Raw genomic sequence first — 41,378 nt, 5'->3', positions numbered from 1 at the left:
TACTACAGCCTGATTTTGTGATGTTTGAGCCAGCGTTTCCATAGCTCAGGCGGTGCTCTTCCAGGAAGCGCCGGAACTTGTTGTCCATGCCATAGGCCTCAGATCGGCTCGACGCCGAAAGCGTCGCGGTGGGCGTCGATGAAGGCGACTACCTCGGCGGTCGAGGGTCCATTTCCTTCGCGAAAAAAGCGGCTGCGGCCTTGAGGATCTCGTTGGCGCGGCGCAGCTCGCGTACCTCGCGCTCCAGCTCGGCGATTCGCTGGGCGTCAGTGGTTGAGGTGCCCGGCCGCTGCCCCTCGTCGATCTCGGCCTGGCGCACCCACCCGCGCAGCGCCTCGCGGTGAACGCCGAGCTGGTCGGCTACCCGGGCGATCGCGCCGGGGGCGCCGCCGGTCTGCCGGCGGACCTCAAAGACCATGCGCACCGCGCGCTCACGAAGCTCTTGGGGGTACTTCCTCGGGGCTGGCATTCTCCCTTCCGCCAGCAGATGATGCTGGCTTCAGGGCCTCCACGAAAGCCTTGGGCGTTGTCGTGCTGCCGGGGGTGTCGTCACCAGCGGGACGTGGAGGCCAGGCCGAGAGCCTTCATGGCGTCCTCGCGGGTGGGATAGCAGCGGAACAGCGTGATTACTCGGGTGAGTTCGAGCAGGCGGGCCATTCTGCCGTTCACGCCGACCAGCGCCAGACAACGGTCAGGATCCGGGAAGTGCCTGCGTATGGCGATCAGGATAGCTAGAGAGCTGGAGTCGCAGAAGTCCAGCTCTGTGAGGTCAAGGATCAGCGCAGGGGGCGGCTGCTCGCGGAACAGGTCCTCAATCCGGCGATGCAGTAGGGCATGGGTGGTGAAGTCCAGGACGCCCTGCAGGGAGAGCAGCGTCACGTCCTCCCGGACTGCCCTGTCGGTGTCTAGATCCTGCTGATGGTAGGAACCACCATGGTTATCCGCACCCATCACACTTCCTTGCTACCGGTGGCCCCTGCCCGGGACAAAGAACCCATCCTCGATCCTAAGCCGTTGCCACGCACCTCATTAGGGCTTGGGCCTATCGTGACCGGGAGTGGCCTGCGACGGTGAGGTCGGTGTGTCGGAGCTGGCTTCAACTTCTTTGCGGTCTTCTTGTCCGTTGATCCAGTACCAGCGGACGGTTCCCTCGTCGGGTGTGTGGTAGGCGAACCAGGCTTCGGCAACGTCGGGGCGGCTTGAGGTGCGTTCGGCCGGATTAATTCGGCAATCGAACGAGAAGTCCCGTTACGAGGGGGTCCTGACTGGTGAGCTCGCGTGTTCAACTAGCGTTTGTGTTGGCTAGACGTGTCACAGTCATGTCCAGGGCGTTTCCGGGATGATCAGCTTCAGAGCGTGGCATCACTGCTCCGTCAAAACTCGTGTGGCCACCGTGGCGAGCGCCGTCATGGCACTGGTCTGCGTCTGCGCCACTTTGCTGCTGTTGACGGCCGAGCCTCAGCCTCCGCTCTACGGAAGTGCGGCCGTGCTGGCTGGACTCGTCGGTGGTTCCCTCCTGCTGATCGTGGCCACCGCGCTCGGGACGTACTGGATGATGAGCAAGATCCTTGAGCCGGTCCGCGCCATCAGTGGGAGACTCGCCGTGATCCGGCCTTCTAATCTGAGCGAGCGGGTTCCGCTGCCGAGCCACGATGACGAGTTCAAGGAGCTCGCGCAGAACACCAACCAGACGTTGGAGCGGGCCCAGGCGGCGATCCAGGACCAGTTGCAGTTCGCCTCGAACACCTCCCATGACCTGCGCAACCCGCTCGCGGCGATGCGTGCCGAGATAGAGGAAGCGCTCATGCGGCGGGAGGAGACCGACTGGGTGGCAACCGCCGGCAGGCTGCTGGAGTCTGTCGAGCGGCTGCAGGACTTGGTAGCCAGCCTTCTGGAGATCTCCCGGCTTGACGCGGGTGTCGCAGGCCACCACGACCTCCTCAACCTCGCCGTCCTGGTGGACGGCGAGCTCGATCATCGGCAAAGCAAAGTCAGGGTGGTCAGGAGGTTCAGTAGCGGCGTGATGGTCTACGGAGAGCGGATTGGTCTCACCCGGCTGCTGCACAACCTCATGGACAACGCCGAACGCCACGCCCGCTCCATGGTGATGGTCACCGTCGAGCACCGGGGTGACGCGGCGGTGCTGGAGGTCTACGACGACGGGAGCGGGGTGCCGCGCGAGCAGCGGGAGTTCGTCTTCGAGCGCTTCGCCCGCCTGCAGGACGCGCGTGCCAAGGACGCTGGCGGCAGCGGTCTGGGACTGCCTATCGCCCGGCAGATTGTTGAAGACCACGGCGGCACCCTCACCATCGAAGACAGCCCGTCCGGGGCGCGGTTCGTCGCACGCTTTCCCCGGCCAGCCGCGCATTAGTACTACAGCCAGGTTTTGTGATCTATAGTTCTGGATCACGTCGGATGAGCTGACCGCGGGCGACCTTCAGGAGTGGGTGGCCGGGCTTGATGTGTTGTTCGCGCGGGTGGCGGGACGGTTCGGGCGGGTGGAACCGCGCAGGCAGACGCGGGCGTATCTGACCGGTTTGCTGGCTCCGATCGAGCGTAAGAACGGCTGGCAGTTGGCGGAAGCGGCCGGGGATACGGCTCCTGATCGCATGCAGCGCTTGTTGAACAGTGCCCGCTGGGACCCCCGCCAGGTGCGAGTTGACCTGCGTGATTACGTGATGGACAACCTCGGTCGCCGCGATGGCGTGCTGATCGTGGATGACACCGGCTTCCTGAAGAAGGGCGACAAGTCGGCCGGAGTGCAGCGCCAGTGCTCCGGCACGGCGGGCCGGATTGAGAACTGCCGGCTGGGCGTGTTCCTCGCCTACGCCTCTCCGCTGGGCCGGACGCTGATCGACGCCGAGCTGTATCTGCCGAAGTCCTGGACTGATGACCGGAGCGTTGCGTCCAGGCCGGCATCGGGCAGGAGGTGGCGTTCGCCACCAAGCCGGTACTGGCCCAGGCGATGCTGGCCCGCGCCGTGAAGGCGGGTGTGCCGGCCTCCTGGGTGAGCGCTGATGAGGCCTATGGCATGGACAACAAGTTCCGGCGCTTCCTGGAAGAGCACCGCCTGAGCTATGTGGTGGCGGTGCCCAAGAGCCAATGGATCGGCATGGGATGGGGCGGGAAATCCGGGCCGGCACCGCGACCGCCCAAGCTCCGCCCGAGGCGTGGAAGCGCCGGTCCTGTGGCGACGGCGCCAAGGGCGAGTGCCTGTATGACTGGGCGCTCGCCACGGTGACCTTCGAGACCGAGCCCGGCTACCAGCGGTGGCTACTCGTCCGGCGCGGCCTCACCCCCAATGCCAAGGGCGAGCTTGAGCTGGCCTACTACCTGTGTTACGCACCGGTCGGCACCACCTTGGAGGACCTCATCGCCGTCGCCGGTTCCCGCTGGGCGATCGAGGAGTGTTTCCAGTCCGCGAAGAACGAGACCGGGCTGGACCACTACCAGGTCCGGCGGTTCGACGCCTGGCACCGCCACATCACCTTGGCGATGCTCGCCCACGCCTATCTCGCCGTCGCCGCCGCGCACGCCCCAAAAGCCCAAAGGGCCTGGTCCTCCTCACACCAGCAGAAATCCGCCCTCTGCTGGCACGCCTGACCGCCACGATCACCCTTCCCCTCAGCCATGCCCTCGCCCGGTCCCCACACCGACGACACCGCCAAGCCCCGTGCACGAGCCAGCCACTACTGGAAACGCTGGCTCAAACATCACAAAATCAGGCTGTAGTACTAGTGGGGGGCGTCGCCGGGCGTCTTCCGGCGCCGGCGCAGGCCGTACGCCCCGAGGGCGAGGACCACGAGGGCACCGCCGCCGATCAGCAGGGGCGTGGCCGCGCCCGAACCCTTCGACGCGGAGTCCTCCCCGCGGGCCTTGGCCGCGCCCACGTCGGCCGTGCCCGGTGTCGGAGAGGGCCGTACGGCCAGGGGGGAGGAGGAGGGCTTGGGATCGGGCGCGGGCGCGACCAACTGGCCCACGGGGGCCGCCTTGCCCCGCGCGGAGAAGCCCCAGTCGAGCAGCTTGGCGACCTCCTCCCAGAAACCGCCGGGGTGATGCATGATCACGACGAGGATCGTGTGGCCGTCACGCCGGGCCGCGCCCACGAAGCTGCCCAGGGCCTTGGTCGTCCAGCCGTTCTTGACGCCGAGCATGCCCTTGTAGCTACCGAGGAGCCGGTTGTGGTTGGCCATCTCGTAGTAGGCGGGCGGGGGAGACTCGCTGGCCTCCGAGTCGTCGCGGCGCTTCTTCTTTTTCTTCTTGAGGTAGTCCTTGGGCGCGGGGAACTTGGCGACCTTCGTGCTGATGTACTCGCGGAAGTCCGGGATCGCCAGCCCGGCCCGCGCGATCAGGGCGAGGTCGTAGGCCGAGCTGCGCTGGCCCGGGGCGTCCAGGCCGTTCGGCGTCTTGGCCACCGTGTCGTACGCCTGGAGCTTGCGCGCCTCGGCGTTCATGTCGGCGAGGGTCTTCTTCAGGCCGCCGTTCGCCTCGGCGAGCGCGACCGCGGCGTCGTTGGCGGAGACCATGAGGAGCGCCCGCATGAGGTCGTCGATCTTGTAGATCGGCTCGGGGACGATGCCGACGGCGCTGCCCTCCACGTTGCACGCCTCGTCGCTCGGCTTGATCTTGCGGTTCTTGTCGAGCTTGGGGATCAGCGTCACGGCCGTCAGCGTCTTGAGCGTGCTCGCGGGCAGGTAGTGCCCGTGCGGGTCCTTGGCGGCGAGCACCGCGCCGGTGTCGGCGTCGGCCACGACGTACGCGCTGGCCTCGGTCTTCGGCGGGGGCTTGATCCCGGCGGGCGCGATGATCCCGTGGCCGGCGAGCAGGTCGCCGCCCACGGTCCCGTTCCCCGTGCCGTTCCCCGGCACCGCCGCGCCGGTCTTCCGCGGCGCCAGGTCCGGCACGGCCCGCGCGCCCGCGGCGGGAGGGGCGCAGAGCAGCGCCGTCGTCAGCACCCCCGCCGTCGTCACGGTCGCGGCGAGAGCCCGCAGGTTCGTCCCCATAGGTCGCTCAGCCTAGCCTCGACTGCCTTCGCATGAAGCGACATATGCCCCATATGCCACAGGGCCACGCAGGTGGCCGCCGATACTGAGAGCATGACGAGACGTGTATCGATCTTTCTTGTGGCGCTCGCCGCTTTCATGATCTTCGAATGGATCAACCTCGGCTTCAACCTCGCCGACGGGCACGAGACGTCCTTCTACGTCGTCCACGGCGTACTCATCGCGGTGAACATCCTCCTGGCACTGGCGCTCGGGGCGGTCGGCGTGCGGGGATGGATGAAGGGTAGGGCCTGAGCCTGGAACGACCTTGTCCGCTGTGACATGAGTGTCCACAGGGACCGAACGTGATGGAGGCAAGCTTTGGCGATCGACTTCAACCCCTCACGTGGCGCGACGCTCGGCGTGGAGTGGGAGCTTCAGCTCGTCGACCGGCATACGCGTCATCTCCGCCAGGACGCCAAGGAGGTGCTCGCCGCGGTTCCCGACCTCAGTGAGGGGCAGCGGCCCAAGGCCATGCACGAGCTCATGCAGTCGCAGGTCGAGATCATCACCGACGTCTGCCACACGGTGGCCGAGGCGGTGCAGGACCTGAAGAAGAGCATCGGCCGGCTGACCGAGGCCGTCGAGCCGCGCGGCATCGCGCTCGCCTGCACGGGGACCCACGCGATCAGCGACTGGCGCGACGCGGTCTACGCGCCCAGCCAGCGCTACGTGGAGCTGGTCGAGGAGATGCAGTGGCTCGCCTGGCGGATCCAGACGTTCGGCGTGCACGTCCACGTGGGCGTCAAGGAGCGGGACAAGGTCATTCCGATCGTCAACGCCCTCGCGGCGTACCTGCCGCACTTCCTCGCGCTCACCTCCTCCAGCCCCTACTGGGGCGGGCAGGACACCGGTCTTGCGTCGAGCCGGGCCATCGTCTTCGGCTCGCTGCCCACGGCCGGGCCGCCGCACCTGCTGGCCGACTGGGCCGAGTTCGAGGAGTACATGGACACGCTGCTGCGGGCGGGCACGATCCGCAGCATCAAGGAGGTGTGGTGGGACATCCGGCCGCATCCCGACTTCGGCACGATCGAGATCCGGATGTTCGACGGGATCCCGACGCCGCGCGAGGTGGGCATGGTGGCCGCGCTGTCCCAGTGCCTCGTGCAGCAGTTCGACCAGCAGCTCGACCGGGGGTACAAGCTGCCGCATCCGGCGGCGTGGGTGGTGCGCGACAACAAGTGGCGCGCCACGCGCTACGGCCTCGACGCGGACGTCATCACCGACGACCATGGCTCCACGGCGCCGATGCGCGACGTATTGTATGAACTTCAGCGTGAACTCGAACCCGTCGCCGAGCGGCTCGGCTGTGCCGACGAACTGGCGGTCGTGACCGAGGTGCTGGAGCAGGGGAGCTCATCCGAGCGCCAGCGGGCGATCCTCGCCGACGGAGGGACCCTCCAGGACGTGGTCGACGCCACGGTCGTCGAGCTCGCCGAGGACAGGTTCGTCACCTCGAACCCTAACCGCGAGATCGGACAATCAGCCACCTGACGGGGTAGGCCTGATATGTCCGGCAACAGTGCCTCAGTTCTGACAACGTGCGGAGGCCGGTGTAAATACTGGGCAATCCGCCGTATCGAAGGGTCGCGGCATGGAAGGATTGTGAATGAAGGGTCGGTGGAGGCGAGACACGCCCGCTCGACCCTTTTGGACTTTTTCGTGACTTTTCGTGATCATATGGACGATCCGGCGATCCGTGGCGGGACGGCTCGCCGGAGAAGGGAAGACCCGTGGCCACCTCATCGAAGCTCGCAGCGCCGGACGCGGCCGTGCCGGGAAGCAACGGCCTGGCCGGGCAACTGGCGGAATTCCTTCGCGAGCACAACGATGAGCTGATCGAGTTCCGGCGCGACGTACACGCACACCCGGAGATCGCCTTCAGCGAGCATCGCACCACCGAGAAGATCGCTGAGCGGCTGACGGACGCCGGGCTCACCCCGCACCCGCTGTCGCGCGGCACCGGCCTGTGGGTGGACCTCGGCCGCGACGAGGGCCCAACGGTCGCCCTGCGCGCCGACATCGACGCGCTGCCGATGGAGGACGAGAAGGACGTCCCCTACCGCTCCACGAACCCGAACGCGTGCCACGCCTGCGGCCACGACGTGCACACGGCGATCGTCGTCGGCGCCGGGCTGTTCCTGGCCTCGCAGGCCGACGCGGGAGCGCTCCCCGGCCGGGTACGGCTGATCTTCCAGCCCGCCGAGGAGGTCGCGGGCGGCGCGCTGGAGGTCATGCGCGACGGCGGCCTCACCGAGGTCGACCGCATCTTCGCGGTGCACTGCGACCCGCGTCTCGACGTCGGGCACGTCGGCCTGCGGACCGGCCCGATCACCGGGTCCTGCGACAGCCTGCGCATCCGCGTCGCGGGCCCTGGCGGGCACACCGCCCGGCCGCACCTGACCGTGGACCTCGTCTACGCGCTCAGCAAGATCGTCACCGAGTTGCCGGCCGCGCTGTCGCGCCGCGTGGACCCCCGATCCAGCCTCAGCCTCGTGTGGGGCCAGATCTCCGCCGGGTCCGTGGCCAACGCGATCCCGGACGTCGGCCTCGCCCAGGGCACGGTCAGGTCGCTCGACGAGGATGCCTGGCACCAGGCCCCCGACCTGGTCAAGACCCTGCTCGACTCGGTCGCGGGCGCGTACGGCGTGGACGCCGAGATCGACTACCGGCGCGGCACGCCGCCCACGGTGAACGAGGCCACCAGCATCCAGATGCTGCACGACGCGGTCACCCAGATCATCGGCGAGGGGGCGGCCGTGCCCACGCCGCAGAGCCTCGGCGGCGAGGACTTCTCCTGGTATCTCGAGTCGGTGCCCGGCGCGCTCGCCCGGCTGGGCACCCGGCCGCCGGGGGTCGTCGACGAGGTCGACATCCACCGGCCGCAGTTCGACGTGGACGAGCGGGCGATCGGGATCGGCGTCAAGGTTCTCGCCGCCACCGCGCTGACCGCGCTGTGGGGCGGCGCCCGCTGAACCGACCACGCCGCTGAACAGCCCCTGAGCCGTACGCCGCCGTGCCCGACGTCTCCCCCCTGCGTCCCGAGGATCCCCCGCGCCTCGGGGACTACCGCCTCGAGGGCCGCCTTGGCGTGGGCGGCCAGGGGATCGTCTTCCTCGGCGCCGGCGCGTCGGGCGGGCCGGTGGCCGTGAAGCTCCTGCACGCCCGGGTCGACGACACCTCCGCCCGGCGCGCCTTCGCCCGTGAGATCGAGGCGGTGCGCCGGGTCGCGCCCTTCTGCACCGCCCAGGTCCTCGACGCCGACCTCGACGGCGACCGGCCGTACATCGTGAGCGAGTACGTCGACGGCCCGTCGCTGCGCGAGCACGTGACCGCGGCGGGCCCGCGGACGGGTGGCGACCTCGACCGGGTTGCCGTGGGGACGGCCACCGCGCTGGCCGCGATCCACCGGGCGGGGGTCGTCCACCGCGACTTCAAGCCGGGCAACGTGCTCCTCGGCTCGGACGGGCTGCGGGTCGTCGACTTCGGCATCTCCCGGCTCGCCGACGCCACCGCGACGACCGGGAATCCGGTCGGCACACCGGCCTACATCGCGCCGGAGCAGCTCGAAGGGCGGCCGGCCGGGCCCGCGGCGGACGTGTTCTGCTGGGCGCTGACGCTCGTCTACGCGGCGAGCGGACGGCACGCCTACACCGGTGACACGTACGCGGCCGTCATGGCCCGCATCCTGTACGGCACGCCGGACCTCGGGCCGCTCACCGGTCTGCTGAAGGACCTCGTCATGGCGTGCCTGGCGGCGGAGCCCGCCGACCGGCCGGACGCCGGACAGGTGCTGAGCGCCCTGCTCGACCGGCCCACGGGGCGGCCGAGTCCGGTGGCGCCCGGCTCCGCCGTGCCTGGTGCCATCCCTTCCGGACCCGTCACGCGGCCATGGCGCGAGCAGGAGAACACGGCGCGGCCCGGGGCAGGGCCCGACGCCGAGCCGACCAGACCAGAGCCGGCCGAACGTGAGCGAAGCGGCGACGGACCGGCGGAGCACGGCGGAATCAGTGGGACACGTGGGACCGGTGGGCGCCGTCGTGGGCGAGCGCGCGCGGTCGCGCTGGCCGCCTCACTCGCCGTCCTCGTCGCGGTCGGCGTCGCGGCGGGCGTCGCGTGGGTGCTGACGACCCGCGACGGCGGGCGCCCCGACGGTACGTGGACGGGCGTCGCACACTATCCCTCGGCCGACCGGGTCTTCCCGGTCGAAATCCGGCTGACCGGCCCGGCGCGGATGAGATGGGGCGCCGACCTGCACTGTTCCGGCCGTCTCACCCCCGCGAGCGGGTCGGGCGAGGTGCTCATGCTGACCCTCGACCAGGTGAAGGGCGACGCCTGTTATCCCGGACGCGTCTCGATCACCTGGCGGGGCGAGAGCGCGGCCGACTTCGAGGTGACGCGCGAGGGGGAACAGGCCGCCCGATACTCGGGATCTCTTACCCGTACGAATTAACTCAAATGGGATAAATCTGTCAGAGCCTTTGTGTGGCGCGTTCTCCTGCGCGCCCAGGGGGTATCGCGGACGGTGGGACCCATTCCGGTTTGGAGATCCGATTGCGGGCGTTCCGGGCGGTGATGGCGGGCGTCGTCGCCGTCGCCCTGACCGCCGTCGCGGGATGCGGCGGCGGGGTGGAGACCGTGTCGCCGCCCCCCGGCCCGCTGCGGGTCGGGCTCGTGTACGACATCGGCGGACGGGGCGACAAGTCGTACAACGACGCCGCGGCCGCCGGACTCGACGAGGCCAAGCGCACTCTGACCCGCATGCGGGTGCGGGAGGTCGCGGCCGCGCCGGGCGAGCCCGCCGCCCGGAAGGTAGAGCGGGTGCGGGCGCTCGCCGAGGCCGGCTACGACCCGATCATCGCCGTCGGCTACTCGTACGCGCCGGCGCTGGCGAGCATCGGCCCGAAGTTTCCCAGGACACGGTTCGCGATCGTGGACGAGCCGACGGTCTCCGGTCCCAACATCACGAACCTGCTGTTCGCCTCGGAGCAGGGCTCCTTCCTGATGGGCGCGGTGGCGGCGATGAAGTCGCGCACGGGCGACGTCGGCTTCGTCGGGGGCAATCGGTCGCCGCTGGTCAGGAAGTTCGAGGTCGGCTACGTCCAGGGCGTGAAGCACGTGAACCCGCGGGCGCGGATCAGGATCGCCTACCTCACGGGCCCGCACGACCTGAGCGGCTTCGAGCGGCCGGACAAGGCGCGGCAGGCCGCCCGGCGCATGTACCGGGCGGGCGCCGACGTGGTCTACCAGGTGGCCGGGGCCTCGGGGGCCGGGGTGTTCCGCGCCGCCAAGAAGGCCGGAGCGTGGGCCATCGGCGTCGACTACGACCAGGCCAAGAGCGCCGACCCGGACGTGCGCGACGTGATCCTCACCTCGATGATCAAAAGGATCGACGTCGCGGTCTACGACTACCTCGCCGGCGTCGCCGACCACACCGTCACCAGCGGCCGGGTCGTGTACGACCTGAAGCTCGGCGGCGTCGACTACACCCTCACCGGCGGCCACATCACCGACATCCAGCCGCGCCTGGAGCAGCTCAAGCAGGAGATCATCCACGGCAGGGTCAAGGTTTACCCAGGCTGACCCCCTGGTCACGGTGCGGACTGGGCTCAATAACGGACATGTTGCGGACTGGTGTGCGGGTTTGGTCTATGCAGGTCAAACAACTATCTTCCGTGCAGGGTTGCCGTGCGTTCCTGCGTGCGTGCGACGAGAGTCAGACGGGCGGGGAACGGAAGGGGAGTCACGACCTTGCTCCACAATCGAATCAGCAGACTGGCCGCCGCCACCGCGGGCGGGGCCTTGCTCATGGCCGCCGCCGCGTGTGGGGGTAGCGACGGCACCACCACGACCGAGGCCTCGGCCGGCGCGTCCTCCGCGCCCGCCGCCTCGCAGATCAAGGTCGGCCTGGCGTACGACATCGGTGGCCGCGGCGACGGTTCCTTCAACGACGCGGCCGCGGCCGGCCTGGACAAGGCCGAGTCGGAGCTCAAGGTCCAGAAGAAGGAACTGGAGGCGACCGCGGGCGAGACCGACGCCCAGAAGGAGGAGCGGCTGCGGCTGCTCGCCTCCGGGGGCTACAACCCGGTCATCGCGGTGGGCTTCGCCTACTCCGGCTCCGTGGCGAAGGTCGCCAAGGAGTTCCCCGACGTCAAGTTCGCCATCGTGGACGACGACGCCGCGAAGGGCGACAACATCACGAACCTGATGTTCGCCGAGGAGCAGGGGTCGTTCCTCGTCGGCGTCGCGGCGGCGCTCAAGTCCGAGAAGGGCAACGTCGGCTTCGTGGGCGGCGTCGACGTGCCGCTGATCCACAAGTTCGAAGCGGGCTTCGAGGCCGGCGCGAAGGCCGTCAAGCCCGACATCAAGATCCAGAGCAAGTACCTCACCCAGCCCCCGGACTTCGGCGGCTTCGGTGACCCGGCCAAGGGCAAGACGGCCGCGCAGGGCATGTACGACGCCGGCGCGGACGTGGTCTACCAGGCGGCCGGCGGTTCGGGCGCGGGCGTCTTCGAGGCGGCCAAGGCCGCGAAGGCGATGGCGATCGGCGTCGACTCCGACCAGGCCGCGCTTCCGGCGTACGCCGACTTCAAGGACGTGATCATCACGTCGATGATCAAGAAGGTCGACGTGGCGGTCTTCGACTTCCTGAAGAACTACACCACCGGCGCGGTCAAGTCGGGCCCGTCGGTCTACGACCTCAAGGCGGGCGGCGTGGACTACTCCACGACCGGCGGCAAGATCGACGACATCAAGTCGAAGATCGACGAGTACAAGCAGAAGATCATCAACGGCGAGATCACGGTCCCGACGTCCTGACCTGCGTAATCGAGGGGCCCGGAGGCACCCGCTCCGGGCCCTTTGCTCTACCCTCACTATCACTTGACCGTCACCGGGCACTCCGCGAGGAGGAGGCCGACATTACCGCCGCGACCGTTACGGAACCCGCAGTAGAACTCACCGGGATCACCAAGAGGTTCCCGGGAGTCGTCGCCAACAGCGACATCCACCTCCGCGTCGCCAAAGGGCACATCCACGCCATCGTCGGCGAGAACGGCGCGGGGAAGTCCACGCTGATGAAGATCCTGTACGGGATGCAGCGCCCCGACGAGGGCGAGATCCGCGTCAACGGGTCGCCCGTGGGCTTCCACACCCCCGCAGACGCCATCGACGCCGGCATCGGCATGGTCCACCAGCACTTCATGCTGGCCGACAACCTGACCGTGCTGGAGAACGTGGTTCTGGGCAGCGAGCCGCGCCGCGGCGGCATCGCCCTCGACTTCGCCGCCGCGCGGAAGAAGATCAAGAAGATCTCCGACGCGTACGGCCTGGGCGTTCGGCCGGACGTGCCGGTGGAGGACCTGGGGGTCGGCGACCGCCAGCGGGTGGAGATCCTGAAGGTGCTCTACCGGGGCGCCCGCATCCTGATCCTGGACGAGCCGACCGCCGTGCTCGTGCCCCACGAGGTGGACGAGCTGTTCGACAACCTGCGCGGCCTGGTCCGCGAGGGGCTGACGATCCTGTTCATCTCCCACAAGCTGGACGAGGTCCTGCGGGTGGCCGACGAGATCACCGTGATCCGGCGCGGCACCACCGTGGCGACCGTGAACCCCAGGGACGTGACCTCCCGCAAGCTCGCCGAGCTCATGGTCGGCAGCGAGCTGCCCAGCCCCGAGACCCGCGAGTCGACCGTCACCGACGTCGTCGCCCTGTCCGTACGCGACCTGACCGTGCGCACCGGCGACGGGCGGCCGGTGGTCGAGAACGTGAGCTTCGACATCCACAAGGGCGAGGTGCTCGGCATCGCGGGCGTCGAGGGCAACGGCCAGGCGGAGCTCGTCGAGGCGATCATGGGCATGCGCCCCTGCGAGGCGGGCGCCCTCACGCTCGCCGGCGCCGACATCTCCCATTGGTCGACGCTGAGGCGGCGCGCGGGCGGCATCGGCTACATCCCCGAGGACCGCCACCGGCACGGCCTGCTGCTGGAGTCGCCGCTCTGGGAGAATCGCATCCTCGGCCACCAGACCCGCCGGCCCAACGTCAAAGGCCCGTGGATCGACCGCGCGGGCGCGCGGGCCGACACGCGGCGCATCGTCGAGGAGTACGACGTGCGCACCCCCGGCATCGACGTGGACGCGGCCACGCTGTCCGGCGGCAACCAGCAGAAGCTGATCGTCGGGCGGGAGATGAGCGGCGACCCCGTGCTGCTCATCGCCAGCCACCCCACCCGCGGCGTGGACATCGGCGCGCAGGCGGCGATCTGGGACCATCTGCGCACGGCGCGCGCCGCCGGGCTGGCCGTGCTGCTGATCTCCGCGGACCTCGACGAGCTCATCGGGCTGTCCGACACGCTCAAGGTGATCCTGCGCGGCAGGATCGTCGCCGACGTCGATCCCGCGAACGTGACCCCCGAGCAACTGGGCTCGGCGATGACCGGCGCCGGGGAGGAGACGGTATGAACGGGTTCCTCGACCGGGTGCTCGGCCGGGTTCGGCTGGGCGGCTGGCTCGCCGTCGCCGCGCCGGTGATCGCGGTCGTCTTCGCGGTGCTGATCACCTCGGTGGTCCTGCTCGTCGCGGGCAAGGCGCCCGTGGAGGCGTTCACGACCCTCGCGGACTACGGCACCCAGCCGCGGTCGATGGCCATGATCCTCAACACCGGGGTCATGTACTACATCTCCGCGCTGGCGGTGGCCGTCGGCTTCCGGATGAACCTCTTCAACATCGGCGTGGACGGCCAGTACCGGCTCGCGGCCGTGGTCGCCGCCGGGCTCGGCGGCGCCGCCGTGGTGCCCGGTGTGCTCAACATCGTCCTCGTGATCGTCGTCGCGGTGGTCGTCGGCGCCCTGTGGGCCGCGATCGCCGGTCTGCTCCGGGTGTACCGGGGCGTGAGCGAGGTCATCTCGACCATCATGCTCAACGCGATCGCCACCGGCCTCGGATCGTGGCTGGTCAGCGAGCACTTCGGCGTGCTGACCGGCAACGACCTCGGCACCAGGCCGATCCCCGACGACGCGCACATGCCGGGCATCCCGCTCATCGCCGGCACGCCGGTGCTGGTCAACGGGTTCATCGTGGTCGCGGTCCTGCTCGGCGTCGCGTACTGGGTCGTGCTCAACCGCACCCGGTTCGGCTTCGAGCTGCGGGCGACCGGCAAGTCCGAGTCTGCGGCGGTGGCCAGCGGCGTCAGCGTGAAGAAGATGATCGTCGTCACGATGGTCATGTCGGGGGCGGTCGCCGGTCTGATCGGCATGCCGGAACTGCTCGGCGCCTCCTACAAGTACAGCAACAACTTCCCCGCCGGCCTCGGTTTCACGGGCATCGCGATCGCCCTGCTCGGCCGCAACAACCCGGTCGGCATGGCCGTCGGCGCGTTGCTGTGGAGCTTCCTGGACAACTCGTCCAACCAGCTCCAGCTGCTCGACATCTCCAAGGAGATCGTCCAGATCATGCAGGGCGTCGTCGTGCTCTCCGTGATCATCGCGTACGAGCTGGTCCACCGCTACCGGATCGTCGCCGAGCAGCGCAGGGTCAGCCGCGAGCTCGCCGCGCCGCAGGAGGCGCCGAAGGCGGAGGCGGCGGCATGACAGGGCCGGACGGAATCGAGGAGACGGCATGACGGCGACGGACCTCCCGGTCGAACGCCCGGTCGAGACGCCCCCGGCGCGGCGCTTCCGGCTGTCGGCGCCGGTGCTCCTGCTCGGCCTGGCCGGGCTGGTGGTGCTGCTGTCGATCGCGCGGCTGGTGACCGGCGCGAACGACATCACCTCGGCGGGCACGGTCAGCGCCGCGCTCGGCCTCGCCGTGCCGATCGGGCTCGCCGGCCTCGGCGGCCTGTGGTCGGAGCGGGCCGGCGTGGTCAACATCGGCCTCGAAGGCATGATGGTGCTCGGCACCTGGTTCGGGGCCTGGGGCGCCCTCCAGTTCCACAGCCCCTGGGCGGGCGTGGTCGCCGGCGCCGTCGGCGGGGCGCTGGGCGCGGTGATCCACGCCGTCGCGACCGTGACCTTCGGCGTCGACCACATCATCTCCGGCGTGGCGATCAACATCGTCGGCGTCGGCTTCACCCAGTACCTGTCCCAGCTCGTCTTCAACGGCATGCCGGGCGGCGGGACGAAGAACTCGCCGCCGCTGCCGAAGATGGGCACGGTGAGCCTGAGCTTCCTCGACGACCCGCTGCGGACCGTCGAGGCCAAGCACTGGTTCGTGCTGTCGGACTTCGCGGGCGTGCTGCGGGGCATCACCCAGGGCGTGTCCTGGTTCACGATCCTGGCGATCCTGCTGGTCCCGCTGTCGTTCTACATCCTGTGGCGCACGCCGTTCGGCCTGCGGCTGCGGGCGTGCGGCGAGCGTCCGGTCGCGGCGGAGTCCCTGGGCGTCAACGTCTACCTGTACAAGTGGGCCGCCGTGATCATCTCCGGCGTGCTCGCCGGGCTCGGCGGCGCGTTTCTGTCGCTGGTGGCCGCGGGGATCTACCGTGACGGGCAGACGGGCGGGCGCGGCTACATCGGCCTCGCCGCCATGATCTTCGGCAACTGGCGTCCCGGCGGGCTCGCCGGTGGCGCGGCGCTGTTCGGCTACACCGACGCGCTGCAGCTCCGCCAGGGCGGCATCTCGGTGCACGCGCTGCTGCTCGTCGTCGCGCTGCTGCTCGTCGCGGTGGCGGTCTACCAGCTCGTACGGCAGCGGCGCGGGGTCGCGGCCCTGATCACCGGGGTCGTGGCGATCGCGGTGTTCGTGGTGTTCGCCGTGACGGACACGGTGCCGGAGCAGTTCACCTCGTTCACCCCCCACCTGACCACGCTGCTGGTGCTGTCGCTGGCCTCACAGCGGCTGCGCATGCCGGCGGCGGACGGCGTCCCGTATCGAAGGGGGCAGGCGAAATGAGCATCGACTGGGAGGCGCTGCGGGTCGCGGCCCGCGAGGCCATGACCCACGCGTACGCGCCGTATTCGAAGTTTCCGGTGGGGGCGGCGGCGCTCGTCGACGACGGCCGGGTCGTGACCGGCTGCAACGTGGAGAACGCCTCGTACGGCGTGGGGCTGTGCGCCGAGTGCGGGCTGGTCTCGGCGCTGCACGCGAGCGGCGGCGGCAGGCTGGTGGCCTTCACCTGCGTGGACGGCCACGGCGAGCTGCTGATGCCGTGCGGCCGCTGCCGCCAGCTGCTGTTCGAGCACGGCGGGCGGGACCTGCTGGTGGAGACGCCCGACGGGCCGATGCGGATGGTCGACTTCCTGCCGTTCGCCTTCGGCCCGGATGATTTGTCGCGATAAGGGGGAAGTGTGGGGTTCGACGCGATCGAGGTCATCATCGCCAAGCGCGACCGCGGTGAGCTGTCGACCGCCCAGATCGACTGGGTGATCGACGCGTACACGCGGGGCGAGGTGGCCGACGAGCAGATGTCGGCGCTGCTGATGGCGATCCTGCTCAACGGCATGAACCGCAGGGAGATCGCGGACTGGACCCAGGCCATGATCAGGTCGGGGGAGCGGATGGACTGGTCCTCCCTCGACCGGCCCACGGCCGACAAGCACTCCACCGGCGGGGTCGGCGACAAGATCACCCTGCCACTGGCCCCGCTGGTCGCCGCCTGCGGCGCGTACGTGCCGCAGCTGTCCGGGCGGGGCCTCGGGCACACCGGCGGCACGCTGGACAAGCTGGAGTCGATCCCCGGCTGGCGGGCGTCGCTGTCGAACGACGAGATGCTCGCCGTGATCCGCTCGGCCGGGGCGGTCGTGTGCGCGGCGGGCGCGGGCCTCGCGCCGGCCGACAAGAAGCTCTACGCGCTGCGCGACGTCACCGGCACGGTCGAGTCGATCCCGCTGATCGCCTCCTCGATCATGTCCAAGAAGATCGCCGAGGGCACGGGGTCGCTCGTGCTCGACGTGAAGGCCGGTTCGGGCGCGTTCATGAAGAACGTGGACGACGCCCGGGAGCTGGCGCGGACGATGGTCGAGCTCGGCACCGACGCCGGGGTGCGCACGGTCGCCCTGCTGACCGCGATGGACCGGCCGCTCGGTCTGAAGGTAGGCAACGCGCTCGAGGTCGAGGAGGCCGTCGAGGTGCTCGCCGGTGGCGGCCCCGCCGACGTGGTCGAACTCACCGTACGGCTGGCCAGGGAGATGCTGGAGGCCGCCGCCGTCCCGGGTGCCAGGGACCCGGAGGAGGCGCTGAAGGACGGCTCGGCGATGGACGCCTGGCGGCGCATGATCGTCGCCCAGGGCGGCGATCCGGACGCGCCGCTGCCGGCGGCCGCCGAGTCGGCCGTGGTCACCGCCCCCGCCTCGGGCACGCTGCGCACGCTCGACGCGCTCAAGGTCGGCCTGGCGGCCTGGCGGCTCGGCGCCGGACGGGCCCGCAAGGAGGACCCGGTGTCGGCGGGCGCGGGCATCGTCCTGCACGCCAAGCCCGGCGAGACGGTGCGCGCCGGAGCCCCGCTGATGACCCTGTACGCCGACGAGGCCGGCCGGTTCGACCGGGCCCTCCAGGCACTTGAGGGGGCGTACGAGATCGGCGACCAGGACGGCGCCGGCCTGCTCCCGCTGGTGATCGACCGCCTCACCGCCTGACCGGCCCGCTCGGAGGCGGACCTCACGACTGCCGCCTCGGGAGGGTGCAGGCGGCTACGGCGGTGACCAGTGCGAGGGCGGCCTCGACCAGTTCCGCGGCGACGGTGGCGGAGCCGAACCCGTGTCCTGCGGCCACCGAGAAGAACAGGGTGCCGATGCCCGCGACGCCCAGCGCCGTCGCGGTCTGCTGGGTGGTGGTCAGCACGCCGCTGGCCACCCCAGCCCGTTCCGGAGGGACGCCGATGAGGACCAGGCCGGTCAGGGGGATCGCGATCAGCCCCTGGCCGAAGCCGATCACCACCAGCGCGGGCGCCGGCGACAGCGGGGTCAGGCCGTCGTAGTCCGACCAGGCCTGCAGGGCCGTGACGGCGAAACCCACGGCGAGCAGGAGAGCGCCGGCGACGGTCACGTACGTGCCGAACCTGGGGACCAGCCGGGGGCACAGCAGCGAGGCGGTCAGGAAGGCGATGGCGTAGGGGATGTAGGTGAGGCCCGACTCCAGGGGCCCCAGGTGCATGCCGTATTGGAGTGAGATCGTGGTCGTCAGGATCATGCCGCCGAACGCGGGGAAGAAGGCCAGCGTCGTCAGCAGGCCGCGCCGCATGCTCGGCGCGCGCAGCAGGGACGGCGGCAGCAGCGGCGCCCTGCCGTGACGCTCCTCACGCGACTGCACGACGGCGAAGCCGGCCACGGCGAACGGCACCGCGGCCAGGAACACCCAGCACCACAGCGGCCAGTTCTCGTCCCGGCCGAGGGTCAGGGGCAGCATGAGCAGCAGGACGGTGGTGGCGAGCAGTGCGGTGCCCGGCCAGTCGACGGACAGGGCCCTGGACGCGCGGCTCTCCGGGACGACGCGACGGGCGGCGAGGATGCCCAGAAGACCGATCGGGATGTTGACGAGGAAGATGGGCCGCCAGGACAGGCCGAAGAGGTCGGCGGACACCACCAGCCCGCCGAGGATCTGCCCGGCGGCCGCCGAGACGCCCAGCGTCGCGCCGAAGATCCCGATGGCCCGCCGGCGTGCCGCGCCCTGGTAGAAGACCTGGATCGTGGCCAGCACCTGCGGCACCATGAGGGCGGCGGTGCCGCCCTGGAGGACCCGCGCGACGATCAGCAGCGCGGCGTTCGGCGCGAGCCCGCAGATCGCCGAGGTGACGGTGAAGCCCGTCATTCCCGTGACGAACAGCCTCTGGCGTCCGTAAGCGTCACCGAGCCGCCCGCCGATGACCAGGAGGCAGGCGTAGGCGACGGTGTAGCCGGCGACCACCAGCTCCAGCTCGGCCGGACCGGCGCCGAGGGTGCGGGAGAGGGTGGGCAGCGCGACGTTGACGACGAACACGTCGACGATGTTGAGGACGTATCCCAGCAGGATGACGGGGAGAAGCCAACGGCCTGGTCGCGTGACCTCGCCGGCTGAGGTGGGGACGGTGACTGCCATGCGTGCACGGTGCCCGGTTCTCCAACCTGGTGCCAGAAGCCGGTTGATCCTGGTACTGGCACACCCCTGGTTCCGTGCCGCCGAGGGCGGCATGCTGGCATCGTGACGGTCACGAGCCCCGGCATCGGGCCGGGAGCACGTCGGGACGCCGACGCCGCGCGGCGGCAGGAGCTCGGCGCCTTCCTGCGGTCGAGACGGGACCGGCTCGCGCCGGAAGCGGTGGGCCTGCCGTCCACGGGGCGCCGCAGGGCGCCCGGCCTGCGCCGGGAGGAGGTCGCCCAGCTCGCCGGCGTCGGAGTGACCTGGTACACCTGGCTGGAGCAGGGGCGGCCGATCAACGTCTCGGCCCAGGTGATCGACGCGGTCGCCCGGGCGCTGCGGCTGGACAACGACGAGGTCGGCCATCTGTTCACCCTGGCGGGACTGCCCGCACCCACCGTCGTCAGCGAGGACGAGGTCATCGCCGCGTCGCTGTCGGCCATCCTCGACGGCCTCGACCCGCTGCCCGCCTACGCCGTCTCCGCCCGGTACGACCTCCTGGCGTGGAACCGTTCCTGCGCCACGCTGATGGGTGACTTCGCCCGGCTGCCACCGCACCGCCGCAACATGCTGTGGCTGCTGTTCGTCGAACGGTCGATACGCGAGCTGGTGGGCGGCTACGACACCGAGACCGGCACGCAGTGCGTCGCAAGGTTCCGCAGGAACTTCGCCGCGCACGTCGGCGATCCCGCCTGGCAGGCCCTGGTCGACGAGCTGTACGGACGGTCCGAGGAGTTCCGCCGGCTGTGGGACCGGCACGACGTCGCCTCGAACTCCTCGAAGATCAAGAACTTCCGCCATCCCGTGGTCGGCCGTCTCCGCCTCGCGTCCACCACACTCTGGCTGGCGGACCAGCCCGGGGCGCGCCTGGTCGTCTACAACCCCGTGGACAGCCGGGGCCGGGATCTCCTCGAACGGCTGACGTACCTCACCGTCGCGCCTTAGCCGAATGGCTGGTGAACATGACGCGGGAGCAGCGCCGGCATCGGCTCTGGGGGTTTCAGGGAACGCCCGGCTCCTCACAGGAGATTCCGGGCGACGGGACCGAGCAGATCCCCGAGCGAGAACCGTAGAGCCATCGACAGACCCGTCCCCGGGGCGCGGGCGAAAGCGGGGCTTTGACGGTAGGCCGAGAGTTGAAGTCTCTGATGGCCATCACATCGTGGGATCTTCCTCCGACGGCACGGCAGTCACGTTGCGACGAGCCGTTAGAGGGGGACCTTGACAGAGGTAGGGATGCTCCAGGGGCCGCAGTCGGAGCCGAAGGTGCCGCGGTCGCAACCCTGCACGATGAAGGAGGCCTTGACGTAGCCCCCGTGGCCGTTGGTGGTGACGCAGACATCCTCGCCGGCGTGAGCGCCAAGACCGCCAGCAGCTATGCATGCCCTCGGCGGGATGAGACAGTCCGGGGGTGGCAATCGATCTCGAAGCGTGGACTCAGCGCATGTTCGTCCTGCGGGACGACGGCGACTTCCTGGACGAGCCCCTCGACACCGTGCTCTCGCTAACGGAATTCCTCAACGCCGCCGGTCGGGTGGCGGAGACGTACTCGACCCGGCAGATCGCGGATGGCCTGTGGTTCCTTGCGGGCGACTCCGGGCTGTTCCGCGAGCTGTACAACCCGTCCGTGCCCGAGGACCTGCGAGTCCGGTGCGCCGCCGCGATCGGGCGGTTGTACGCCCAGTTGTTCGAACCCCTGTGTCAGAACGTGTTGAGTCACGGCGAGAACGGCGACTCGGTGGAAAATGCCCTGAATACCATCTGCTACATGTGGTGGGACGTCTTTCCCACCTGGGGCAGGCCGGATGACCCCGTCGCGCACAGGATCGACGAGGTGCTGCTCGGGGTCATGCGTGACATGCTGTCCAGTGAGAACGCCGCCTGCGTCGAGAGCGCTCTGCACGGGCTGGGCCACTGGCACATCACCTACTCGGACGTGGTCGAGAGCATCGTCGATGAGTTCCTGCGTCAGCGGCCGACAATCGGCGTATCCCTGCACGACTACGCCCGCGCCGCCCGGCGTGGCAGGGTGCTGTAACCGGCACCGAGCAAAGTGTCCCAGGCGTCGCCGCCGTCGTTTTCCCAGGACCATGGCCAGGTGCTGCTGGATGAGTCGCGTCCTGTCCACCTGCCCGCTCTCCCACGTGCCGGCCGGGGGACGGGGCCGTGTCAGGAATTCGGGCTCGGGACGATCGACCCGGTGTAGGCGGCCGGGAAGTAGGTGGACAGCAGATCCGCCCGGCGCCGCGGGTCGGCCAGCCCCTGGGTGACGGCGACGCCGCGGCGGAACAGCAGCCCGACGCCGGCGCCCGCAAGGATCGTGCCGGCGACGAACAGCGGCAGCGACCGGGGCCACAGCGCGGCGTGGACGACGGCGACGCCCGCGACGAGCAACAGCGGCGCCGGTCAGCGGCCGGACAGCCACCGCGCCGGGGCGGCGAGCTGGGAGACCAGGGCGACCAGGAACCGGCGCACGGCCAGGGAGGGGCCGTCCGCGGACCGCGATGGTTTCGGGTGTGATCGCGACGGCGAGGAGCGCGGGCGCCAGCGTCGCCAGGTAGACCCAGAAGACCAGGTGCGTGGGGTGGGGGCCGTACTCGGCGAACACGTCGGCCATGACGGCGCCGAGTCCCAACCCGCCCATGTTCTCCGCGGTGGACACGATCGCGGCGCGCCGGGCGTTGCCGCTACGTTCACTGTCCCGAACCGGCATCCGCGTCGCTCGCCGCGAGGGCGTCGCCGAGGGGCGTGCGGTAATACAGGACCGATCTCGCGGCCCGGCGGCGCCGTACGAGACCGGCGTCGAGGAGCACCCTGAGGTGGCGGCCCACCGACCCCAGCCCCTGGCCGGTCAGCGCCACGAGGTGGGTGGTGCTCTTCGGCGCGGCGAGCAGCACGAGCACCCGCGCCCGCGCCGGGCCGAGCAGCCTGCCGAGCGCCTCGGGCACCGGCGCCCGCCCAGGCTCGGCCAGCGTGCCCGAGCAGGGGTAGACCAGGGCGTAGTGCCGGCCCGCCGTCCAGGCGGTCCACGCCTGGCGGGGGGTGACCGGGACGAACATCAGCCTTGCCCCGCCGATCTGCCTCGGCGGGTAGTCGTAGGTGTTGATCTGCAGCCGGTTGCCGCCGAGCCAGCGCATGCCCTTGCGCATGTCGTTCAGCGCGGCGGCCCACCCGCCCTGGCTCACATGGCCCACGCGGGCGACGATGTCGGCCTCCATGATCCGCCGGCGCCGCGGCCAGTCGGGCAGCACGGTTCGGGTCCACACCCACTCCAGCAGGCCGGCCGCCCGCTCGGGCAGGTCGGTACGGCGCAGCGGCTCCGGCAACGGGCCGCGCAGCGCCACCTCGATGTCGGCGTGTGCGATCTCGGGCGGGGTCGCGCGGACGCGGGCCACTTCCTCCTCGAAGGAGGCCTCGCCCTCGCCGGTCGGAGCGGGTGTGAGGAAGTCGGCGGTCCAGTTGCGTCCCCGCGCGGCCTTCAACAGCAGCGCCGTGATCGGGTCCCCGGCCAGGCGGGACCGGTAGGCGGGCAGGTGTGTGTCGAGCCATTCCCGTTCGCCCGGATGCGCCGCCGACGCCCTCTCCAGCGTGAACAGGCAGGCCGTGGCCTCGGCCAGCGGGGAGATCACGAACCGGCTCTCCGCGAGGGTGTCGGCGTTGACCAGCCACCAGCCCATGTTTCGCCTCCCCGCGAAACAATAACGGCGCAGGGCGGCGGTGATCGAGGCTCCCGTCATGCGCACATATCGGGAACTGTTTCGCACCCCCGAATTCACGCCCTTGTTCGCCGTCGCGTCCGCCCAGGTGGCGGCGTCGACCGTGAGCGGCCTGGCGCTCGGCACGCTGGTGTACGGGGCGACGGGGTCGCCGCTGCTGTCGGCCCTGAGCATGTTCGGCGCGTCCTTCGCACAGGTGCTCGGGGCGACGGTGCTGCTGTCGGCCGCCGACCGGCTGCCTCCGCGCGCCGCGATGACGGCGCTTGCGTTGGTCCACTGCGCTGGCACGGCCGCGCTCGCCGTGCCCGGGCTGCCGCTGGGGGCCGTGTTCGCCGTGGTCCTCGGCATGGGGCTCGCCGCCTCCCTCGGCGGCGGAGTCCGGTTCGGGCTGCTCAACGAGATCCTGCCCAGGGACGGTTATCTGCTCGGCCGCTCGGTGCTCAGCATGTCGGTCGGCGTGCAGCAGATCATCGGCTTCGTCGCGGGAGGCGTGCTCGTGAGCGTGTTGTCCCCGCGCGGCACCCTGCTCGCCGGGGCGGGGCTGTACCTCGCCGCCGCGGCCGTCGCCCGGTGGGGGCTCACCGCCCGCCCGCCCCGCGCGCAGGGACGGCCCTCGCCCGCGGAGACCTGGCGGATCAACCGTGCGCTCTGGTCGTCAGGGGCGCGCCGCCGCCTCTACCTCGCGCTGTGGGTGCCGAACGGCCTGATCGTCGGCTGCGAGTCGCTGTACGTCGCCTACGACTCCCGGCACGCCGGGCTGCTGTTCGCCTGCGCCGCCGCCGGGATGCTCACCGGGGACACGCTGATGGGACGGTTCGTCCCCAGGTGGTGGCGCGAGCGGCTCAGCGCTCCGCTGCGGCTGCTGCTCGCCGTGCCGTACCTGGTCTTCCTCCTCCACCCGTCACTGCCGGTCGCGGTCGCCGCCGTCGTGCTCGCCTCGGCCGGATATTCGGCCAGCCTGCTGCTCCAGGAACGCCTCATGGCCGTCACCCCGGAGGAGATGAGCGGGCAGGCGCTCGGGCTGCAGTCGTCCGGCGTGCTCACCATGCAGGGGGTCGGCGCGGCGGTCGCGGGGGCGGTGGCCCAGTTCACCTCGGCCGCTGCCGCCATGGGCGTGATGGCGGTGGCCTCCGTCGCGGTCACCCTCGCGCTGGCACCGGGCCTGCGGGCCGACGCGGCCACGGAGGTCGGCTCCTCCACGCCTGCCGACGAGGCGGCTCGGCCCCGCCGGTGACGCTCTACTCCTTGTGCGCGAACGTTATGGACTCCTTGTGGGCGAACGCGGCGGGTTCCTGGGCGCGCGCCAGGGCCGCGATCGCGGCGATCGCGGCGAGGGCCTGGGCGCCCTGCGGGCCGCCGTGGGCGTGGCCGTCCACGGCGGCCCGCGCGACGGCGAGGAGCGCGTCGAGTGCGCCCTCCCGGGGGTGATACCGCGCGACCGTCAGCAGCACACCCCCCACGGTGTCGTCCAGTTCCTTGTGGGCCTGGGTCGGGGTGTCCTGGACGAAGTCCCGTAGCCGGTCGAGGAAGGTCTCGCTGATCAGCCCGACGGCGTTGAGATAGTCACCCGCGCGCAGCAGCGCACGGATCCGGACCTCGGCGGGGCTCCCGTCGTCCCCGTCCAGATCGGGCCTGTTCAGGAAGGCTTCCACCGCCCAACCGACCCGAGCCGCCTCGTCCAGAGAGATGGTCATCGCGAATTCCTCTCGTCCATCGGCTGTTCTCCGAGTATCGCGGCATGGTGACTCCGACTGACGAAGGTTGACGAAAATGGACGGTTCAGAACGGCGGTTCAGAATTCGGCCAGGCGCCGTCTCACCTCGTCCGCCTCGGGGAGGTCCAGCTCGTCGAAGAGCGTGAGCGCCCGCCGCCACGCCTCGGCGGCCCGCGGCGTGCCGCCGTGCAGGCGGGCGATCCCGACCAGAGCCCTGGCCTCCTCGTAACGGTCGCCGGTCGCGGCGACGCGGGCGAGCGCGGCGTCGTAGTGAGCCTGCGCCGCCTCCCGCTGGCCCATGGCGCTCAGCGTGTCGCCCAGGCCGACCAGGGCGCTGGTCTCCGTCTCGGCCTCGCCGATCTCCCGCGCCGTCGTCACGGCCAGGTGGAACTGCTCCAGCGCCTCCCGGTGCCGCCCCTGCCGCAGTTCGAGCGAGCCCAGTCCGCACCGGCTGTCGGCCTCACCCACCCGGTAACCGGCCTCCAGATAGATGGGCAGTGCCGAGTCGTGGCAGAGGCGTGCCTCGTCCCAGTGGCCCAGCTTCGTGCGGACGTTGCCGAGGTTGGTGAGCGCGACGGCCACGCCCACCTGGTTGCCGATCTTCTGGTTCAGCGCGAGCGCCTGCTCGTAGTGCTCCTGCGCCTCGCCCAGGCGGCCCAGCCGCTCGTACGCGGCCCCGAGATTGTTGAGGGCGCGGCTCTCGCCGAGTTGGTTGCCGGTGTCGCGGTGCAGGCCGAGTGCGCGCACATGGTGGGCGATGGCCTGCCGATACTCGCCGAGCTGGAGATGGACCGTGCCAAGGCTGTAGAGGACGGTCCCCTGCGCCGTCCGATCGCCCAGCGCCTCCCGCAGGGCCAGCGCCTCCAGCAGGTGGTCGCGGGCCTCGGTGTAGCGCCCGCCGCGCCAGCACACGATGCCCAGCCCGTGCAGCGCCTCGGCCTGCCCGGCCAGGTCGCCGCCGCCCCGGTACAGGCTCAGCGCCGCCCGGTGGCGTTCTTCCGCGGCGGCGTAGTCGCCGAGCCGCCGGTGGGTCACGCCCAGCCTGTTCAACGCGCAGGCCCGTTCCTCGGGAGAGTCCGCGGCCTCGAGCGCGTGGCCGTGCAGCGCCAGTGCGGCGCCGAACTGCCCCCGCGTGTCGAGATGGCCGGACAGCGCGGCCGAGAGCGGGCCCGCGTGGCTCGGTCGCGTACGCGCCAGGGTCAGCAGGTTGGGCAGCTCGCGCTCCAGCCAGTTGCCATCGTGTGACGGCACGGCGGCCAGGTAGTGATCGGCCAGCCGGGTGAGCGCCGGCGCGGCGTCGGCGTGGTCCTGCTCGGCCCCGTACGCGCGGAGCAGGTCGTGCATGCTGTAGCGGCCCGTGGTCGTCTCCTCCACCAGGTGGCTCTGGCACAGGACGTCCACCAGCCGGGCGGCGACGGTTTGATCGGTCCCCAGGAGGGCGGCGACCGCGAGGAGGTCGAGGTCGGCGTACGGGTGGACGCTCAGGAGGAGGAAGGCGCGGTCCGCGGCGGCCGACAGGTTCCTGCGCGACCAGGAGAAGACGGCGCGGACGGCCGTGTACTCGTCGTCTCCCGCCGCGAGCAGGTCGAGCCTGCGCGACTCGTCGCGCAACTGGCCCACCAGGTCCGCGAGGGTGAGGCGGGGACGGGCAATCGCCAGCTCCGCCGCCACGCGCAGGGCGAGCGGCAGCCGCGCGCACAGCTCCGCCAGCGCCGCCGCCTGCCCCGGCTGGGCGTCCACCCGCCCGCCGAGCAGCGTGCGCAGCAGCGCCACCGCCTCCTGCCCGCTGAGCAGGTCGAGGCCGATCCGTACGGCGCCGTGCCTGGCGACCAGGGCGGGCAGGGTGTCGCGGCTGGTGATCAGGACCAGGCAGGAGCCGGACCCGGGCAGCAGCGGGCGCACCTGTGCCACCGTGTGGACGTTGTCCAGGAGGACCAGCATGCGGCGATCGGCCGTCAGCGTGCGCAGCCGCGCGGCGCGCTCGCTCTCGCGCTGCGGGATGGCCGAGTCCGGCACGCCCAGGGCGCGCAGGAGCGTCTCCAGGGCCTCGCCGGGCTCCATCGGCTGGTCCGGGTCGTAGCCGCGCAGGTTCAGGTAAAGCTGGCCGTCGGGGAAGTGCGCCGCGACGCGGTGGGCCCAGTGCACGGCCAGGGCCGTCTTGCCGACTCCCGCCGGGCCGGAGACCAACGCGATGGCGGCGGGGCCCGAGGGGCGCAGGAGGGGATCCAGGGCGGCGAGCTCGTGGGCGCGCCCCGTGAACCCCCGGACGTCGGTGGGAAGCTGGCGCGGCACCGCGGCGGGCGCCGTGGCGGACGCCGCGGTCTCGGCGGCCGCGGGCGGCCGGGGCGTCGTGGCGGCCAGCCAGAGCCGGTGGAAGTGCTCGACGTCGCCGTGCAGGGTCTCCACGATCAGCTCCAGCAGCCCCCACCGGGGGACCCTCGCCGTGGAGAACGCCGCCGAGATCGTCGTACGGCTGCAGCCGACCTCGCCCGCCATCTCGCGCAGGCTGGGCCAGCCCGCCTGATGGTGCAGGTCGTGCAAGGCGTCGAAGAGCTGACGGACCGGACCGTCCGGCAGCCGAGGTCTCGGTAGCGCCGCCACATCACGACGGTGCAGGGAGCCGTCCAGTTTCGTCAACATCCGGCAACCGGTTTCCGGGCGCTCCAACACTCGAAGTCGTTCCAGCGAACGCCGCTTCCAGCGAACAGGGGAAGGAGCCCCCATGCTGACGTCAGACCTCTCCGACGGCTTCTTCGAGGCCGTCACGGCCACGTCCGGCGCCCTCGGCTGCGCGCCACTCGACCTGCTGGGCGTGATGATGAACGAGAGCGGGGTCAACGCCGCGGCGCACAACCCGAACGGCGACGCCAGCGGCCTGATCCAGTTCATGCCGCAGACCCTCGTCAACCTCGGCTGGACCGAGGGCCACGACGCGTTCAGGAGCCTGAGCGCCGAGGAGCAGATGCCCTTCGTGGAGCGGTACTTCACGCCGTACGTCCACCAGGACCTGAGCTCCGCCGCCCGCCTCTACCAGGCCACCTTCCTGCCCGCCACGCTCGGCCTCGGCTCGGACTTCGACGTGGTGATCTGTGGCAAGGACGGCCCGAACACCTTCGCCTACGGCCCCAACCAGGGCTTCGACCGGGACCACAAGGGCTTCATCACGGTCGGCGACCTGCAGGCCGCCGTCGACCGCGCGTGCCAGGGGCTGCGCTGGGACGAGATCGCCGGCCGGGCCAACGGCACCTTCGCCGACGGGGTGATCGACCTGACGGTGACCTCGGGCGTGCAGGCGGCGCTGGCGACGCTCGGCTACGACCCCGGCCCGGTCGACGGCCGGATCGGCCGGCGGACCATCGGGGCCATCGCGCAGTTCCAGTCCGACAACGGCCTGTCGGAGTCGGACGGGGAACTCGGCGACGAGACGCGGTCCGCGCTCGGCGCCGCCCTGGACGGCATCGGTGTCTCCCACACCGGTATCTAACTCATCGGAGGTCAAGCATGTCCCTCGACGAACGCATCGCGCTCACCCTCTACGACCGCATCTTCCAGGTCATCAGCGGGGCCGACCCGAACTCCGGGATGCCCTCGGCCTTCGAAAGCGACAAGACCATGTTCGTGCTGGCGCAGCGCGGCATGGTCCTCAACGCCGCCGACTACCGCAACCCGTGGTCGCCCGGCAACACCGACGGCAGCATCCAGGCGGCCTTCAACATCGCCTCCCTCGTCGACGAGATCCCGGCGATGAACCACATGTACTCGCCGACCGGGCGTTCGGTTTCGGACGTCTACTCGAAGATGGTCAGGATGGTGAACGTCACCGAGCCGCCGCCCCCGCCCGAGGTGCAGCGCCGGCGCGACGAGCTGAAGAAGGTGCTCGTCGAGAGGGTCAAGGACGACGAGGGCCGGGACGTCGAGCGCCCGACGGCGCTGGCGGACAAGGAGCAGCAGGCGTTCAACAACTACCAGGACGCCTACATGGCGTACGTGGGCCAGTGGGCCGCCGCCCAGGCCGACCCGAACCTCAAGAAGGTCTGGCCGGTCGTCGGCGCCCAGGCGCTCCAGCGGCCCAAGCGGGCCTTCGCCGACTGGGGCGCCGCCGGCCGGGACGAGGTCGCCGCCGTGAAGGGGGAGCTCGCCACCCAGAACAGGAGCCAGGTGGCGCGGGCCTTCGCCGACGCCCAGTTCCGCCTGCTGGCGTACGAGCTCGTGAACGAGCTCCAGGAGACCTTCTTCAGGACGACGATCTCCCCCTCGGACTGGGCGGGAGCCGACGCCTCCACCTGGCCGCAGTTCACCTTCTCCGAGTCGACGCTGAAGAGCGACTTCTCCGCCGAGGCGACCTCGTGGGGCGCGTCGGCCCAGGTGAGCGTCGGCCTGTGGAGCTTCGGCGGCGGGGTGTCGTCCTCCGACAGCCGCGTGAGCATGAGCGGCGACACGACCGACGTCAGCCTCTCCTTCCGCTGGCGGATCTGCCCCGTCTATCGCAAGTGGATGGACGGCACGCTGTTCAAGCTGCCGAACTGGGACGTCGGCACGATGACCGGGGCTGGTGGCATCGCCGGCGGGCCCGACCCGCTCATGCCGCTGATCCCGCAGGCGCTGGTGATCGTCCGCGACGTGCGCGTGTCGGCGAACTGGTCTCACCAGGACTCCGAGCACATCGACTCGGCCATCAGCGGCTCGGCCAGCGTCGGCTACGGGCCGTTCGCCGTCTCGGGGAACTACAGCCACAGCTCGACCAGCGACAAGTTCGGCGCGCAGCGGACCGGCCAGGGCTTCGTGATCCCGGACATCCAGGTGCTCGGTTTCGTGTGCACCAAGGTGGATCCATGCCCGCCCAAGTAGCCGAGAACATGTAGCCGAGAAAGGGGACGACAGTGTCCGGAGCGGAAACGGCCGGAGCCCAGCTGTACGCCCATCTGGCCCAGTTGCTGGCGCCCGCAGACAGCCTCGTGGGCTCCTCGTCGATGGTGATCCTCGAACCCGCAGGCAAGGACGTCGGGGCCATGGCCTCCCTGACAGGCGCCGAGGCCAGGGAGGCCATGGCCGACCTCGCCAACGCGATCCCCGCCGCCGCCCCGTCCTTCCTGGACACCGGGGGCTTCTACGACGACATCTGGAACTTCGTGCTGACCAGCGCGCTGCCGACCGGGCCGGCCGACGACCCCGTGCGCGCGACCGTTGCCAGGGTCATCGCCGACAACCGGGCCGATTTCGAGCTCATGGCCCTGGCCCGGCTCGATCTGCCCGCGGACCTGTACCACCCGGTGTCGGCCACGCCGGCCGACTGGCTCGGCCCCGCTGGGTGGAGCTCCGCGTCGTTCCGGGTCGGCGGCGAGGACGCCGATCCGGTGCCCCAGGCCGCTCCGGACCTGTTCGTCCCGGAGGAGATCCCGGAGCTGGTCTGGCGCGAGATCGATCCGCTGGAGCCGCAGCGGAGCGGTCTGGACCCCTTCGAAGAACCGGACCTGCTCAAACTGCCGGACCGCCTCGAACCGCGGGACACATTCGGGCAGCGGGAGCTCGTCATCCCGGCTCGGCGGCGATCGGTTCTGGGCGACACGCGCGTGCTGAAGCTCCTGGAGGGGATCCGGGCGAGGAAGCCGGTCGCGCCGCCCGAGGGGCTGATGTGGAGGGACGTCTTCACGGTGTCCAGGGCCGTCGAGACGACCGGGAAGGAGAGCCGGACGACCTCCCGGTTCCGGCTGTCCTTCGACTACCGGGTCGTGGGACTGCGCCGGCCCTGGCTGGAGCCGCAGCTGTGCCACCTCAGCGGCTGGATCATTCCCGGCCTCCCCGCGCACGGCCTGTCCACCGGGCTGCTCACGGACAACAAGGGGCTGATGCCGGTCCTCACCACCCGGATGCTCGTGGTGCGCGACCTCGTGGTCGAGGCCGAATGGAGCGACGCCGACCGCGACAAGGCCGGCAGCGGCGCCACCGTCGCCTTCGGTCCCTTCAGGGTGGCGGGCGAGGGCGCGTTCGACGGCACCCGCCTGACCCGCGCCGACCCGCAGGTCGTCGCCTGGCTCGCCGCCGTCGTTCCCGCCTGCCCGGCTCCGTAGGGGGGCGGGTCATGAGAGCGAGCCGGAAGCAGGGGGGCGGACCGTCGTTTCCGGCTCGCGGTCACGCCGGCGATCACCATCGGCGGGCCCTGCCCGTATCGCGACGCCCGGCCCCTGGTGGAGGGGTTGGAGTAGTTTTGGGAACCGTGTCAGATCACAAAGGCATCCGGCATGTCGAGATCGGCGTCGCCGACCTGGCCCGCTCGCTCGACTTCTACCGCGATCTGCTGGATCTCACCCCCGCCGAGGGGCCGGCGGAAAGTGCGGGCGTCGCATGGCTGCCGGCGGGGTCCGTGCTGCTCAAGCTGGTGGAGACGGGCGACGGCGATCTCGGCGGCTGGGTGAACGACGACCTCCAGCGCGGCATCCGGCACATCGGCTTCAAGGTCGGCGACGTCGATCTGCGGGCCGAGCGCGTCCGCGACGCCGGGGTGCCCTTCACGCTGCCGCCGCTCGACGCGGTCGGCGGCGTGCGCATCGCGTTCTTCCAGGACCCGGACGGCACCCACCTGGAGATCACCGACAACCACCTCCGGTATCACCGGGTCGCCTCGCCGCAACTGGCCGAGCGGGAACGGCTGGCCGCCCTGAGCAGGCCGCGTACGGCGCCGCCGGTCTTCGACCACGTGGCGGTCACGTCCGCCGGCCTCGACGCCGCGCTGGCCTTCTACCGGGACACGCTCGGCTACGAGGTCATCGGCCAGATAGCGCAGGACCAGGACCCGCGAGGCTTCCTGATCACGTACATGCTGGCCGGGGACGCGGTCCTGGAGGTGTTCACGTTCACCGCCCCGACGACCGCGAGCCCCTGGACCCCCGACCCGTGCCGGCGGGGCTTCCGGCACATCGCCATCGCCGTCCGGGACCCGGAGGAGGCGGCCTCGCGGCTGACGGAGGCGGGCGCGAGGGTGGCCCGGAACGGCGTGCTGGTGGACGCGGACGGCGTGCCCCTTGTGACCGTCTGATGTGACCGTCCGACCCACGTTGATCAGACGTGGTGCCGGGCGTCGACCGGCAGCGGGATCAGGACCTCGACCACGGTTCCGCCGCCGGGCCGGGAGGTGAGCGCACAGGTGCCGCCGAGTTCGGCCGCACGCTCGCGCATGGAGGTCGTCCCGACTCCGGAACGTGCCGCCGGGGGCAGTCCGGCGCCGTCGTCGCTGATCCGGACTCGCAACGTGCCGGTCCGCGTCACCTCCACCTCCGCCGCGCCGGCGCGGGCGTGCCTGCGGACGTTGGTGAGCGCCTCCTGCACGATGCGGTAGACGGCCGTGTCCACGGCGGGCGGCAGACCGGCCAGGTCGCCCGACACCGTGACCCGGATCGCGGGCGGTCCCTCCCCGGCGAGTGCCCGGATCGCCCCCTCCAGGCCGAGGCCGTCCAGCGCCGGGGGACGCAGGCCGTACACGAGCCTGCGGATGTCTCCCGCGACGGCGTCCATTCCCGTGCGCAGGTCGGCGAGCAGGGTGTCGGCGGCCGGTGCCGAGTCCTTCAGCATGACCCTGGCCATGTTGATCGTCATGGCCATCGTGCTCAGCGTCTGGCCGAGGCCGTCGTGCAGGTCGCGGCGGATCCGCCGGCGTTCCTCCTCCCGCGCGGCGAGTACGCGCTCCCGCGAGCGCCGCAGGTCGGCGGACACCCGCACCGCGTGCGCCGCGTCGGCGGCGTAGGGCGCGAGCGCGGCCAGCACGCGGTCGTGCGCGAGAGAGAACCGGCGCGGTCCCCGCGAACCGATGAGGAGGCTGCCCACCAGCTCGCCGTGCCAGACGAGAGGGATCCGCCGGGGGTCGGCGCCGACGTCGCCGCACTCCAGAGGGCCGGGCAGCCCGTCGGTGACCTCCACGGCCACGCCGGTGACGCCCAGGCCGTCATGGAGGGCGGCGACCACGGACTCCAGTGCCTCGACCGGCCCCGCCTGGCGCAGCCGGTCGACGAGCTCTTCGGCGAGGAGCCGGGGATCGCCCGCGCCGCCGTACGGCATCCTCTGTGTCCGGTGCCGCAGTGCGCGCCACACGCGGGGGAGGAGACTGCCGGACAGCCCGGCGGCCAGGACGCCCACGAGTCCGGCGGCGCCGACGCCGGCCAGACCGAGACCGGTGACCGGCGACGCGGCCGTGGCGGAGACGAGCACGCCGGCAGGTGCGATCGCGGCGGCCGGCGCCGCCAGGGCGATCACGGCCGAGGCCCACATGGCCTGTACGGGGTGGGGGACGAGCTCACGACGGGCACTCCTCGGTGGCCGGCGGACCATCCGCCGCCTACCGAGAACGATGACCGAGCTCTGTCCCGGTTCGCATGAGCCCGCCGTCCCCTTCCGGCGTGGCGGTTGTCCCGCCCGGACGGGACACGGGCGATGGACACGGGCAGCGCAGAGGGCGCGTCGTGCCTGCTCACGTGCCGTGGACCGGCGCCCGATCAGGCGGGGCGGGACGCCTCGTCCGATACGGGCGGCGCGTAGCCGGCGTTCACGAGGTGGGGGAACAGGTGCGCGGACAGGACGGCCCGATGGGTGGGGGTCGCCTCCGCGTGCCGTCGCCGGCCCTCCTCGGTGACGTGCACGAACACCCCGCGCCGGTCCGCCTCGCACAGCGCGCGGGCGACCAGTCCCTCACGTTCCAGCCGGGCGATGAGGCGCGACAGCGCGCTCTGGCTCAGGTGGACCTGGCCGGCGAGCTCCTGCACGCGGAACTTGACCGTATCCGGCTCCGTGCAGAGGGACTGGCCCTCCACGAGGCGCTCAAGCACCTCGAACTCGCTCACGCCGAGCCCGTGCTTGTCGCTCAGCTCCCGCTCCAGCGCGCACGACACCTCCGCGTGCCGGGCGAGCAGTTCGCGCCAGGCCATGACCACGAAGCCGGTGTCGGTGTCGTTCATGCGAGCCGCCTTTCTGGGCGCGACCATACCATGCGCACGCATTAGATGCAAACGCATTAATTGCTTGTGCATTGAATGCATGTGCATGTAAGTTGCCGTGACATGACTTCCTCCACTCAGGACGAGCGCTGGGGGGCCCGCCTGTGGGGTGCCCTCACCGTCCTCTGCGCCGTCGTGTTCCTCGACGCCCTTGACGTGTCGATGGTCGGGGTGGCGCTCCCGTCCATCCAGGCCGATCTCGGGATGTCCACCTCCTCGCTGCAGTGGGTGGTGAGCGGCTACGTGCTGGGGTACGGCGGTCTGCTGCTGCTCGGGGGCCGGACCGCCGACCTGCTCGGCCGCCGCCGGGTCTTCCTGACCGCCCTGGCCGTCTTCGCGGTCGCCTCGCTGCTCGGCGGGCTGATGAACGACGGGACGCTGCTGATCGCGGCCCGTTTCGTGAAGGGCGTCAGCGCCGCGTTCACCGCGCCCGCCGCCTTGTCCATCATCACCACGACCTTCGCCGAGGGCCCCGCCCGCAACCGGGCCCTGAGCATCTTCACCGCCTGCGGCGCCAGCGGGTTCTCGCTCGGACTGGTCCTGTCCGGCGTGCTCACCGAGATCGGATGGCGCTGGACGTTCCTCATGCCGGTGCCCGTCGCGATCATCGCTCTGGTGGCCGGGACGCGGCTGCTCCAGCGGGGCGAGGAGCGCGGCGAGGGCGGTCAGGACCTTCTCGGCGCCGCGACCATCACCGCGGCCATGCTGCTCCTGGTCTTCGCCGTGGTGGAGGCGCCCAAGGTGAGCGTGGCGCGCACCGTGGTGTCGCTCGCCGGGGCCGCCGCCCTGATCGGCCTGTTCGTCTGGCTGGAGCGCCGGGTGCGGCACCCGCTGGTCCGGCTCGGCATCCTGCGCTCCGCGCCGCTCGCCCGGGCCAACTTCGGCCTGGTCATCCTGTTCGGCTCGTACGTCGGCTTCCAGTTCGTGGCGATGCAGTACTTCCAGAACCTGCTGGGCTGGAGCGCCCTGGAGACCGCCCTCGCGTTCCTGCCGTGCGGGCTGCTGGTCGCGATCAGTTCGACCAAGATGGGCGGGTTCGCCGACCGCTTCGGCACCGCGCGGCTGATCGTGGTGGGCTCGGTGGCGCTGCTCGCGGGATACGCGGTGTTCCTGCGGGTGGACCTCCACCCCAGCCTGCTCACGATGGTGCTGCCGGGCATGGTCCTGCTGGGCATCGCGTTCGCGCTGTCGTTCCCCTCGCTCAACATCCAGGCGACCGCCGGGGTCGATGACGAGGAGCAGGGACTCGCCTCGGGCCTGCTGAACACCTCCGGCCAGGTCGGCGGAGCCGTGGTGCTGGCGATCGTCACCGCCGTCCTGACCTCGGGGGCGGACGGCGGCGACCCGATCGCCCGCTTCCGCGCCGCGATCGTGGTCTCGGCCGGGTTCGCCCTTGTCGGCCTGGCCGTCGCCCTCACCGGGCTCCGGTTCAGGCGACAGCCGGCCGAGGCACGGGAGGAGCCGGTGCTGGAGGCGGTCTGACCCGTCCGCCGGTTCCCTGCCGTCGTCGGCAGAGGGGGCGTCCCGGTCGCCGGGGCGCCCCTTTTCCGCCGTCCGGGTCAGCAGGTCGGGGTCAGCACGTCCGAATCAGCAGGTCCGGGTCAGCGCAGCGTGCCGGGGACCCAGAGGGCGGGCACCCCGCCCGCCTCGTCCAGCGAGATCGGCCGGGCCGCCCCGGTGCGCACGTCGACCGCGTGGACCGAGTACTCCTCGTCGTCATCGTCGCGGATCCGCTCCGCCTCCACGATCACCTCGTGCTCGCTCGCCCAGCCGCGTACGGCGATGAGGTGCGCGTCCTCGGGGAGGGCCGCCTCGCGGCGGGTGAGCACCCGGCCGGTGGCGGAGTCGAGCGTGACCAGCAGGCCGTGGTCGTCCTCGGCCGGGTGGGCGCGCTCGGCCGCCACGGCGACGGCGCGTCCGTCCGGGGAGACCGCGGCGCCGGCCTCGAACAGCGCCGAGTCGATCGGCGTACGGCTCAGCGTGCGCCCGTCCGGCCGCACCCGCAGCAGAACGGTGGTGGTGAGCCGGCCGGGAACCGCGTCGCTGTCCCACGTGGCCGTGGCCGTCACCGTGCCGTCGTCGGAGACGGCCAGGACCCGCATCCGCCGTGGCAACGTCCGGATCCGATAGCTGGTGAGGTTCTGCACCCGTGGCGCGGGCGCTTCGGCGCCCTGGCCGAAGTCGGCGGCCATCCACCGCCCGCTGGGCGAGATGACCAGGTGGGTGTCCTCAGGCGACATGTCCTCGGTGAGCGGGAGCATCCCGCTCCGCTCCGCCGTGGTGTCGCGCCGGTCGAGGACGACGAAATCGGACGACGACGTGCTGAAGTAGGCCATGCGGTCGCCGTCCCCGCTGATCGCGAGGAGGGGCTGCCAGCCGTCGCTGAGGATGGGGGACACGTCCGCCACGCGCCACTGCTCGCCCGTGGTCGCCACCACCCGCCACTGGGCGCAGCCGTTGTCCGCGAACTCGTCGGCGAACACGTCCCAGTCGTCGCCCGTGCAGAACCCCCGGTAGGCGAAGCGTACGGGGGCGGGCAGCGAGGGCGGGAGCCTGGGAGCCGCGGCGCTCTCGTCGAGCACGCCGGGGGAGGCGCCGTCCGCGCTCTGCCCGGCGCGCCCGAGCAGGCCCGCCGCGCCGAAGGCGAGGGGTACGACGACCAGGGCGGTGAGCGTGACGCTCATGGTGGTGACCAGGGCGCGGCGTCGTGTGCCGTGCCGCCGGCCGGCCCGCGCGGCCTCGGCGGCGAGCGGGACGGGGTCGAGCGCGGGCATCCCCGCGGACAGGACGGCCAGCTCCCTGCGCAGCGCCGCCTCCCACGGGCCGTCGCCCCGGTGGTCCGGACCGCTGCTCTCCGGCGGAGAGGCGGGTGCGGCGGGCGGGGCGAACGGCGCCGCAAGAGACGTGATCTCCGCGGGCCCGGTCTCCGGAAGCGCGGTCTCCGGGAGCGCGGTCTCCGGGAGCGCGGTCTCCGCGAGCCTGGTCTCCGGGAGCGCGGCGTAGGACACGGGCACGGCCGGCGGTCCGGTGGCGTGGCCCGGCTGCCATGGCGAGGTCCAGGGGGTGGACGAGGGGCCGGACGCCGGGGACGGCGACGCCCATGAGGTCGGCGAGGGGGCGGAGACATGGGACGGCGACGCCCATGAGGTGACCGAGGGGGCGGGCGCCGCGCCGCGCGTGGCGCCACCCGTATCCGCGTCATCGTCGTCAGGCGCCGCGCGTCGCCGGGCCGTCTCCGGAGGCATCCCCTCCGGTACGGACCCCTCCGAGGCCGGGGAACTCCTGTCCGCGCCGGATCCGGAGGGCGTCTCGTCCGGGACCGTTCCCGCCGTGGACTCCGGCGACGTTCCCGCCGGAGACTCCGGCGGTGTCGCCGCGACGAACGAGGCGGGCAGGCGGTTGCGCAGTTCGGCGACGGCGAGCACGGTCTCGGTGTTGGCCGTCCGCGCGTCCATGCGGCACAGGCCGGCCGCCTGCCAGGTGGTGTGCCCGTCGTGGAAGCAGGCCACGACCAGGGCGCGGCGCCGTGGCGTCAGCCCGGTCAGCGCCTCCGCGAGGGCCGCCGCGTCCGTGCCGGGAGTGAGGTGGCCGTCCCCGCGTGCGGCTCCGCGGGCGCGTGGGCGCTTCAGGTAGGCCGCGTACAGCGCCTCACGGGCGGCGTGGGCGGGAAACGACCAGCGTACGGTGCTCCAGCGGGCCGCCACGGCCGTGAGCGCGGTCGTCACGAGCGCGCGGGCGGCCTTCGGGTCGCCCGTCAGCGCCAGGGCCGTACGGGCGAGCGGCTGGGCCTGGTCGGCGGCGAAGGCGTCGAATCCCGGCAGGTCTCTCACCGCGGCTCCTCGTCCCTACGGCGACGTGGTCCGTGTCGTGTCTGGTTCACGTCGCGCTCCCGGCCCGGCGGTCTTCTGCCGCCTCTGCAGCCGCTCAAGCGTAGTGCGGGATGTGCACATATGACGTGATTCCGGATCAACTGACACACTGGGCGGCATGGTCAGGAGGATCGAGGGCCCCACCCGCATCCCGGTGCCGGGCGGCAAGGTCATTGAGGAATACGTGGGCCGCGTCAACAGCGGCGACGAGCAGGTCTCCATCGCGCACATGGTGGCCCCGCCCGGCTGGGAGGAGCCCGCGCAGACCCCGGACTTCGCCGAGTACACGCTCGTGCTCAAGGGGTCGGTCGTCGTGGAGCACGCGGGCGGCACGACCGTGGTCGAGGCGGGCCAGGCGTTCGTCAGCGAGCCCGGCGAGAAGATCCGCTACAGCTCCGGGCCGTCCGGCGCGGAGTACGTGGCCGTGTGCCTGCCCGCGTTCTCCCCGGACACCGCCAACCGCGAGGAGCAGGGCCGCCAGGCTTAGGATTGCCGGAAGGACGACGGCGGTCGAGGAGGGTGCATGACCAGGCTGCCCACGCTGGAGGAGATTCGCAGGGCGCCCAAGGTGCTCCTGCACGACCATCTCGACGGCGGGCTGCGGACCGGCACGATCGTCGACCTCGCCCGCGAATGCGGCCACACGCTGCCGACGTACGACCCGGGTGAGCTGGCGATCTGGTTCAGGGAGGCCGCGGACTCCGGTTCGCTGGAGCGCTACCTGGAGACGTTCTCGCACACCGTCGGGGTGATGCAGACCCGCGAGGCGCTGGTCAGGGTGGCCGCGGAGTGCGCCGAGGACCTGGCGGACGATGGCGTGATGTACGCCGAGGTCCGGTACGCCCCGGAGCAGCACACCTCCCGGGGACTGTCGCTCGACGAGGTCGTGGAGGCCGTGCTCGAAGGCTTCCGGCTCGGCTCGGCCGGGCCGGACGGCAGGCCGCGGATCCGGGTGGGCACCCTGCTGACGGCCATGCGCCACCAGGCCCGCTCGATGGAGATCGCCGAGCTCGCCGTACGCTACCGGGACCTCGGCGTGGTCGGGTTCGACATCGCCGGGGCCGAGGCCGGCTATCCGCCCACCCGGCACCTGGACGCGTTCGAGTACCTCCAGCGGGAGAACGCCCACTTCACGATCCACGCGGGGGAAGGCTTCGGGCTGCCGTCGATCTGGCAGGCCATCCAGTGGTGCGGCGCCGACCGGCTCGGCCACGGGGTGCGGATCATCGACGACATCACGGTGTCGGACGACGGCGAGGCCAAGCTCGGCAGGCTGGCGGCGTACGTCCGCGACAAGCGGATCCCGCTGGAGATGTGCCCGACCTCGAACCTGCAGACCGGCGCCGCCCCGTCGATCGCCGAGCATCCGATCGGCCTGCTGCGCCGCCTGTACTTCCGGGTGACGGTCAACACCGACAACCGGCTGATGAGCGGGACGAGCGTGTCGCAGGAGTTCGCGAAGCTGGTGGACGCCTTCGGCTACGACTGGGACGATCTGCAGTGGTTCACGGTCAACGCGATGAAGTCGGCCTTCATCCCGTTCGACGAACGGCTCGCGCTGATCAACGGCGTGATCAAGCCCGGCTACGCGCAGATGAAGTGGCGCGCATGAAGCCGCAGGTCTTCCGGTCGAAGGCGGCCTGGCTGTTCGGCTGGTTCTGGATGCTGTTCGCCTCCTGGAACGTGTGGGACCTGACGGCCCACGGTCGCATGCCCAGCGCGCTGATCGCGGGCGCGGTGCTCGGCGTCATCACGGCACTGGTCTTCGTGATGGCGCTGCGCCCCGCCGTCGTCGTCGAGGAGGGCGGCGTCCGCGTGCGCAACGTGCTGAGGAACGCCTACGTCCCCTGGAACGGCGTGGACGACGTGTCCGTGACCAACGCCATCGTGATCGAGTCCGGGGACACCACCGTGCGCTGCTGGACGCCCCAGGCGACGGCCCGCGAGCGGGTCAGGGCCGCCGGGCGGGCCGCCAAGGCGGCCAAGTCGGCGAACAAGGCCGAGCGGGCGGCGGCCGAGGCCGTCGGCGCCCGCACCCACGCCGACTGGGTGGCCGACCAGCTCACCGAAATGAGCCGGTCGCGCCGGGAGAACTCCTCCGGCGAGACCAGCGTCACCTGGTCGCCGTCCGCCCTGGCGGCCGTCGCCGCCGCGGTCGCCCTGGTCGTGGCCGCCTTCGTCGCCTCCTGATCACGTAGAGCGGCCGGGAGCAGGCGCCGCACGCGACGCCGCGTGACGCTGGTAATCGTTTTCCGAAGGGGTCTGGGTGCGTCTGGCGCGAGTGATCGTCGTCGTTGTGCTCGCCGCGCTCGCGAGCGTCTACGTGGTCGCGGGTGCGCCGATCGCGCTGGCGGTGTTCGGCGTGCAGGTCCTCTACCTGTTGAAGCTCAGGAAGTGGTGGCTGCTCGCCGCGCAGGCCGTCCTCGTCTACACGGCCAGCGTCGCCGGCGGCGTCTCCACCGGGATCCTGGGCTTCCTGGCCGGTTCGCTGCTGTTGACACGGGCGCGCGTGCTCGCGCCGCTCGTGGTGGTGAGCGCGGCGCTGATCGACGCCGCCCGCGGTGGGGCGACGGCCGACGCGACGATCACCGTGGTGCTGGTCTCGCTGGTCGTCTTCGGCCTCACCCGGCTCGTGGAGCGCGCGGGCGAGATGCACGGCGCCCGGCTCTCGCTGGCCGCCGCGGCCGTGGCCGCCGAGCGGCTGCGCCTGGCGGCCGAGCTGAACGACGGCCTCGGGCGGAGCCTGGAGGTGATCGTCGAGGGTGGCCGCCGCGCACTCGCGGAGCCGTTCGGCGCGGCCGAGGTGCTGGCCTCGGTGACCGCGACCGCGCGTGCGGCGCTGACCGACGCCCGCGCCGCCTCCGCGAACTACCGCGCCACCTCCCTCGCGCCGGAGCTGGTCACGGCGCGGGCGATGCTCGACGCCGCGGGGATCGCCGTCGAGGTGCGCGGCGGTCACACCGAGCCGCTCGGCCCCGGCGGGGCGCTGCTGGCGAGCGTGCTGCGCGAGGCCGTCACCGACGTCGTACGGCGGGGCACCGCCCGGCTGTGCGTCATCGAGACGAGCGAGCAGGGAGACGAGCGGGGAGCGACCGAGACGAGCGAGCAGCGAGACAAGCGGGGCAGCACGGTGCGGCTGCGGGTCGTCGACGACGGCCACCGCACGGCCGAGGCCCCGGACTTCGACGGCCTCCGGCTGGAGGAGGCGGGCGGCACCCTCACCACCGGTCTGTCGCCCACCGGACGCTTCGTGGTGGAGGCGACGCTGCCCCGCGGCCCTTCCACCGAGACGGTGCCCTTCACCCGGCCCGGTGAGACGGGCACCGGCGACGCCCGCGCTCCGCGATCCCCGGCGGACCGAAGGCGGCGATGGCCTCTGCCGAAGCTCGCCCACGAGGCGTCGTACGCGGTGTCCGTCACGGTGCTCGCGGCCGTCCTCGTGGGCTTCAGCGTCAAGGCGCTGCTCCAGCTCCCCGGCGCTCTCGTGGTCCCGGCCGCGGCGTGCCTCGCCGTGATCGTCGTCATGCAGCTCCGCTCCGTCAACGGGCGTCACATGGCGGCGCTGGGGGTGATGGCGGTGCTCACGTACGCGCCCGTCCCGGTCTTCGGACCCGTCTGGCTCGGAGTGGCGGGCTTCCTCGCCGGGCCGGTCCTGCTCGCGTTCCCGTGGCGGGCCGCGTGGCCGATGGTGGTGGCGATCCTGGCGACCGTCGCCGGGGCCGGGATGCTCTTCGGCCTGCCCGCCCCCGTCCTCGCGAACAGCACGATCAGCGCGCTCGTCACCGGGCTGGTGGTCTACGCCCTGCTGCGCCTGGCCCAGATCGTGAAGGAACTCCAGGCCGCGCGGGAGAGCCTGGCCCGCTCCGCGATCGTCGAGGAGCGCCTGCGTGCCGCCCGCGACCTGCACGACCTGCTCGGGCACTCCCTGGCCGCGATCCTTCTCACCTGTGAGCTGGCCCGCCGCCTGAAGTGCCCACGGGAGCGGATCGAGGAGATCGTGGCCATGGCGGA

Annotated in this window: 35 protein-coding genes and 1 pseudogene (1 of these 36 only partly in view); 25 read left to right on the top strand and 11 right to left on the bottom strand. The window is 71.4% G+C overall.

Annotation, left to right across the window (positions count from 1 at the left end; all coding sequences use genetic code 11):
- Nucleotides 1–148: 148 nt before the first annotated feature.
- Nucleotides 149–469: a transposase gene (locus Msi02_RS32505; RefSeq protein ID WP_275414195.1), complete on the bottom strand. Its 321-nt coding sequence runs from the start codon at nucleotides 467–469 to the stop codon at nucleotides 149–151.
- An 80-nt stretch (nucleotides 470–549) separates the two neighbouring features.
- Complete coding sequence (locus Msi02_RS32500) at nucleotides 550–951, bottom strand: STAS domain-containing protein (RefSeq protein WP_204051715.1); 402 nt, start codon at nucleotides 949–951, stop codon at nucleotides 550–552.
- Between the two features lie 388 nt (nucleotides 952–1,339).
- Here Msi02_RS32500 and Msi02_RS32495 point away from each other — a divergent pair, with 388 nt between their 5' ends.
- A complete protein-coding gene (locus tag Msi02_RS32495; protein ID WP_204051714.1) occupies nucleotides 1,340–2,371 on the top strand; it encodes a sensor histidine kinase in 1,032 nt (343 codons plus the stop codon).
- A 49-nt stretch (nucleotides 2,372–2,420) separates the two neighbouring features.
- Nucleotides 2,421–3,603: pseudogene (locus Msi02_RS32490) on the top strand (IS701 family transposase).
- A gap of 131 nt (nucleotides 3,604–3,734) precedes the next feature.
- Here the strand turns inward: Msi02_RS32490 and Msi02_RS32485 are convergent.
- Nucleotides 3,735–5,003, bottom strand: coding sequence for a D-alanyl-D-alanine carboxypeptidase family protein (locus Msi02_RS32485; RefSeq protein WP_204051713.1), 1,269 nt, complete (start codon nucleotides 5,001–5,003; stop codon nucleotides 3,735–3,737).
- 93 nt (nucleotides 5,004–5,096) lie between these two features.
- Between Msi02_RS32485 and Msi02_RS32480 the strand changes: the two genes are divergently transcribed.
- The 11 genes from Msi02_RS32480 to Msi02_RS32430 all read left to right on the top strand — a co-directional run bounded on the left by Msi02_RS32480 (nucleotide 5,097) and on the right by Msi02_RS32430 (nucleotide 17,610).
- Nucleotides 5,097–5,297, top strand: coding sequence for an SCO4848 family membrane protein (locus Msi02_RS32480; protein ID WP_079316017.1), 201 nt, complete (start codon nucleotides 5,097–5,099; stop codon nucleotides 5,295–5,297).
- Between the two features lie 66 nt (nucleotides 5,298–5,363).
- Nucleotides 5,364–6,536 (top strand): glutamate--cysteine ligase, encoded by a 1,173-nt coding sequence (locus tag Msi02_RS32475; RefSeq protein ID WP_079315985.1) that lies wholly within the window; start codon nucleotides 5,364–5,366, stop codon nucleotides 6,534–6,536.
- A 239-nt stretch (nucleotides 6,537–6,775) separates the two neighbouring features.
- Complete coding sequence (locus tag Msi02_RS32470) at nucleotides 6,776–8,017, top strand: amidohydrolase (protein WP_373308327.1); 1,242 nt, start codon at nucleotides 6,776–6,778, stop codon at nucleotides 8,015–8,017.
- A gap of 41 nt (nucleotides 8,018–8,058) precedes the next feature.
- Nucleotides 8,059–9,495 carry a serine/threonine-protein kinase gene (locus tag Msi02_RS32465; protein ID WP_204051712.1) on the top strand — a complete coding sequence of 479 codons (1,437 nt, stop codon included), beginning with the start codon at nucleotides 8,059–8,061 and terminating at the stop codon, nucleotides 9,493–9,495.
- Between the two features lie 101 nt (nucleotides 9,496–9,596).
- The gene (locus Msi02_RS32460; RefSeq protein WP_204051711.1) at nucleotides 9,597–10,625 is read left to right on the top strand and encodes a BMP family lipoprotein; all 1,029 of its coding nucleotides are present in this window, start codon (nucleotides 9,597–9,599) and stop codon (nucleotides 10,623–10,625) included.
- Between the two features lie 168 nt (nucleotides 10,626–10,793).
- On the top strand, nucleotides 10,794–11,861 hold the full coding sequence (locus Msi02_RS32455; protein WP_204051710.1) for a BMP family lipoprotein: 1,068 nt from the start codon (nucleotides 10,794–10,796) through the stop codon (nucleotides 11,859–11,861).
- 101 nt (nucleotides 11,862–11,962) lie between these two features.
- Nucleotides 11,963–13,501 carry an ABC transporter ATP-binding protein gene (locus Msi02_RS32450; protein WP_204051722.1) on the top strand — a complete coding sequence of 513 codons (1,539 nt, stop codon included), beginning with the start codon at nucleotides 11,963–11,965 and terminating at the stop codon, nucleotides 13,499–13,501.
- Nucleotides 13,498–14,628 carry an ABC transporter permease gene (locus tag Msi02_RS32445; protein WP_204051709.1) on the top strand — a complete coding sequence of 377 codons (1,131 nt, stop codon included), beginning with the start codon at nucleotides 13,498–13,500 and terminating at the stop codon, nucleotides 14,626–14,628. Before Msi02_RS32450 ends, Msi02_RS32445 begins: the two co-directional genes overlap by 4 nt.
- 28 nt (nucleotides 14,629–14,656) lie before the next feature.
- Nucleotides 14,657–15,928: an ABC transporter permease gene (locus tag Msi02_RS32440; RefSeq protein ID WP_079315982.1), complete on the top strand. Its 1,272-nt coding sequence runs from the start codon at nucleotides 14,657–14,659 to the stop codon at nucleotides 15,926–15,928.
- Nucleotides 15,925–16,314 (top strand): cytidine deaminase, encoded by a 390-nt coding sequence (locus Msi02_RS32435; RefSeq protein WP_204051708.1) that lies wholly within the window; start codon nucleotides 15,925–15,927, stop codon nucleotides 16,312–16,314. The genes Msi02_RS32440 and Msi02_RS32435 overlap by 4 nt, the downstream gene beginning before the upstream one ends.
- Before the next feature lie 9 nt (nucleotides 16,315–16,323).
- Entirely contained in the window at nucleotides 16,324–17,610 is a 1,287-nt protein-coding gene (locus Msi02_RS32430) for a thymidine phosphorylase (RefSeq protein WP_204051707.1), read from the top strand.
- 22 nt (nucleotides 17,611–17,632) lie between these two features.
- Here Msi02_RS32430 and Msi02_RS32425 read toward each other — a convergent pair whose 3' ends face one another.
- Nucleotides 17,633–19,048, bottom strand: a complete 1,416-nt coding sequence (locus Msi02_RS32425; RefSeq protein ID WP_204051706.1) for an MFS transporter — start codon at nucleotides 19,046–19,048, stop codon at nucleotides 17,633–17,635.
- A gap of 102 nt (nucleotides 19,049–19,150) precedes the next feature.
- Here Msi02_RS32425 and Msi02_RS32420 point away from each other — a divergent pair, with 102 nt between their 5' ends.
- Together Msi02_RS32420 and Msi02_RS32415 are read left to right on the top strand one after the other, a co-directional pair.
- Entirely contained in the window at nucleotides 19,151–20,032 is an 882-nt protein-coding gene (locus Msi02_RS32420) for a helix-turn-helix transcriptional regulator (protein WP_204051705.1), read from the top strand.
- Between the two features lie 466 nt (nucleotides 20,033–20,498).
- Nucleotides 20,499–21,125, top strand: coding sequence for a hypothetical protein (locus tag Msi02_RS32415; protein ID WP_204051704.1), 627 nt, complete (start codon nucleotides 20,499–20,501; stop codon nucleotides 21,123–21,125).
- A gap of 131 nt (nucleotides 21,126–21,256) precedes the next feature.
- Here Msi02_RS32415 and Msi02_RS32410 read toward each other — a convergent pair whose 3' ends face one another.
- Together Msi02_RS32410 and Msi02_RS32405 are read right to left on the bottom strand one after the other, a co-directional pair.
- Entirely contained in the window at nucleotides 21,257–21,481 is a 225-nt protein-coding gene (locus Msi02_RS32410) for a hypothetical protein (RefSeq protein WP_204051703.1), read from the bottom strand.
- 299 nt (nucleotides 21,482–21,780) lie between these two features.
- Nucleotides 21,781–22,764, bottom strand: a complete 984-nt coding sequence (locus Msi02_RS32405) for an ArsR/SmtB family transcription factor (protein WP_204051702.1) — start codon at nucleotides 22,762–22,764, stop codon at nucleotides 21,781–21,783.
- A 58-nt stretch (nucleotides 22,765–22,822) separates the two neighbouring features.
- Between Msi02_RS32405 and Msi02_RS32400 the strand changes: the two genes are divergently transcribed.
- Nucleotides 22,823–24,037, top strand: coding sequence for an MFS transporter (locus Msi02_RS32400; protein ID WP_204051701.1), 1,215 nt, complete (start codon nucleotides 22,823–22,825; stop codon nucleotides 24,035–24,037).
- Between the two features lie 4 nt (nucleotides 24,038–24,041).
- Here Msi02_RS32400 and Msi02_RS32395 read toward each other — a convergent pair whose 3' ends face one another.
- Together Msi02_RS32395 and Msi02_RS32390 are read right to left on the bottom strand one after the other, a co-directional pair.
- Complete coding sequence (locus tag Msi02_RS32395) at nucleotides 24,042–24,497, bottom strand: hypothetical protein (protein ID WP_204051700.1); 456 nt, start codon at nucleotides 24,495–24,497, stop codon at nucleotides 24,042–24,044.
- A 98-nt stretch (nucleotides 24,498–24,595) separates the two neighbouring features.
- Nucleotides 24,596–27,118 carry an ATP-binding protein gene (locus tag Msi02_RS32390; protein WP_204051699.1) on the bottom strand — a complete coding sequence of 841 codons (2,523 nt, stop codon included), beginning with the start codon at nucleotides 27,116–27,118 and terminating at the stop codon, nucleotides 24,596–24,598.
- 121 nt (nucleotides 27,119–27,239) lie between these two features.
- On the opposite strand from Msi02_RS32390, the gene Msi02_RS32385 reads away from it, so the two are divergent.
- The 4 genes from Msi02_RS32385 to Msi02_RS32370 all read left to right on the top strand — a co-directional run bounded on the left by Msi02_RS32385 (nucleotide 27,240) and on the right by Msi02_RS32370 (nucleotide 31,550).
- Nucleotides 27,240–28,001: a peptidoglycan-binding protein gene (locus Msi02_RS32385; protein ID WP_204051698.1), complete on the top strand. Its 762-nt coding sequence runs from the start codon at nucleotides 27,240–27,242 to the stop codon at nucleotides 27,999–28,001.
- Nucleotides 28,002–28,018: 17 nt separating this feature from the next.
- Complete coding sequence (locus Msi02_RS32380) at nucleotides 28,019–29,365, top strand: hypothetical protein (protein ID WP_204051697.1); 1,347 nt, start codon at nucleotides 28,019–28,021, stop codon at nucleotides 29,363–29,365.
- A 32-nt stretch (nucleotides 29,366–29,397) separates the two neighbouring features.
- Entirely contained in the window at nucleotides 29,398–30,585 is a 1,188-nt protein-coding gene (locus tag Msi02_RS32375) for a hypothetical protein (RefSeq protein WP_204051696.1), read from the top strand.
- Between the two features lie 146 nt (nucleotides 30,586–30,731).
- Nucleotides 30,732–31,550, top strand: a complete 819-nt coding sequence (locus tag Msi02_RS32370) for a VOC family protein (RefSeq protein ID WP_204051695.1) — start codon at nucleotides 30,732–30,734, stop codon at nucleotides 31,548–31,550.
- Nucleotides 31,551–31,573: 23 nt separating this feature from the next.
- Here Msi02_RS32370 and Msi02_RS32365 read toward each other — a convergent pair whose 3' ends face one another.
- Together Msi02_RS32365 and Msi02_RS32360 are read right to left on the bottom strand one after the other, a co-directional pair.
- A complete protein-coding gene (locus tag Msi02_RS32365) occupies nucleotides 31,574–32,776 on the bottom strand; it encodes a sensor histidine kinase (protein ID WP_239108917.1) in 1,203 nt (400 codons plus the stop codon).
- Nucleotides 32,777–33,000: 224 nt separating this feature from the next.
- Nucleotides 33,001–33,459 carry a MarR family winged helix-turn-helix transcriptional regulator gene (locus tag Msi02_RS32360; RefSeq protein ID WP_204051693.1) on the bottom strand — a complete coding sequence of 153 codons (459 nt, stop codon included), beginning with the start codon at nucleotides 33,457–33,459 and terminating at the stop codon, nucleotides 33,001–33,003.
- 102 nt (nucleotides 33,460–33,561) lie between these two features.
- Between Msi02_RS32360 and Msi02_RS32355 the strand changes: the two genes are divergently transcribed.
- Complete coding sequence (locus tag Msi02_RS32355) at nucleotides 33,562–34,980, top strand: MFS transporter (RefSeq protein ID WP_239108915.1); 1,419 nt, start codon at nucleotides 33,562–33,564, stop codon at nucleotides 34,978–34,980.
- Between the two features lie 119 nt (nucleotides 34,981–35,099).
- Here the strand turns inward: Msi02_RS32355 and Msi02_RS32350 are convergent, their stop codons facing one another.
- Nucleotides 35,100–37,328 (bottom strand): SigE family RNA polymerase sigma factor, encoded by a 2,229-nt coding sequence (locus tag Msi02_RS32350; protein ID WP_204051691.1) that lies wholly within the window; start codon nucleotides 37,326–37,328, stop codon nucleotides 35,100–35,102.
- A gap of 157 nt (nucleotides 37,329–37,485) precedes the next feature.
- On the opposite strand from Msi02_RS32350, the gene Msi02_RS32345 reads away from it, so the two are divergent.
- From Msi02_RS32345 to Msi02_RS44100, 4 genes are all read left to right on the top strand, one after another.
- Entirely contained in the window at nucleotides 37,486–37,854 is a 369-nt protein-coding gene (locus Msi02_RS32345) for a cupin domain-containing protein (RefSeq protein ID WP_204051690.1), read from the top strand.
- A 36-nt stretch (nucleotides 37,855–37,890) separates the two neighbouring features.
- Nucleotides 37,891–38,979: an adenosine deaminase gene (locus tag Msi02_RS32340; protein WP_079315974.1), complete on the top strand. Its 1,089-nt coding sequence runs from the start codon at nucleotides 37,891–37,893 to the stop codon at nucleotides 38,977–38,979.
- On the top strand, nucleotides 38,976–39,557 hold the full coding sequence (locus Msi02_RS32335; RefSeq protein ID WP_204051689.1) for a PH domain-containing protein: 582 nt from the start codon (nucleotides 38,976–38,978) through the stop codon (nucleotides 39,555–39,557). Before Msi02_RS32340 ends, Msi02_RS32335 begins: the two co-directional genes overlap by 4 nt.
- Nucleotides 39,558–39,633: 76 nt before the next feature.
- Nucleotides 39,634–41,378, top strand: partial view of a sensor histidine kinase gene (locus Msi02_RS44100; RefSeq protein WP_204051688.1) — the 5' portion only. Its footprint extends 433 nt past the window's final position; 1,745 of the gene's 2,178 nt are visible here — the first part of the coding sequence; its start codon is at nucleotides 39,634–39,636; its stop codon lies beyond the right edge, outside the window.

This window comes from Microbispora siamensis (genome assembly GCF_016863095.1).
GTDB lineage: Bacteria > Actinomycetota > Actinomycetes > Streptosporangiales > Streptosporangiaceae > Microbispora > Microbispora siamensis.
This window is presented reverse-complemented; position numbering and strand designations above follow the sequence as displayed.

Coding starts and splice junctions, on each gene's coding strand:
- Msi02_RS32505 (WP_275414195.1), bottom strand. CDS start 469: ATGCCAGCCCCGAGGAAGTACCCCCAAGAGCTTCGTGAGCGCGCGGTG.
- Msi02_RS32500 (WP_204051715.1), bottom strand. CDS start 951: ATGGGTGCGGATAACCATGGTGGTTCCTACCATCAGCAGGATCTAGAC.
- Msi02_RS32495 (WP_204051714.1), top strand. CDS start 1,340: ATGATCAGCTTCAGAGCGTGGCATCACTGCTCCGTCAAAACTCGTGTG.
- Msi02_RS32485 (WP_204051713.1), bottom strand. CDS start 5,003: ATGGGGACGAACCTGCGGGCTCTCGCCGCGACCGTGACGACGGCGGGG.
- Msi02_RS32480 (WP_079316017.1), top strand. CDS start 5,097: ATGACGAGACGTGTATCGATCTTTCTTGTGGCGCTCGCCGCTTTCATG.
- Msi02_RS32445 (WP_204051709.1), top strand. CDS start 13,498: ATGAACGGGTTCCTCGACCGGGTGCTCGGCCGGGTTCGGCTGGGCGGC.
- Msi02_RS32440 (WP_079315982.1), top strand. CDS start 14,657: ATGACGGCGACGGACCTCCCGGTCGAACGCCCGGTCGAGACGCCCCCG.
- Msi02_RS32435 (WP_204051708.1), top strand. CDS start 15,925: ATGAGCATCGACTGGGAGGCGCTGCGGGTCGCGGCCCGCGAGGCCATG.
- Msi02_RS32425 (WP_204051706.1), bottom strand. CDS start 19,048: ATGGCAGTCACCGTCCCCACCTCAGCCGGCGAGGTCACGCGACCAGGC.
- Msi02_RS32405 (WP_204051702.1), bottom strand. CDS start 22,764: ATGGGCTGGTGGCTGGTCAACGCCGACACCCTCGCGGAGAGCCGGTTC.
- Msi02_RS32400 (WP_204051701.1), top strand. CDS start 22,823: ATGCGCACATATCGGGAACTGTTTCGCACCCCCGAATTCACGCCCTTG.
- Msi02_RS32395 (WP_204051700.1), bottom strand. CDS start 24,497: ATGACCATCTCTCTGGACGAGGCGGCTCGGGTCGGTTGGGCGGTGGAA.
- Msi02_RS32385 (WP_204051698.1), top strand. CDS start 27,240: ATGCTGACGTCAGACCTCTCCGACGGCTTCTTCGAGGCCGTCACGGCC.
- Msi02_RS32380 (WP_204051697.1), top strand. CDS start 28,019: ATGTCCCTCGACGAACGCATCGCGCTCACCCTCTACGACCGCATCTTC.
- Msi02_RS32365 (WP_239108917.1), bottom strand. CDS start 32,776: ATGTGGGCCTCGGCCGTGATCGCCCTGGCGGCGCCGGCCGCCGCGATC.
- Msi02_RS32360 (WP_204051693.1), bottom strand. CDS start 33,459: ATGAACGACACCGACACCGGCTTCGTGGTCATGGCCTGGCGCGAACTG.
- Msi02_RS32355 (WP_239108915.1), top strand. CDS start 33,562: ATGACTTCCTCCACTCAGGACGAGCGCTGGGGGGCCCGCCTGTGGGGT.
- Msi02_RS32345 (WP_204051690.1), top strand. CDS start 37,486: ATGGTCAGGAGGATCGAGGGCCCCACCCGCATCCCGGTGCCGGGCGGC.
- Msi02_RS32340 (WP_079315974.1), top strand. CDS start 37,891: ATGACCAGGCTGCCCACGCTGGAGGAGATTCGCAGGGCGCCCAAGGTG.
- Msi02_RS32335 (WP_204051689.1), top strand. CDS start 38,976: ATGAAGCCGCAGGTCTTCCGGTCGAAGGCGGCCTGGCTGTTCGGCTGG.